The following is a 56,304-nucleotide window of genomic DNA, read 5'->3' as shown; positions in this document are numbered from 1 at the left end:
CTCTATCGCGCCGCGGGCGGAAAGCGGACGTACGCGGCGGTGGCCGCGGATCTCGGGATCACCGCGGAGTCGCTGCGGACGTGGGTCCGCAAGGACGACTCACAGGCCGTGCCCGGACGCCGTGACGCGGGCGGGAGCGAGGCGGAGGAGCTGGCCCGGCTGCGGGCAGAGAATGCCCGGCTGCTGAAGGCGGAGAAAGAATGGCATCTGGAGCGCGAGATCCTGCGCCGGGCAGCCGCTTATTTCGCCCGGGAGGTGAAGTGAGCCCTCGCCGGTGGGACTTCATCTCCGACAACCGCGCCAGTTTCGGCGTCAAGCGGATCTGCCATGTGCTCGGAGTCTCCCGCTCGGGCTACTACCGGCACCTGGCCACCGCGCAGGCCCGCGCCGAGCGCCAGGCCGAGGAGGAGCGGACCGTGAGCGAGATCCGTGCCATCCATGCCGAGCACCATGGCACCTACGGCGCTCCGCGCGTCCATTCCGAGCTGCGTGCCAGGGGACGGAGCATCAACCGCAAGCGCGTCACCCGGCTGATGCAGATCAACCACATCGTCGGCCGGCACCTGCGGAGGAAGAAGCGGACGACGATCGCGGACCACGCGGCGCCGCCCGCGCCGGACCTGGTGATGCGCTACTTCACCGCGGACACACTGAACACCAGGTGGTGCGGCGACATCACATACAGAGCCGTCGGCACGACGTGGCTCTACCTCGCCACAGTGATCGACATCTACTCGAGAAAGGTGGTGGGCTGGTCGATCGCCGACCACATGCGCACCTCCCTGGTCACCGACGCGATCGAAATGGCCGTGGCTGCCCGCGGCAGCCGGGTCCACGGCGTCGTCTTCCACACCGACAGGGGCGCCCAATACAGCGCGGCCGCCTTCGCCGAGGTCTGCCGCCGGCACGGCATCCGCCGCAGCATGGGCCGTGTCGGCTCAAGCTACGACAATGCCCTCGCCGAGTCGTTTTTCCAGGGCCTCAAGCGCGAATTGCTCCATGGCCGCCGCTGGACCTCCAAAGACACAGACCCGGCCGGAGCTGTTCCGCTGGCTGTCGTACTACAACCGGCGCCGTCGGCACTCCGCGCTCGGCTACCTCACACCAGCCGAGTTCGAACAGCAACTGATCACATCACATACGCTGTCACTCGTCGCATGAAACCCGGTGACCACTCCCGGGGATCAACCTCACTGCACGCGCTGGCCCAGGTGCGCGGTCTCGTCGTCGATGGGGTGCTGAGCATTCCGCAGGCCCGGCCGTTCCCACTCGAAGCTTTCGCAGAAGCCGTCACGCTCGCCGAAGCACCCGCACACGGCACCAAGCCACTGTTCGTCTTCGACGAGGGGCGGGACGAACGTGACAGCTACGAAGCGCCCTGATGGTGCAATGGCGGTTCGGCCACACTCACAGGTGCGACCTGGGATCGGGCACGATGACCGCTTCAGAGCCCCCGGCCCCGCCCGGTCGATGGCGGCACGGCCATCCATGAGGGCACCGAGGCCGAGCAGCGCCAGGCGCTGGCGGACCAAGGCGGCAGAAGATCACTCCATGCCCCCCGGCCGCAAGGTGACAGACCATCAGAAAGAGCGTCATCTCAGCGTCGAGACGACCTGCCGCCGTCCGCGCCGATACGGCTGACGTTCACACATCGTCCCAGCGCGAAGTCATGAAACGCCAGGTCAGCGTCGTTCGTGAGGCATACGACGCGCTTCACGTCATGCACTTCGGAAAACAGGTCGAGCACCGCCGATCACACCTGAAGAACCCAAGAAAACCGCAGGTCAGAGACCCTTTTGGGCAGGCTCAAGAATCGCCACGCACTCCACGTGCGACGTCATCGGAAACAGGTCGAACGCCCGAAGCGTCCGCACCCGGTACCCGCCCTCGCGGAAGTACCCCAGGTCCCTGGCCAGCGCGGCGGGGTCGCAGGCGACGTAGGCGATGCGGCGGGCGTTCAGGGAGGCGAGGTGGGCGACCGTGTTGCGGCCTGCGCCTGCCCTCGGGGGGTCGAGGACGATGAGGTCGACCTCGGTGATGCCGGTGCGCGGCAGGACGGACTCGACCTTGCCCTGCTCGATGCGGATCCGCGGGAAGTCGGCCAGGTTGTGCCGGGCGTCCTCCACCGCCCGCTTGCCGGACTCGATGCCGAGGACCGCGCCCTTCTCGCCGAGGCGGTCGGCGAGCGCGCCGGCGAAGAGGCCGACCCCGCAGTAGAGGTCCAGGGCCGTCTCGCCCTTGCGCGGCATCAGCCCCTGCATGACGGCCGTCACGAGCGTGTCCGCCGCCTTCGGGTGGACCTGCCAGAAGCCGCCGTTGCCCACCCGGTACGTACGGCCGTCCGCGCGCTCGCGCACGAAGGGGCGGCCGTGGACGCGGTGCACGCCGCCGCTCTTCTCGTCGACCCGCTGGACCGACACCGGCTTGTCCAGCTCGACCAGCGGGAGGCGGCCGCCGGGGCGCGGGGTGAGGATCACCTGGCGGTCCTGGGAGCCGCTCGCCGCGATCGCCTCGACCGACTCCATGCCGGTCCAGTCCCGCTTCTCGATGCCCAGCTCGCTCACGCCGGCCGCCGCGATCATGCAGTGGTCGATGCGCTCGACCTCGTGCGAGCGGTGCCGGCGCAGACCGGCGTGGCCCTCGGCGTCCACCGCGTACTGGACGCGGGTGCGCCACTGCGGAACCTGGCCGGCGGGCAGCTTGTCGCCCTCGGCCGGCACCACGGTGCCGTCCCAGCCGGCCTCCTCGGGCGTGAGGCCGGCGAGCCGCTGGAGCTGCTCGGCGATGACGTCGGCCTTCAGCCGGCGCTGGGCGCCCGGCTTGGCGTGCTGCCAGTCACAGCCGCCGCAACGGCCGGGGCCGGCGAAGGGGCAGGGCGCCTCGATGCGGTCCTTGGACGCCTCCAGGACCCGTACGGCGTCCGCGCGCAGGAAGCGGGCGCCCTCCTCGCCCTCGGTCACCCGGGCCACGACCCGCTCGCCCGGCAGCGCGTGCCGGACGAACAGCACCTGACCCTCGGACGTACGGGCGATGCAGTGGCCGCCGTGGGCGACGGGGCCGATCTCGACCTCGTACTCCTCCCCCACCAGCGACTTCTTCGGTTCTGCGGGCATGGTGGGGGTGACTCCAGATCGGCAGCGGGGCGGCCCGCGACGGCGGGCCCGACAACAGCCCACCAGTCTACGGCCTCCCCACCGCGCCTCAGTCCTTGGCCGAGGGCTCCTTCGGCCGCTCCACGGCCGGGCCCCGCCGGACCGCGCCCGGCGCGTTCCACTCCTGCCGCTTGCGGGCGCGGGCCCGGGCGGCCTCGGAGGAGGCCAGCTGGTAGGGGACGGAGGTGACCATCACGCCGGGCGTGAACAGCAGGCGGCCCTTCAGGCGCAGGGCGCTCTGGTTGTGCAGCAGGTGCTCGTACCAGTGGCCGACCACGTACTCGGGGATGATCACGGAGACCGCGTCGCGCGGGGACTCCTTGCGCAGGCTCTTGACGTACTCGATGATCGGCCGGGTGATCTCGCGGTACGGCGAGTCCAGGACCTTCAGCGGTACGTCGATCCCGCGCCGCTCCCACTCGTCGCGCAGCGCCTTGGTCTCGGCCGGGTCGACGTTGACGGTCAGCGCCTCCAGGGTGTCCGAACGCATCAGCTTGGCGTAGGCCAGGGCGCGCAGCGTGGGACGGTGGATCTTGGAGATCAGCACCACGGAGTGGACGCGGGAGGGGCGGACCATGTCGTCGCTCGGGCCCTCGGGCGCGGCGATCTCCTCGGCGACCCGGTCGTAGTGCTTCCGGATCGCGGTCATCGTCGCGTAGAAGATGACCATGCCGAGCAGGGCCACCCAGGCGCCGTGCGTGAACTTGGTGACCAGGACGACGACGAGCACCAGGCCGGTGAAGAAGGCGCCGAACGCGTTGATCGCGCGGGAGCGGATCATGTGGCTGCGCTTGGCCGGGTCCTTCTCGACGGCGAGGTGGCGGTTCCAGTGCCGGACCATGCCGGTCTGGCTGAGCGTGAAGGACACGAACACGCCGACGATGTACAGCTGGATCAGGCGGGTGGAGTCCGCGCCGTAGATGAACACCAGCAGCATCGCGGCGCCCGCGAGCAGCACGATGCCGTTGGAGAAGGCGAGCCGGTCGCCGCGGGTGTGCAGCTGGCGCGGCAGGTAGCGGTCCTGGGCGAGGATCGAGCCGAGCAGCGGGAAGCCGTTGTAGGCCGTGTTGGCGGCCAGGAACAGGACCAGCGCGGTGGCTGCGGCGAGCAGGACGAACAGGAAGCTGCCCTTGCCGAAGACCGCCTCGGCGACCTGGGAGATCACCGGGTTCTGGACATAGCCGGAGCCGAGCGGGACGCCGTTGTGCAGCAGGTCGGTGGCCGGCTTCTCGGCCATGCGGACCTGGGTGGTCATGGCGAGCGCGATGATGCCGCAGAACATGGTGACGGCCAGCAGGCCCATCATGGCGAGCGTGGTGGCCGCGTTCTTCGACTTGGGCTTGCGGAAGGCCGGGACGCCGTTGGAGATGGCCTCGACGCCGGTGAGGGCCGCACAGCCGGAGGAGAAGGCACGCAGCAGCAGGAAGACCAGCGCGAAGCCGGCGAGGCCCTCGTGCTCGGCCTTGATGTGGTAGTCGGCCGTCGGGGCGCGCATGGTGTCGCCGAGGACCAGCCCGCGGAAGGCACCCCACGCGATCATGATGAAGACGCCGCCGACGAAGACGTACGTCGGGATCGCGAAGAGCTTGCCCGACTCCTTCACGCCCCGCAGGTTCATCAGCGTCAGCAGCACGATCACGGCGGCCGCGCAGAACACCTTGTGCTCGACCACGAAGGGGATCGCGGAGCCGAGGTTCTCGATGCCGGAGGAGATGGAGACGGCGACGGTCAGGACGTAGTCGACGAGCAGCGCGCTGGCCACGGTGAGGCCGGCCCTGGGGCCGAGGTTGGTGGTCGCGACCTCGTAGTCGCCGCCACCGCTCGGGTAGGCGTGCACGTTCTGCCGGTACGAGGCGACCACGGTGAACATCAGCACCACGACCGCGACCGCGATCCAGGGGCTGAAGTGGTACGCCGACACGCCCGCGATGGACAGAACGAGCAGGACCTCCCCCGGCGCGTAGGCGACGGAGGACAGCGGGTCGGAGGCGAAGACGGGGAGTGCGATGCGCTTCGGCAGGAGCGTTTCCCCCAGCCGGTCACTGCGCAGTGCGCGCCCGATCAGGATCCGTTTGGGCACGTCGGTCAGTTTGGACACGAGAGAGGATCGTAAGCCTTCGAACTGGCACCCGCCCACCCGGCGTGCTGGATCTGCCTCACGAGTGAAATCAGGGGCGCACGGAACTGCGGAATCCGTGGTCCGTATGCCCCCCGTGCCTAGATGGCAAACCCGGCCTGTCATCGCACTTCGGAGGTTCCATGCCCGCGACCGCGGAGCTGATCGGGGCGCTGCTCGCCCTCGGCGGCCTCGGAATCCTGACCCTGTGCAGCGTGCGCAGCATCACTCGCCGCCGTCCGCGGCCGGCCCCGGCACAGGGGTGCCCGCCGCGCGGCGCCCGTGTGTAGCTTTGGGCGTCGGTCTGAGACCCTGATGCTGAGCAGTCACTTTTGGACACCGGAAGGACGGTCGTGCACATCGTCATCATGGGCTGTGGGAGAGTGGGTTCCGCTCTCGCCCAGACCCTGGAGCAACAGGGACACACGGTCGCCGTGATCGACCAGGACCCCACCGCCTTCCGCCGGCTGGGCCCGGGATTCGGGGGCCGCCGCGTGACCGGCGTCGGCTTCGACCAGGACACTCTGCGCGAGGCGGGCATCGAGGAGGCCGGCGCCTTCGCCGCGGTCTCCAGCGGGGACAACTCCAACATCATCTCCGCGCGCGTGGCCCGGGAGATGTTCGGCGTGGAGAACGTGGCCGCCCGCATCTACGACCCCCGCCGCGCCGAGGTCTACCAGCGCCTGGGCATCCCGACGGTGGCCACGGTCCGCTGGACCGCAGACCAGATGCTGCGCCGGCTGCTGCCCTCCGGGGCCGAGCCGCTGTGGCGCGACCCCACCGGCGGGGTGCAGCTCGCCGAGGTGCACGCCTCGCCGAAGTGGGTGGGCCACAAGATCAGCAAGTTGCAGGAGGAGACGGGCGTCCGGGTGGCGTTCCTGACCCGGCTGGGCGAGGCGATCCTGCCCACCTCGCAGACGGTGCTGCAGGAGGGCGACCTCGTGCACGTGATGATGCGGGCGGACGACGTGGACAAGGTCGAGGCGGCGTTCGCCGGTGGCCCGGAAGAGGAGGGCGGTCACTGATGAGGGTCGCCATTGCCGGGGCCGGCGCGGTCGGCCGCTCGATCGCGGGCGAGCTGCTGGAGAACGGCCACGAGGTCCTGCTGATCGACAAGGCGCCGACCGCCATCTCGGTCGAGCGCGTTCCGCAGGCGGAGTGGCTGCTGGCCGACGCCTGCGAGATCACCTCCCTGGACGAGGCGGCGCTGCAGCGCTGCAACGTCGTGATCGCCGCGACCGGCGACGACAAGGTGAACCTGGTCGTCTCGCTGCTCGCCAAGACGGAGTACGGCGTCCCGCGCGTCGTCGCCCGCGTCAACAACCCCAAGAACGAGTGGCTGTTCAACGAGGCCTGGGGCGTGGACGTCGCCGTCTCCACCCCGCGCCTGATGTCCGCTCTGGTCGAGGAGGCGGTGAGCGTCGGCGACCTGGTCCGGCTGCTGCGCTTCAGCCACGGCGACGCCAACCTCGTCGAGCTGACCCTGCCGGAGGAGTCGGCCCTGGCCGGCACGCAGGTCGGCGACGTGGAGTGGCCCGAGGACACCTCCCTGGTCACGATCATCCGCGGCACCCGCGTGCTGACCCCCTCCAAGGAGGACTCCCTGGAGCCGGGCGACGAGCTGCTGTTCGTGGCCGCGCAGGCCCGGGAGGAGCAGCTGGAGGATCTGCTGTCGGTGCGGCGCGAGGACTGACCGCACGAGGAAAGGGCGCCCCTGCCGGCAGGGGCGCCCTTCTTCGTCGTACGGCGGACCGCTCACGCCTCCCGGCGGTGCCGTCCCCCGGACGCCTCGCCGCTCTCGGCGGCCTGGGCGGCCTTGCGCTCCTGCTCGGCCTTCTCCTCGGCCTCCAGCTCCGCGAACACGTCGATCGGCGCGGGCGCCTTCGCGAGGAAGACCCAGGTCAGCCAGACCGCCAGCAGGAACGGCGGGATCTTCAGGATGACCAGGACCCAGCCGAGCTGCGCGGTGTCGGCCCACCAGTACAGCGGGAAGAGGATCGCGCACTTGGCGAGCAGGATCAGACCCCAGGCCCAGCTGGCCTTGGCGTACGCCTTCTTGCGGCCGGGGTTGCGGGTGCGCCAGGAGAGGTTCTCCTTGAAGATCGGGCCGAGGATGAGGCCGATCAGGGGTACGCCCGCCAGGGTCGTGACGATGTAGGCCAGCGCCATGCCCAGCGTGTAGAGCATGCCGGGGAGGTAGAAGTCCTTGGCGTTGCCGGTGAACATCGCGAACACCACGCCGAAGACCACGCCGAAGACACCGCTGAACGCGTGCTTGACGGTGTCCTTCATGGCCAGCCGGACCACGACCAGCACCAGGGAGACCGCCAGCGCGGCGATCGCGGAGAGGTGCAGGTCCTTGTCGATCGTGAAGATCGTGACGAAGAGCAGGCCGGGCAGGACCGTCTCGACCATGCCGCGGACCCCGCCGAAGGCCTCGAACAGCGCCGCCTCGGTCACCGCGCGGGCGTCGTCGGGCCGAGTCTGGTCGGTGTCTTCGGTCGGCTTGTCGAGGGACGTCACCGGCTACTCCCGTCCGAGGGGTCGCAGTTCGTATTTCGGGTTGAACAGCACCCGGCGGCCCCGGCTCATCGAGATCCGGCCTGATGCGATCAGCTTGCGCCCCGGTTCTATGCCCACGATGGAGCGCCTGCCGAGCCACACCACGTCCAGCGCCGCGGAGCCGTCGAACAGCTCGGCTTCCAGGGCCGGGACTCCGGCGCGGGGGCGCAGGGTGACCGTGCGCAAGGTACCAGTAACGGTGACGATCTGCCGGTCCTGACAGTCGCCGATCTTCGTGCAGCCCGCCGTCTCGGCGTCTTCGCGCAGCTCCTCGGACTCAAGGTCCTCCTGCGACGAGGAGAGCCGGTCGAGCATGCGCCGGAACCTGCCGGCCGGCTTTTCGGAACGAGGAACAGCAGTCATATCTGAAGCGTACCGGGGACCGCCGACAGGACCGTAAGCCCGCTGGTTCCCTGCGGACGCGCTACTTCTCGAACCGGTAGCCCATCCCCGGCTCGGTGATGAAGTGCCGGGGGTGCGAGGGGTCCGACTCCAGCTTGCGCCGCAGCTGGGCCATGTACACCCGCAGGTAGTTGGTCTCGGTCCCGTACGACGGCCCCCACACCTCCTGCAGCAGCTGCTTCTGGCCGACCAGCCGGCCGGTGTTGCGGACCAGCACCTCCAGCAGGTGCCACTCGGTCGGGGTGAGCCGGACGTCCTTGCCGCCGCGGTTGACCTTCTTGGCGGCGAGGTCGACGGTGAAACCCGCGGTCTCGACGGTCGTCAGGTCGTCCTCGCCCGGCCCGGCCGGCTCGGCCCGGCGGACGGCGGCCCGCAGCCGGGCCAGCAGCTCGTCCATGCCGAACGGCTTGGTCACGTAGTCGTCGGCGCCCGCGTCCAGCGCCTCGACCTTCTCGTCGGAGGAGTGGCGGGCGGACAGCACCAGGATCGGCACCCGGGTCCAGCCGCGCAGTCCCTTGATCACCTCGACGCCGTCCATGTCGGGCAGACCCAGGTCGAGGACGACCACGTCGGGGTGGCGGGCGGCGGCGAGTTCGAGCGCCGTCGTGCCGTCGGGTGCCGCGTCCACCTCGTACCTGCGCGCCTTGAGGTTGATCACGAGGGCGCGCACGATCTGCGGCTCGTCGTCGACCACGAGCACCCGGGTCATAGGGTCTGCCTTTCTGGTTCTGCGCTGCCCGCCCCGGAGGGGAGGGGCTGGGAGCGTGGTCCGGCCGCGCGGAGGGTGAGCACCATGGTGAGTCCGCCCCCCGGCGTGTCCTCGGCGTTGAGGGTGCCGCCCATGGCCTCGGCGAAGCCGCGGGCGACGGCGAGGCCGAGCCCTACGCCGGCACCGCGCGGAGCGTCACCGTACCGCTGGAAGGGCTCGAAGATACGATCCTTCGCCTCGTCCGGCACGCCCGGCCCGCGGTCCACCACGCGCACCTCCACCCGGTCGGCGATGGCGCTAGCGGACACCAGCACGCGCCGCCCGCGCGGGCTGTACTTGACGGCGTTCTCCACCAGGTTGGCCACCGACCGCTCCAGCAGCCCGGGGTCGACGGCGACCATCGGCAGCGTCTCGGGCACGTCCAGCTCGACACTGTCCTCGGGCACGCCGCCCAGCGCCATCGGTACGACCTCGTCCACGTCGATCTCGCGGATCAGCGGCGTGACCGTACCGGTCTGGAGGCGGGACATGTCGAGCAGGTTGCCGACGAGGTGGTCGAGCCGGTCGGCGCCCTCCTCGATGCCCTCCAGCAGCTCCGCCTGGTCCTCCTCCGACCAGGAGACGTCGTCGGAGCGCAGGGACGACACGGCGGCCTTGATGCCGGCCAGCGGGGTGCGCAGGTCGTGGCTGACGGCGGCCAGCAGGGCGGTGCGGATGCGGTTGCCCTCGGCGAGCGCGCGGGCCCGGTCGGCCTCCTCCCGGAGCCTCCTGCGGTCCAGCACGACGGCGGCCTGGGCGGCGAAGGCGGCCAGCACCCGGCGGTCCTCGGCGGGCAGCACGCGGCCGGTGAGCGCGAGCGCCATGTGGTCGCCGACCGGCATGTCGACGTCGGCGTCCTCGGGGCGCTCCAGCGGCGGCCCGAGGCCGGCGCGGCCCGCGCAGGTCCAGGGCGCCACGTCGCTCTCGCGTTCCAGCAGGGCGGCCGACTCCATGGCGAAGGTCTCGCGGACCCGTTCCAGCAGTTCCTCCAGGCTGGTCTCGCCGCGCAGCACGTTCCCGGCGAGGAAGGACAGGATCTCGGACTCGGCGCGCAGCCGGGCGGCCTGGTGGGTGCGCCGGGCGGCGAGGTCGACCACCGAGGCGACCGCCATGGCGACCCCGAAGAAGATCGCGATGGCGACGACGTTCCTGGGGTCGGCGACGGTCAGCCGGTGCAGCGGCGGGGTGTGGAAGTAGTTCAGCAGCAGCGAGCCGAGGGCCGCCGAGGCCAGCGCGGGCGGCAGGCCGCCGAGCAGGGCCGCGGCGACCGTGACCGCCAGGAACAGCATCATGTCGTTGGCGAGGCCCAGGTCGACGCTGTTCAGCAGCACCGCGAGGACCACGGGGCCGGCCAGGCCGACCGCCCAGCCCCAGACGATCCGGGCCCGCCCGAGCCGGCCGCCGCGGGCCACGGGCAGCCCCCGGCCCTTGGCGACCTCCTCGTGGGTGACGATGTGCACGTCCAGGTCGGGGCCGGAGTCCCGGGCCACCGTGGCGCCGACGCCGGGCCCGAAGACGTACTGCCAGGCCTTGCGGCGCGAGGAGCCGAGGACGATCTGGGTGGCGTTCACCCCGCGCGCGAAGTCCAGCAGGGCGGCCGGGACATCGTCGCCGACCACGTGGTGGAAGGTGCCGCCGAGGTCCTCGACCAGGGTGCGCTGGACGGCCAGTTCCTTCGGGGAGGCCGAGGTCAGCCCGTCGCTGCGGGCGATGTAGACGGCGAGGACCTCCCCGCCGGCGCCCTTCTCGGCGAGCCGCGCGGCCCGCCGGATCAGGGTGCGTCCCTCGGGGCCTCCGGTCAGGCCGACCACGATCCGCTCCCGCGAGCCCCATATCTTCGAGACCCGGTGCTCGCTGCGGTACGCGTTCAGGTACTCGTCGACCCGGTCGGCCACCCACAGCAGCGCCAGCTCGCGCAGGGCGGTGAGGTTGCCGGGGCGGAAGTAGTTGGACAGCGCCGCGTCGACCTTGTCCGGCTGGTAGATGTTGCCGTGCGCCATGCGGCGGCGCAGGGCCTGCGGGGACATGTCGACCAGCTCGATCTGGTCGGCCCGGCGGACGACCTCGTCGGGGACGGTCTCGCGCTGGCGCACCCCGGTGATCGACTCCACGACGTCGCCGAGTGACTCCAGGTGCTGGATGTTGACGGTCGAGATCACGTCGATGCCGGCGGCGAGCAGCTCCTCGACGTCCTGCCAGCGCTTGGTGTTGCGGGACCCGGGGACGTTGGTGTGGGCCAGTTCGTCCACGAGCGCGACGGCGGGCGCCCGGCGCAGCACGGCGTCGACGTCCATCTCGCCGAAGGTGGCCCCCCGGTGCTCCAGCTGCCGGCGCGGCACCTGCTCCAGGCCGTGCAGCAGCACCTCGGTGCGCGGCCGGCCGTAGTGCTCCACGACCGCGACCACGCAGTCGGTGCCCCGCTCCACCCGGCGGTGCGCCTCGGCGAGCATGGCGTAGGTCTTGCCCACGCCCGGCGCCGCGCCGAGGTAGATCCGAAGCTTGCCGCGTGCCATGGCCTCATTGTCTTCCCGTGCCTGTTGTCTGCGCAGCGTCGACCCTACGGCCGGCGATCACGGCCGATCGGCTCAGGAGTGCGAGCGGCGGGCAACTTTGACGCGGCCCTGATGTGCAGCACGGCCGGCCCGGGGCTCAGTGCTCGGTGATCTCCCCGTCACGCAGTTCCAGCACCCGGTCGGCCAGGTCCAGCAGGGTCGCGTCGTGCGTGGCGACCAGGGCGGTGACCCGCTCGCTGTGGACGACCGCCCGCAGCAGTTCCATGACGGCGTGCCCGGTCTCGGCGTCGAGCTGGCCGGTCGGCTCGTCGGCGATGAGCAGCGCGGGCCGGTTGGCGAGGGCCCGCGCGATGGCGACCCGCTGCTGCTGGCCGCCCGACAGCTCACCGGGCCGCTGCGCCGCGTGCCCGGCGAGCCCTACGAGGGACAGCAGCAGTTCGACCCGCTCCTCCCGCTCGCGTGGCTCGGCACGGCGCAGCCGCAGCGGTACGCCGACGTTCTCGGCGGCGCTCAGGATCGGGATCAGCCCGAAGGACTGGAAGACGAAACCGATCCGGTCCCGCCGCAGCCGCAGCAGCTCGCTCTCACCGAGCCGGGCGAGGTCCCGGCCCTCCACCTCGACCCGGCCCCGGTCGGGCGTGTCCAGCCCGCCGACGATGTTCAGCAGGGTGGTCTTGCCGGAGCCCGACCGTCCTTCGAGGGCGACGAGTTCACCCCGCGGCACCTCGAAGGACACCCCGCGCAACGCGTGCACGGCGGCGGCCCCGGCACCGTACGACTTGTGCACGCCCTCGACCCGCACCATGGTCTCGGTGACCACATGGCCCATGTCCCCTCCCCCGTCGACCGAGCATCAGTATCACCGGCCGGGCAGCGCCCCGTAAGGGCGCGGGGAACCACGCGACCCGCCACGGGGAACCCGCACCCGGCAACGGCGGATCCGCGATGGCGAGATCCCGCAAGAAGGCGGGCCGCACCCTGGAGGCACGGCCCGCCGAGATGAACGGCTGAACGCGGCGGAGCGCCTAGCGGACTTCCGTGATCTCGGGCCCCCGCTGCAGCTGCCCCATACCACCGGAGAAGCGCGAACCCTCCTCCTGCTGGACCCCCTCGGGGACCATCTGCGCGTCGTTGGGCAGCTTGAGGACGATCGGGTCGCGCGGGGCCATCGGACCCTCACCGCGGACCACGACGGTGTCCCGGAAGATCTGCTCCAGCAGCCCGGCCGCCTGCGGCTGCACCGCGCCCTGGCCGGAGATCACACCGCGCAGGAACCAGCGCGGGCCGTCCACGCCGACGAACCGTACGACCTGGAAGCCGCCGGTGCCGTCGGGCAGCTGGACCGGCACCTGGGCGCGCAGCTCCCACCCGAGCGGGCCCTCGACCTCGTCGACGATGCCACCCTGCTGGGTGATGCCGGAGGCGATCTCCTCGCGGACCTCGCCCCAGATGCCCTCGCGCTTGGGCGCGGCGAACGCCTGGAGCTGGATGGCGCTGTCGCGCAGCACGACGGTCGCGGCGACGATGGCGTCACCGGCGACCTCGACCCGCAGTTCCATGCCGTCGACGCCCGGCACGAACAGGCCGCCGAGGTCCACGCGGCCCTCGGCCGGGTCGCGCACCTCGGTGCTGTCCCACGGACCGTCGGGCCGGGGCCCGGGCTCCAGCCGGACGCGCTCGCGCTCGGCCTCCTCCTCGTCCGCCTCGGTGTCGACGCTGTCGACGACCTGCTCGGCCTCGCCGGCCGCGTCCTCGGCGGCACCCTTCTTCTTGCGACGTCCGAACACGTCACTGTCCTTCCCGGTCGGATACGACCGAAGCGTATCGATTCCCACCCGTCGGACCGCCCTCGGCGGCCTGACCGCTTGTGCCGCTCTCGTCGCCCACCGCGGCATGGCCACCGGTGGACCCGAAGCCCCCTTCGGCCCGCGCCGAGCCGGGAAGCTCCGCGACCTCCCGGAAGCGGACCTTCTCGACCTGCTGGACGACCAGTTGGGCAATCCGGTCGAAGCGCTCGAACCGCACGCTCTCGCGCGGGTCGAGATTCACCACGATCACCTTGATCTCCCCACGGTACCCGGCATCAACCGTCCCCGGGGCATTCACGAGGGCGACACCGCAGCGGGCGGCGAGGCCGGAACGCGGATGCACGAAGGCCGCGTACCCCTCCGGCAGGGCGATCGACACCCCCGTGGGCAGGACGGCCCGCTCGCCGGGCTTCAGCTCGCAGGCCTCGGTGGTGCGCAGATCGGCTCCGGCGTCCCCGGGATGCTCGTACGCCGGAAGCGGTACGTCCGGGTCGACGCGCCGGATCAGCACGTTCAGCGGGTCACGGCTCACGGGTTCACCTCGAAGGCGCGGGCGCGCCGCATCCGGTCGGGATCGCTCATGGCGGCCTGGATCTCCTCCTTGCGGCCGTGGTCGATGAAGTGATCCACCTTGACCTCGATGAAGAGGGCGTCGGCGCGCACGGCGACCGGCCCGTCGGGGCCGCCGAGGCGCCCGGTGGCGGTGGAGTAGATCTTCCGCCCGGCGACGGCCGTGACCTCGGCCTCCAGATGCAGCGTCGTGCCCACGGGCACGGGCCGGACGAAGTCCGTCTCCAGCCGCCCGGTGACGGCGATGGTCCGCAGCAGCCAGTTCAGCGAGCCGAGGGTCTCGTCCAGGGCCGTGGCGAGCACTCCCCCGTGCGCGAGGCCCGGGGCACCCTGGTGGGCGGGCTGCACGGTGAACTCGGCGGTCAGCGAGACGCCCTCGCCGGCGCGGGCCTCCAGGTGCAGTCCGTGCGGCTGCCTGGGGCCGCACCCGAAACAGTGTTCGTAGTGGGCGCCGAGAAGCTGCCCGGGCGGGGGCGCGTCGGGGTGCCGTACCGGTTTCCCCGCGTCGGCGGGAGGCTGAAGAGCTGCGGAACTACCACTCACAGCCGCAGACCTTACCCGCCCTCCCGTCACCCGCACCGCGCTGCTCGACGGCGCCCGGCGCCGCCCGCCCCGACTCCGGGCGGCCGCGGATCCCGTGCCAAGCTTGGCTCCATGCAGCTCTCCGCCACCCCCTACGAAGAACGCCTCACCGCCCCCCGCTCGTGGTGGCTGATCAGCTTCCTGGTGGGCGTCTCGTTCGCCCTGATCCTGCTGCCCTTCGGCACCCTGCCGCTGCTCGGCGGGCTGGTCGGCGGTACCGCGGCGGCGGCCGTGGTGGCCAGCGCCTACGGCTCCCCGCGCATCCGGGTCGTGGGCGACTCCCTGATCGCGGGCGAGGCGAAGATCCCGGTGGCGGTGCTGGGCGCGACGGAGGTGCTGGACGCGGAGGAGGCCCGCGCCTGGCGGACCCACAAGGCCGACACCCGCGCCTTCCTGCTGCTGCGCGCCTACATCCCGACGGCGCTGCGGGTGGAGGTCACGGACCCGCAGGACCCGACGCCGTACCTGTACCTGTCGACGCGGGAGCCGGAGCGGCTGGCCGCGGCCATCGAGGCGGCACGCACGGCGCACGCCTAGAGCCGCCTGAGCGCGCCTACAGCTCGCCTGGCAGCTTGCGCAGTTCGACGGGGTCGGCCGGTTTCTCCAGGGGCGGCAGCTCCGGCAGCGCGTCCCACGGCACCTGGATCCTGCGCAGGTCGGCCCGGACCCGGGCCGCGAGGCTTCTGGTGTCCCGGCGGTTCATGACCGCCCCGACCGCGGCTCCCACCATGAACGGCATCAGGTTGGGCAGGTTGCGGACCATCCGCTTCATGATCTGCTGGCGCAGCTGGCGCTTCATCCGGCCGCCCAGGGCCGTGTCGTACGTCGACGGCTTCGTCACGTCGATCCCGCGCTCCTCCGACCAGGAGGACAGATACGCGGCGGTGCGGGTTCTCAGGCCGCCCGGCGGCCGGACCCCGTAGACCTCGTGCAGTTCGGCGATCAGTTTCAGCTCGATCGCGGCGACCCCGGTGATCTCGGCGGCCAGTTCGGTCGGCATGGCCGGCGGCACCGGCAGCATCGCCGCCGCTCCGATCCCGGCTCCGACGGTGGAGGTGCCGGCCGCCGCGCCGGCCACCAGTTTGTCGGCGAGTTCCTCGGGTCCGAGGCCGGGGAACTGTCTGCGCAGGGTCGCGAGGTCGCGTACGGGGATGCGCGGGGCGAGCTCGATGATGCGGTCCGTGAGGTACGCCAGCCCCGCGCGGGCCCGGCTGCCGCCCCTTCGGGCGCCTTCCCGGGTCAGTTCCCGGGCCTTCTCACGCATCGCCGTCGCCCGGCGCCGGGCGACGGGTGCGGGCTGCCGTGCCGGCGCCGGCAGGCCGCCCGGCTCGGGCGCCGGCCCGAGCGAGGCTCCCGCTCCGGGTGAGCCCCGCTCGTCGTCACGCGCGCCGTGCGGGCCGTCGATCGGCCCTTGGTCCGCTTTATCTGCTTTCCGCAGGGGGAAGCGGCGCTTCCGGGGAGGGGTCGAGCCAGACATGGCCGACCCGTCCTCAGTCGCAGTCGCGGCAGATCGGCTGACCGTTCTTCTCCCTGGCCAGCTGGCTGCGGTGGTGCACCAGGAAGCAGCTCATGCAGGTGAACTCGTCCTGCTGCTTGGGCAGCACCCGGACGGCCAGTTCCTCGTTGGAGAGGTCGGCTCCGGGCAGTTCGAGGCCCTCGGCGGCCTCGAACTCGTCGACGTCCACCGACGAGGTGGACTTGTCGTTCCGCCTGGCCTTCAGCTCCTCAAGGCTGTCCGAGTCGACGTCGTCGTCGGTCTTGCGTGGAGTGTCGTAATCGGTTGCCATATCGCTCTCCCCCTCTGGGTGTCTGCGGTGTCTCCAGCGCACGTAACGCGTGAGAGGCCGGACTTGTGCCCGACCTGAGGCGGAGATTTTGCCTCACATCAAGGTCTGTTACTCAATCGACACCCAACCCGACCCCTCAAGAGTGATCGGCTTGGATGGCGGTGAGGACCGTACACGGTTCGAATGCCGCACCTCAAAGGCGCCTCACCGTGTACTTCCCGTGATCAAGAGCCCTGAAAACCAGGACTTTCCCGGCTTTCCACCTTCCGTCATGATCACCGTGCGTACATGGCCGGAATTCCGCCCATGTGATCGATCACACAGGAAGAACCCCGTTCACCCGCCCAGAAATTCCGCGCAAAGCGAACATCCTCCGCGTGTGTCGGTCTGGGTCACACCGGGAAGGTGACGCGCATCACCAGACCACCGCCCTCGCGGGGCCGGGCCAGGATGTGGCCGCCGTGCGCCCGTGCCACGGACCGGACGATCGACAGGCCGAGACCCACCCCCTTGTCGCTGCCGGTGCGCTCGGTACGCAGCCGCCGGAACGGCTCGAAAAGGTTGTCGATCTCGTACGCCGGCACCACCGGTCCGGTGTTCGTGACCGTGAGCACCGCCTGCCCGTGCCGGATCTCGGTGGTCACCTCGACCCAGCCCTTCTCCGCAACGTTGTACCGCACCGCGTTCTGGACCAGGTTCAGCGCGATCCGCTCCAGCAGCACGCCGTTGCCCTGCACCACGGCCGGTTTGCGCTCACCGCGGATGGAGACGCCCTTGGCCTCCGCCTCGGCGTGCACCTGGTCGATGGCCTGCGTGGCGACCTCGGCCAGGTCGACCGGCTTGCGCTCGACGATCTGGTTGTCGCTGCGGGCGAGCAGCAGCAGCCCCTCGACCAGCTGCTCGCTGCGCTCGTTGGTGGCGAGCAGCGTCTTGCCGAGCTGCTGGAGCTCCACCGGCGCGTTCGGATCCGACAGGTGCACTTCGAGGAGCGTCCTGTTGATCGCGAGCGGGGTGCGCAGCTCGTGCGAGGCGTTGCCGACGAAGCGCTGCTGGGCGGTGAAGGCCCGCTGCAGCCGCTCCAGCATGTCGTCGAAGGTGTCCGCCAGCTCCTTCAGCTCGTCGTCCGGGCCGTCCAGCTCGATCCGGCGGGACAGGTCCGAGCCGGCCACCTGGCGGGCGGTGCGGGTGATCCGGCCGAGCGGGGACAGCACGCGGCCGGCCATCGCGTAGCCGAACGCGAACGCGATCACGGCGAGGCCCAGCAGGGCCAGCAGGGACCGGCTGAGCAGGTTGTCCAGGGCCCCCTGGCGCTGCTGGTCCACACAGTGGGCGATCGCGTCGTTGAAGTCCGACAGCGGCACCGGACCGGAGTTGATCGCGGTGACCGCGGGGCAGTTGTCGCTGGTGACCTTGATCGCCGATCCGCTGACGATCTTGAACAGCGGCTGGTTGCCGGTGCTGATCGCCTGGGCGGCGAGCAGGTAGATGATCGACAGCAGCAGGATGCCGGCGATCAGGAACATGCCGCCGTACAGCAGCGTCAGCCGTATCCGGATGGTCGGGCGCAGCCAGGGGAAGGGCGGCTGCGGCCTTCTGGGGTCCCAGGTGGGCTTCGGAGGGGCCTGGGGCGGCGCGGGTGTCGTGGCCACGGGGGATCAGATCCGGTAGCCGGAGCCGGGCACGGTGACGATGACGGGCGGCTCGCCCAGCTTGCGCCGCAGGGTCATCACCGTCACCCGCACCACGTTGGTGAACGGGTCGGTGTTCTCGTCCCAGGCCTTCTCCAGCAGCTGCTCCGCCGAGACCACGGCGCCCTCGCTGCGCATCAGCACCTCCAGCACGGCGAACTCCTTGGGCGCGAGCTGGACCTCCTTGCCGTCCCGGAAGACCTCGCGGCGGTTCGGGTCGAGCTTGATGCCGGCGCGCTCCAGGACCGGTGGCAGGGGCACGCTCGTGCGGCGGCCGAGGGCGCGCACGCGCGCGATCAGCTCGCTGAAGGCGAACGGCTTGGGCAGATAGTCGTCGGCGCCGATCTCCAGGCCCTCGACGCGGTCGCTGACGTCGCCGGACGCGGTGAGCATCAGCACGCGCGTGGGCATGCCCAGCTCGACGATCCGGCGGCAGACGTCGTCGCCGTGCACGAGCGGGAGGTCGCGGTCGAGGACGACCACGTCGTAGTCGTTGACGCCGATGCGCTCCAGGGCGGCCGCACCGTCGTACACGACGTCGACGGCCATGGCCTCCCGGCGCAGTCCGGTGGCCACCGCATCGGCGAGCAGTTGCTCGTCCTCGACGACGAGTACGCGCACGTCGCTTGTCCTTCCTCATGTCCACCCGCGTAGCGCGCCGTGGGCGCGTGCGGGCAGGGCTGTCCGTGGGTGTGACCCCCATCCTGCCCTTTTCGGCCATAAGTCGGCTGTAAGGCGGGATCAGGGCCGTGGGACGGGAGTCACCGGGCGGGAATACGCGAATTCCCCGCCGGTTGAGGTTTCCGGGGAGGGGAGCTGGGGGAGGACGGCTTTACACCCCGCGATCACGCTCTGCATGTGCCGCAGCACCATGCGGTACCCCGCCATCCGCTCCGCAGCGCGGGCGTGGGTGTCCGGCACCGTCGCCGCCCGGCCGGGCAGCGCTGGGCACCTGCGAGAGACGTGATCGCCCCTTCCTACGGCACACCCCCGTGCCACCGACCCACGACCCTGGACGAGGGGGCGCAGCATGGACGCTTTCACCGCAGGACTTCTGCAGCGCATAAGGGCGACCGAGTCCGACCTGTCGCGGGCTCGTGACGAGGGCGACGACTTCCTCGTCGAGGTGGAGCAGGCAGAGCTCGACGACCTGCGACGCCTCGCCGCCGAACACGGTGTGGAGGTCGGCGCGTCACGCGTCTGATCGGCCGAAAGCGCAAGAAGGGACCCCGGCGAATCCAGCGCCGGGGTCCTTTTGCGTGCGGCTGCCGGGCCCCCTCGCACGCGGCTGCCGGGCTCTCCTTCGCGTGCGGCTGCCGAGGTCCTTGCGCGCTGAGGCTCCCGGACACCCTCGGCGGGGGCTGCCGGGGGCCCTGCGAGGGGCTGCCGAAGGGCCGCCCTTCGCGGGGAGGCTGCGGTCCGCGGTCAGTCGTGCCAGGCGCCGAAGTCCTCCAGCAGCCGCTGAAGGGGCTCGAACACCCCGGGCGTCCCCGCCACGGTCAGGTCCCCCGACGGGCGCTCTCCGGGCCGCCCACCGGTCAGGGCGCCCGCCTCCCGGGCGATCAGGTCCCCGGCGGCGACGTCCCACGCGTGCAGACCCCGCTCGTAGTACCCGTCGAGCCGGCCGCAGGCCACGTCGCACAGGTCGACGGCCGCCGAGCCGCTGCGCCGGATGTCGCGCAGCAGCGGGACGAGCCGGGCGGCCACCTCGGCCTGGTGGGTGCGGACCTCGGTGACGTAGTTGAAGCCGGTGGACACCAGGGCCTGGTCCAGCGGGGGCGCGGGACGGCAGGCGAGCGCCCGCTCGCCCTCCCACGCGCCGGTCGCCCACGCGCCACCGCCGCGCACGGCGTGGTACGTCTCGCCGCGCATCGGGGCGGCAACCACTCCGACGACGGTCTCGCCGTCCTGTTCGGCCGCGACGGACACCGCCCAGGTCGGCAGCCCGTACAGGTAGTTGACGGTGCCGTCGAGCGGATCGATCACCCAGCGGATGCCGCTCGTGCCCTCGACGGAGGCCCCCTCCTCACCGAGGAAGCCGTCGTCCGGGCGCCGCCCGGAGATCAGGTCGGTGATCAGCTTCTCCGCCGCGATGTCCATCTCGGTGACGACGTCGATGGGGCTGGACTTCGTCCTGGCAACGGCCAGGTCGGCGGGGCGGCCGTCGCGCAGCAGGTCGCCGGCGCGCCGGGCGGCCTCCCGGGCCAGCTCCAGCAGTTCCCGGTGCAGGGCGTCGGTCACGGGTCTCCTCACGCGTAGGGGCTGTCGGCGCCGGCGGCGGCCGGGCGGGGCGCACGGGCGGGGCAGCAGCCGACCGGGCACAGGTCGTGGCTCGCGCCCAGCGCGCCCAGGGCGCACGGGGCGACCTCCTGGCCGCGCTCCACGGCGGCACGCTCCATGATCAGCTCGCGGACGGCGGCGGCGAACCGCGGATCGGCGCCCACGGTGGCCGAGCGGCGGACCGGCAGGCCCAGCTCCTCGGCCTTGGCCTTGGCCTCGGTGTCGAGGTCGTAGAGGACCTCCATGTGGTCGGAGACGAAGCCGATCGGGGCCATGACCACGGCGGGGACGCCGGCCGCGTGCCGCTCCTCCAGGTGGTCGCAGATGTCCGGCTCCAGCCACGGGACGTGCGGGGCACCGGAGCGGGACTGGTAGACGAGCCGCCACGGGTGGTCGACTCCGGTGCGCTCCCGGACGGCGTCGGCGATCAGCTGGGCCACGTCCAGGTGCTGCTCGACGTAGGCACCGCCCTCTCCGTGCGCCTCGACGGGGCCGGAGGTGTCGGCGGCCGAGGTCGGGATGGAGTGGGTGGTGAAGGCGATGTGGGCGCCCGCGCGGACGTCCTCCGGGAGGTCCTCCAGGGCGTGCAGCACGCCGTCGATCATGGGTTCGACGAAGCCGGGGTGGTTGAAGTAGTGCCGCAGCTTGTCGACCTTCGGCAGCTCCAGGCCCTCGGCCTCCAGGGCGGCCAGCGCGTCGGCGAGGTTCTCCCGGTACTGGCGGCAGCCCGAGTAGGACGCGTAGGCGCTGGTGGCGAGGACGAGGATGCGGCGGCGGCCGTCGGCGACCATCTCGCGCAGGGTGTCGGTCAGATACGGCGCCCAGTTGCGGTTGCCCCAGTACACCGGCAGGTTCAGGCCGTGTTCGGCGAAGTCCTTGCGCAGGGCGTCCAGCAGGGCGCGGTTCTGGTCGTTGATGGGGCTGACCCCGCCGAACAGGAAGTAGTGCTGCCCGACTTCCTTGAGGCGTTCCCTCGGGATGCCGCGCCCGCGCGTGACGTTCTCCAGGAACGGAACCACGTCGTCCGGGCCTTCGGGGCCGCCGAAGGAGAGCAGGAGGAGGGCGTCGTAGGGGGTGGCATCGAGCGCGTCTGGCATGAGTCGATCCTGCCACCCGGCACTGACAGCGGGGAAACAGCGGGGTGAAGAGTCGGATTCCAGTGGGTTCGAGACGGTTTCTCCGGGCGCCTTGACCGGTGCGATCAGGGGCCCTGACTCGTAAGCTGTATGAGCCGCATTCGCGCCTTACCGAGCCGCTCCGGAGACCACGTGCCCAGCCCCTACAGAGCCCTGTTCGCCGAGCCCGGCACCAAGGCTTTCTCCGCCGCGGGGTTCATCGGCCGGATGCCTCTGTCGATGATGGGCATCGGCATCGTCACGATGATCTCCCAGCTCACCGGGCGGTACGGCCTCGCGGGCGCCCTGTCGGCCACGATCGCGCTGTTCGCCGCGGCGGTCGGGCCGCAGATCTCCCGGCTGGTGGACCGGCACGGGCAGCGCCGGGTGCTGCGCCCCGCGGCCCTGGTGGCCCTGGTCGCGGCGGCCGGTCTGCTGCTCGCCGCCCACCTCCGGTGGCCGGACTGGGCGCTGTTCGTCTGCGCGGCCGGGATCGGCACGGTGCCGAGCCTGGGCGCGATGGTCCGGGCCCGCTGGGCGGCGCTGTACCGGGGCACTCCGAAGCTGCACACCGCCTACTCGTTCGAGTCGGTCGTGGACGAGGTCTGCTTCATCGTCGGGCCGATCGTCTCCATCGGCCTGTCCACGGCCTGGTTCCCGGAGGCGGGCCCCCTGCTGGCCGCCTGCTTCCTGGCGGCCGGCGTCTTCTGGCTGACCGCCCAGCGCGCCACCGAGCCGGAGCCGCACCCGCGCGAGCGGCACGGCGGCGGCAGCGCCCTGCGCGCGCGGGGACTCCAGGTGCTGGTGGCGACCTTCGTGGCGACCGGCGCGATCTTCGGCGCCGTGGACGTGGTCACCGTCGCCTTCGCCGACGAGCGCGGCCACAAGGGCGCCGCGAGCGTGGTCCTGGCGCTGTACGCGGCCGGTTCCTGCGTGGCGGGCGTGGTCTTCGGACTGCTGCGCTTCAGCGGTGCGCCGGAACGCCGCTGGCTGCTGGGCGTGGCGGGGATGGCCGTGAGTATGATCCCCCTCCTACTGGTCGGAAACCTGCCGCTTCTGGCCGTGGCGCTGTTCGTTGCGGGGCTGTCCATCGCGCCGACGATGATCACCACGATGTCCCTCATCGAAGAGCACGTACCGCGCGCCCAGCTCACCGAGGGCATGACCTGGGTGGGCACCGGCCTCGCCGTCGGCATCGCGGTCGGCTCCTCCGTGGCCGGCTGGGTGATCGACGCGGCCGGGGCACGGGCCGGGTACGGGGTTCCGGCCGCGTCCGGGGCCGTCGCGGTCGCGGTCGGTTTCCTCGGGTACCGCCGGCTGCGCAGGCCGGCCGCGGGTCGGGGAGGCACCGTTGAGCAGCACAGCGAGCGGGAAGAACGGCACCTGGCGTAACTGGGGCGGCAATGTCTCGGCCCGGCCCGCCCGGCAGGTCGCGCCGGCCTCGGTGGAGGAGCTGGCCGCGGTGGTGCGCCGGGCCCGGGAGGACGGCCTGAAGGTGAAGGCGGTCGGGACCGGGCACTCCTTCACCTCGATCGCCGCCACCGACGGTGTGTTGATACGTCCTCAACTGTTGACCGGGATACGCAGCATCGACCGGGAATCCATGACGGTCACGGTGGAGGCGGGCACCCCGCTCAAGAGACTCAACGCCGCTCTCGCGCGCGAGGGCCTCTCGCTCACCAACATGGGCGACATCATGGAGCAGACGGTCTCGGGGGCCACCAGCACGGGCACCCACGGCACGGGCCGCACGTCCGCCTCCATCGCCGCGCAGATCAAGGGGCTGGAACTCGTCACGGCCGACGGCTCGGTGCTCACCTGCTCCGAGAAGGAGAACCCGGAGGTGTTCGCCGCGGCCCGCATCGGCCTCGGCGCCCTCGGCGTCATCACCGCGATCACCTTCGCCGTGGAGCCGCTCTTCCTGCTCAGCGCGCGCGAGGAACCCATGCCCTTCGAGCGGGTCCTCGCCGAGTTCGATCAACTGTGGGCCGAGAACGAACACTTCGAGTTCTACTGGTTCCCCCACACGGGCAGCACCAACACCAAGCGGAACAACCGCAGCGCCGGCCCCGCACGGCCGGTGGGGCGGCTCGCCGGCTGGTTCGAGGACGAGTTCCTCTCCAACGGCGTCTTCCAGGTGGCCCAGTGGGTCGGCCGCGCGGCCCCCGCGACCGTTCCGGCGATCGCGCGGATCTCCAGCCGGGCCCTGTCCGCGCGCACGTACACGGACATCCCCTACAAGGTCTTCACCTCGCCGCGCCGGGTGCGCTTCGTGGAGATGGAGTACGCCGTCCCGCGCGCTGCCCTGGTGGCGACGCTGCGCGAACTGAAGGCCATGGTCGACGGCTCCGGTCTGCGGGTCGGTTTCCCGGTCGAGGTGCGCACCGCCCCGGCCGACGACATCACCCTGTCCACCGCCTCCGGCCGGGACAGCGCCTACGTCGCCGTACACATGTTCCGGGGCACGCCGTACCAGGCGTACTTCACCGCCGCCGAGCGCATCTTCACCGCGCACGAGGGGCGTCCGCACTGGGGCAAGGTGCACACGCGGGACGCGGAGTACCTCGCCCGGGTGTATCCGCGCTTCGGCGAGTTCACCGCACTGCGCGACCGCCTGGACCCGGACCGGCTGTTCCAGAACGACTACCTGCGGAGGGTCCTCGGGGCGTAGCCGCCGGACGTCGGGAGGCGCCGCGGGTCGTACCGCCACCGGTGGACGGCGTCCGCGGCGAACTCGCCCGGCGGGGCCGCTCGTTCCCCCGGCCGGACGGCCGACCGGCTGCACGGGAAGGGGACATACGAGCGAAACCATTCGTTCCGTTTCTGGTGATTGCGTGAAGTTCGCCACGTCCGTGATCGGCAAAACCGCTTGCGCGGGGCCAAGTCGCCACCCTTGCCAGAAGTTGGGCGGCGCGCCAATCCACGCACGTGGTCCGAATGGAGTACTGTTGCGAGCCCTGGGTCCGGTCTCCCACCAGGGTGCCCGCGGCCTTGCTGGACCGCCGGGAGGGGGCTAGTTGCACAGGGTGACGGAGTTGGTCACTTAGCGTTGCGAACAGGTAACCGTGCCATAACGGCGGTACCGGGCCCGCGCCCGACACGCCGGGCAACTCGGCAAGGTTGTGGCAGGCTGCACCCGGGCAGGCCACACTCGACTAGCGGAAGCAGCGACGCACGTGACGTCGGCAGGCACCACCCGGGAGGTCCCCATGCCCGAACTGCGTGTCGTGGCCGTCTCGAATGACGGCACACGGCTGGTGCTGAAGGCTGCCGACTCTACGGAGTACACGCTTCCGATCGACGAACGCCTGCGCGCCGCCGTGCGCGGCGACCGTCCCCGCCTCGGCCAGATCGAGATCGAGGTCGAGAGCCATCTCCGCCCGCGTGACATCCAGGCGCGGATACGTGCCGGTGCCACCGCGGAAGAGGTCGCCCAGCTCGCCGGCATCCCCGTCGACCGGGTACGGCGCTTCGAGGGTCCGGTGCTCGCCGAACGCGCCTTCATGGCCGAGCGTGCGCGCAAGACCCCGGTCCGCCGCCCCGGCGAGAACTCCGGCCCGCTGCTCGGCGAGGCGGTGCAGGAGCGGTTGCTGCTGCGCGGCGCCGAGAAGGACACCGTGCAGTGGGACTCCTGGCGCCGCGACGACGGCACCTGGGAGGTGCTCCTCGTCTACCGGGTCGCGGGCGAACCGCACTCGGCGAGCTGGACGTACGACCCGCCCCGGCGGCTCGTACAGGCCGTGGACGAGGAGGCGCGCTCGCTGATCGGCGAGTCCGACGACCTCGCCGTGCCCGAGCCGAGCTTCCCGTTCGTCCCGCGCATCGCCCGGCTGCCGCGCGAGCGCTCGATGGACCGCGCGCTCGACCGTGCCGACCGCGAGCGGCCCAGCCTGCCCGCGCCGGAACCGGACGAGGAGAGCGCGGGCGAGCGCGACTCGCTGACCAGCCTGCTGGAGGCCGTACCGAGCTTCCGGGGCGACCTGGTGGTCCCGGAACGCCCGGCGGAGCCCTCGGAGGAGCCCGACGACGAGCCCGCCGCCGAGGAACCGCCGGCGCCCGCCGCGTCCGCCGGTTCCGCCTACGCGGACGTCCTCATGCCGCGCTCCGTCGGCAGCCACCGCGACCGGCTCATCGGCGCGACCGACCGGCAGGCCGAGGCCGACGGCGTCCGCCCCGGCCGCCGTGCCGCCGTGCCGAGCTGGGACGAGATCGTGTTCGGCACCCGCCGCAAGAAGCAGGAGTAGGTCCGCGTACGGACTCGGGAGGGGGCACGCGCGCGTGCCCCCTCTTCGGGCTGCCCGCTACTGCGGATCCGCCCCCACCGCCACCGGCCGCGCCGGGTCCGAGGACCACTCGGACCAGGAACCGACGTACAGCGCCGCCGGGATGCCCGCCACCGCCAGCGCGAGGACCTCGTGGGCGCCGGAGACGCCCGAACCGCAGTACACGCCCACCTCGGTGTCCTCGGACACCCCCAGGGCCTTGAAGCGGTCCTTCAGCTCCGCCGCGGGCAGGAAGCGGCCGTCGGGGCCCACGTTCTCCGTCGTCGGCGCCGACACCGCGCCCGGGATGTGCCCGCCGACCCGGTCGATCGGCTCCACCTCGCCGCGGTACCGCTCCCCCGCACGCGCGTCCAGCAGCACACCCGTACGGGCCATGGCCGCGGCCCCGTCCGCGTCCAGCAGCCCGGCCGCGCCCGGCACCGGGACGAAGTCGCCCTCGGCGGGATCCGGCACCTCGGTGGACAGCTCGCCCCGCCAGGACGGCAACCCGCCGTCGAGCACCCGCACGTCCGGGTGACCCGTCCAGCGCAGCAGCCACCACGCGCGCGCGGCCGCCCAGCCCTGCCCGCCGTCGTACACGACGACCGGCCGCCCCGCGGACACGCCCGCGCGGCGCATGGCGGCACCGAACTCCGCCAGGTCGGGCAGCGGATGCCGGCCCTGGTCGCCGGGCGCGGCCGCCAGTTCCCGGTCCAGGTCGACGAAGACCGCGCCGGGGATGTGCCCGGCCGCGTACTCGGCCCGGCCGTCGAAGGCCGGCGCGCCCGCCGCCTTCGCCACGCTCAGCTGCCAGCGCACGTCCAGCAGCGTGGGCGGCCTGCCGCCGGTCAGCTCGTGTGCGAGATCGGATGCGGTGATGATGGCTGTCATGGCGTCCATCCATACGCCAGGGGTGGCCGCGGCGTCCAGGTCCGGCTACTCTGCTCGGCCGGACAGGCTCGGTCACCGGGCGTACCGGATCGAGCACGAGCTGTACAGCCGGCGGACACCCGTCGGGCCTCGTCAGGAAGTGGCGAAAGACGGCAGATCGGGCATCCTCCCGGAGTGACGGCGGAGCGGCGCGGTACGGCCCCGCGGCACCGCGGAGGATGCGGGCACCGGCACGGGCGTACGCGCCGGCGGCGTGGACACCCCTTCCGGGGAGCGGAAGCGACACGGCCACCGCGAGGGGCCGGGGAGAGAGTGATCGATGACCGAGGCACGGGAGTCGGCCGGTCCGCACGCGCGGCGCGTGCCCGGCTCACCCAGCTGGGTGAGCCTGATGGTGCACGGGCTGGACGCCACCGAGGAGTTCTACGGTGAGCTGTTCGGCTGGGAGTTCCGGCCGGGTCCGCAGCAGCTCGGACCGTATGTGCGGGCGCTGCTGGACGGGCGGGAGGTGGCGGGCATGGGCCAGCTGCCGCCGGACCGCCGGCTGCCGGTGGCCTGGACTCCCTACTTCGCCTCGGACGACGTGGACCAGACCGCCGACACGGTACGGCTGTGCGGCGGCACGGTGGCCGTCGGCCCGCTGGACGCCGCCGAGGCCGGGCGGATGGCGATCGCCGCCGACCCCTCCGGGGGAGTGTTCGGGATCTGGCAGGGCTCCGCGCACTTCGGCACGGCGATCAGCGGTGTGCCCGGCACGCCCGTCTGGAACGAACTGGTCACCTTCGAGACGGAGAGCGTCGGGAAGTTCTACAAGAGCGTGTTCGGTTACGGGGAGGAGCCGGTGGTCTCCGCCGACTTCGACTACCTGACCCTGTACCTGGAGGGCCGGCCGGTGGCCGGGCTGCACGGCGTGGGCCAGGCCCTGCCCCGGGACCGGGGGCCGTACTGGCAGACGTACTTCGAGGTCGCCGACGTCGACGCGACGCTGCGGCAGGTCAGCGGGCTGGGCGGGCGGATCCTCCGGCCGGCCCACGACAGCCCGCACGGGCGGGTGGCCACGGTGGCGGACCCGGAGGGCGCCGAGTTCTCGGTGGTCCAGGACCCGCACTGAGTCCTGCGGACAGGAGTCCCCTCAGGAGGTCGAGACGGGCAGCACGTCCGGGGACAGGGCCGCCGCGCGGGCCGACGCGGCGGTCATCCGGCGCCGGTGGTGGCGGCGGCACAGCACCTCGTAGCCGACCTCGCCCGCGGACTGGTTGACGTCGCCGACGACCACCTGGGCACCCTCGACCACCATCTCGCCGCCTATCGTCCGGGCGTTGTGCGTGGCCCGGGCGCCGCACCAGCACAGCGCCTCCACCTGGAGCACCTCGATCCGGTCGGCCAGCTCCACCAGGCGCTGCGAGCCCGGGAACAGCTTGGAGCGGAAGTCGGTGGTGATGCCGAAGGCGAACACGTCCAGGCCGAGATCGTCCACCACGCGCGCAAGCTGGTCTATCTGCTCGGGCGCGAGGAACTGCGCCTCGTCCGCGATCACATAGTCGGCCCGGCCGCCCTGCGAGAGATGGTCCACCAGATAGGCGTACAGGTCCTGGCCGTCCTCGACCTCCACCGCGTCGGTGACCAGACCCAGCCGGGAGGACAGCTTGCCCTCACCCGCGCGGTCGTCCCGGGTGAAGATCATGCCGGCCAGTCCGCGCGCGGAACGGTTGTGCTCGATCTGGAGAGCCAGCGTCGACTTCCCGCAGTCCATCGTTCCGGAGAAGAACACCAGCTCGGGCATGAGGAGTTGAGCACCTTTCGGTGAGTCGTCGGCAGGGGGGAACGCTTCAGGAGCGTACTTCGAGCAGCGGGACCAGCTGCTCGGCAGGGGTCATCGAACCGTGGTTGCCCACCAGCGCCGACTCCTTGGGCTCCCGCTCGGAGGCGATGATCAGGACGTCGTCGTGCGCGGCGGCGAGCACGTCCCCGATCCGCGGGTACACGCGCTCGTCCACGTGCGGCCCGAACCAGCCGGCCGCGATCGCCTCGTCCCGCGACGCCACCCAGAACTGCTCGCCGAGCACCTCGCGCCAGACCGTCAGGACGTCGTTCTCGGCACCCGGCACCGCGTACACGTGCCGGGCCCGGCCCTCCCCGCCCAGCAGGGCGACACCGGCGCGCAGTTCCCAGTCCTCGTCGAAGTCGATGCGGTGCTGCTCGTCGAACGGCACGTCGACCATGCCGTGGTCGGCGGTGACGTAGAGGGCGCTGCGCGGCGGCAGCTGCTCCGCGAGGCGCTGGACGAGCCGGTCGACGTACATGAGCTGGCCGCGCCAGGTGTCGGAGGCGATGCCGTAGCGGTGTCCGGCGCCGTCCAGCTCGGAGTAGTACGTGTACACCAGCGAGCGGTCCCCGGCGGCCAGTTGCTCGGCCGCCAGGTCCATGCGGTCCTCGCCGGTGAGCCGGCCGTGGAAGCTGCCGCCGCTGAGCGCCACCTTGGTGAGCGGGGTGTGCTCGAAGGCGGGCGAGGACACCTGGGCGGCGTGCACTCCGGCCTGGTGGGCCAGCTGGAAGACGGTGGGGTACGGCTGCCAGGGGCGCGGTTCCGTGTACGGCTGCCAGCGGAGCTGGTTCATCAGCTCGCCGGTGCCCGGGTTGCGCACGGTGTAACCGGGCAGGCCGTGGAGGCCGGGCGGCAGGCCGGTGCCGACGGAGGCGAGGGAGGTGGCGGTGGTCGCCGGGTAGCCGGCGGTGAGCGGTCGGCCGGTGCCGCCGCGGGAGCTGCCGAGCAGGGAGGTCAGGAAGGGAGCCTCGTCCGGGTGGGCTCTGAGCTGCTCCCAGCCGAGACCGTCGATCAGGAAGACGCAGACCCGGTCGGTGGCGGTCAGTTCCTGGATCGTGGCGGTCATGCCGGGCACGCCCATGCCGGCGGCCAGGGTGGGCAGCAGGTCGGCCAGCGAGCCGGTGCCGTACGCGGGCAGCGGCGCGGTGTCCAGGGCGAGGGGCTCCGGGTGGTCCCAGGCGGAGAGCTGGGACATCAGCGCGTGAGGTCCGCGGTCGCCTCCGAGATGGCCTGCGCGAAGGCGAGCGCCTGGCGCACCGTCTCCGGGCCGTCCCCGGCCTCGCTGACGCGCAGGCTGAGGTCGTCCGCCGTGGAGCTGCCCGTGTAGCCGTGGTCGGCGTCGCAGTTGGGGTCGCCGCAGGCGGCGGGCTCCAGGTCGACACGGCTGACCGCGCCCCAGCCGATGGTCAGCACGACCTCGCGCGGCGGTGTGCCCGGCGTGTACTGCTCCGGGTTCGCCACCACCCGGCTGACCACGACCGAGGAGATCCGGTCGAGCTTCACGGACTCGGTGGAGGTGGTGGCGTACGGCGTCGGGGACGTGCTGTCGGCGGCCTGCTCGTCGGTGTGGCTGACGATGAAGCGGTTGCCGGTGAGGACCAGCACGGTGACGTGCCGGCGCACCTCGTTCTGGTCGAACGTCGTCTCCTGGTGGACCAGGTACGACCGGACGGGCTCGCCGCCCACAGCGGCCTCCACCGCCTCGGCCACGAGGGCCGGGTAGTAGCCGCTGCGCTCGATCGCCGCGCGCAGCCCCTGGGTCGTCGTACTGGTCTTGGCCATGGCGTCCATCCTAATCCGTGGGCAAGGGCGGTCCGGGCCAGTCGCGCGGACCGGGGGCGCCTGTGCACCCGTGCGCGGGGGTGCCGGCACGAGGCGTGCGCGAGGGCAGCTGGTGGGACCGGGAGATCGTCGCCTGCGACGCGGGGCGGCTGCGCGCTTTTGTCCGGCGATCTCCATGTGGCCCCCCGTCCCGCTCAGTAGGCCGGCAGCGTGCGCGGGCCCAGGTCGTCGCGGGCCGGCGGGGGCGCGAGCCGGACGGTGGCGCCGAGGACGCTCACTCCGTGCGGGGCGACGACGACCGGCTCCAGGGTGACCGCGACCACCTCGGGGTGGTCGTCGACCAGCCGGGACACCCGCAGCAGCAGCTCCTCCAGGGCCGGGGTGTCCACCGGGGTGGAGCCACGCCAGCCGAACAGCAGCGGGGCCGTCCGGATCGACCGGATCAGCGAGGTCGCCTCCCGGTCGGTGACCGGTATCAGCCGGTGGGCCATGTCCCCGAGCAGCTGGGAGGCGGCCCCGGCCAGCCCGAAGGACAGCACGGCGCCGGCCGCCGGATCGATCACCGCACGGACGACCGTGTCGACGCCGCGCGGGGCCATGCCCTGCACCACCGGCCGCAGCTCCTCCGGCTGCCCGAACAGCTCGGTCAACTCGGTGTACGCCCGCAGCAGTTGTTCCTCGTCCGCGAGGTCCAGGCGGACCCCGCCCAGGTCGGCGCGGTGCCGCAGGTGCGGTGCGGTGGCCTTGAGGGCGACCGGGTAGCCCAGGGAGCGGGCGGCCTCGGCGGCGGCCCGCGGGGTGGGCGCGGGCAGGGCCCGGCGCACGGGTATGCCGTACCTGCCGAGCAGCTCGCAGGTGTCCGCGTCGGAGATGGTGAGCCCCTGCCCGCGCGTGAGCAGCTCGCCGATCAGCCGCGCGGCCCCCTTCTCGTCGATGTCCTCGTACTCCGGCACCTTCCCGGGGTCGGCCGCCTCCCGCCGCCACCCGGCGTACCGCACGGCCTCGGCGAGGGCCCGGACGGCGCGTTCGGCGGCGGGGTAGGCGGGGATGAGGTGGGTGCCTTCGGGCGGGGTGGCGAGGGGGGCGGTTGCCGCCGTCCCCGCGGGTCCGGGCGCCCTGTCGCCGGCCCCCGGTGCGGTGCTCGCCGCGGCCGACAGGGCCTCGGCCAGCCCGCCGAGTTCTACGTGCACCACCAGCACCGGTTTGCCCGGCACGGCGGCCGCGGCCGACCGCAGCGCCTCGGCCAGCTCGGCGTCCCCGGGCGAGCCCTCCCCGATCGCGGGGATCGCCGTGACGACGACGGCGTCGTTCGTGCCGTCGGCCAGCGCGGCGGCGAGCGCCCGGTGGAAGTCCTGCGCGGTCGCCCCGGTCGTCAGGTCCACGGGCCGGGCCGGCCGCAGCCCCTCGGCCAGGCACCGGTCGTACGTGAGCACGCCCAGCGACTCGGAGTTGCCGAGGATGGCCACGCGCGGGCCTGCGGGCAGTGGCTGGCGCGCGAGCAGCAGCCCCGCGTCGACCAGCTCGGTGATCGTGTCGACCCGGATCACCCCGGCCTGCCTGAGCAGTGCGGAGACGGTCGCGTACGGCAGCCGCGTGGCCCGTACCGCGTGGCCCTGCGGTGCCGTGCCGGTCCCCTGGACCACCACCAGGGGCTTGGCCGCCGCCGTCCGCCGGGCGAGGCGAGTGAACTTGCGGGGGTTGCCGATGGACTCCAGGTACATGAGGACGACGTCGGTCTCGGGGTCGTCGTACCAGTACTGCAGGACGTCGTTGCCGGAGACGTCGGCGCGGTTGCCGGCGGACACGAAGGTGGAGACGCCGGTGACCCCGGTGACGCCTCCGCCGCGCCGGTGCAGCCGGGACAGCAGGGCGATGCCGATGGCGCCGGACTGGGCGAACATGCCGATGCGGCCGGGGCGGGGCATCTCGGGGGCGAGGGAGGCGTTCAGCCGGACGTCCGGGGCGGTGTTGATGACGCCGAAGGCGTTCGGGCCGATGATCCGCATGCCGTACGCGCGCGCGGCGCGGACGAGGGCCCGCTGCCGTTCGTGCCCCTCGGGGCCGCTCTCGGCGTATCCGGCGGAGAGCACGACCAGCCCCTGGACGCCGTGCTCCCCGCACTCGGCGACCACGGCGGGCACCTGCTCGGCCGGGACGGCCACGACGGCGAGGTCCACGGGCCCGTCGATGTCCCGCACCGAGCGGTGCGCGGGCACCCCGTCGATCTCCTTGAGGTCCTCCGGGAACACCTTGTTCACGGCGTACAGACCGCCGGTGTACCCCGCGTCGCGGATGTTGCCGAGGATGCTGCGGCCCACTCCGCCGGGGACGCGGCCGACGCCGACGACCGCGACGGAGCCGGGCGCCAGGAGCCGCCGTACCGAGCGGGCCTCGGCGCGCTGCTCGCGCGCGCGTTGGACGGCGAGGGAGCGGTCGGTGGGTTCGAGGTCGAACTCCAGGCGGACGACGCCGTCCTCGAAGCTGCGTTTCTGGGTGTAGCCGGCGTCCGTGAACACCTTGATCATCTTGGTGTTGGCGGGCAGCACCTCGGCGGCGAAGCGGCGGATGCCCCGCTCGCGCGCGACGGCCGCGATGTGCTCCAGCAGGGCGGAGGCGACCCCGCGGCCCTGGTGGGCGTCCTGCACCAGGAAGGCGACCTCGGCCTCGTCGGCGGGCGCGGAGGCGGGCATGCCGTCGGTGCCGATGCGGTCATAGCGTACGGTGGCGATGAACTCGCCGCCGACGGTGGCCGCGAGTCCCACCCGGTCCACAAAGTCGTGGTGCGTGAAGCGGTGGACGTCCTTGGCGGAGAGCCGTGGGTACGGCGCGAAGAAGCGGTAGTACTTCGACTCGTCCGAGACCTGCTCGTAGAAACTGACCAGGCGGTCGGCGTCATCAACGGTGATGGGCCGGATGCGCGCGGTGCCACCGTCGCGCAGCACCACGTCCGCCTCCCAGTGGGCGGGGTACTGGTGCCGGTCCTGCCGGTCCGCCGAGGTCTGCATGGGCCCCAGAGTACGGCTCGCGTACGACAACGGCGCGAGGCAGTCTGTGGAGGACGGGAAGCCGGACCGCGGCCGCGGTCCGGTGCCACACCGGAGAGGGACGCAGGTCCGCTCCGGACCCGCTTCGCGATATGGGAAACTGGTCTAGACAACCCTGAACACCGAAGGGCAGCAACACATGGCTGAGCGCCGCGTCAACGTCGGCTGGGCCGAGGGCCTCCACGCCCGCCCCGCCTCCATCTTCGTCCGAGCCGCCACGGCCGCAGGCGTCCCGGTGACGATCGCCAAGGCCGGGGGCAACCCCGTCAACGCGGCCTCCATGCTCGCCGTCCTGGGTCTGGGCGCCCAGGGTGGCGAGGAGATCGTCCTCGCCTCCGACGCCGAGGGTGCGGACGCCGCACTCGACCGGCTGGCCAAGCTGGTCTCCGAGGGCCTGGAGGAGCTGCCCGAGACCGTCTGAGCGAGTACCGCACAGAGCGCCGGAGCCGCGTTCGCCTTTCGGGGCGGCGCGGCTTCGCCATATGCGCGCACTCGCCTCCGTGCCGTCGATTCGTCAGGCGCCGGAAAAGGCCCGCATGAATTACGGCACCATGAATTCGGGCAGCAGAAAACACCCCACCCGGAAATAGCTCCTCTTTGTATACGGCGCCCGTGTTAATGTCGCTGACCCGACATGTTTACGGCTTGTTGCGAAGTCCTCACACGCTCCGCGGCACCGGAAAAACGCAGCCGGTGCGCGCCCGTCGCACGCTCGGCGTGCAAAGTGGTGAGCGCCCGCGCGCGCTCGGCGTCGCCCCGCGCCACCGCGTCCACGATGGCGCCGTGCTCGGTCCAGGACTCCGTGGGGCTGGCCGGTGCCTCGACCGTGTACATCCAGGCGATCTTGTGTCGCAGCTGGGTGAGCATCGAGGTGAGCGAGGGGCTGCCGGAGGCCTGGGCGAGCGTCTCGTGGAACCAGCCGCCCAGCGAGCGCAGATCCTCGCTGCCGCCCCTCCTGGCCCGTTCCTGGCCCAGCCGGACCAGGCCGCGCAGCACCTTCAGATGGGCCTCGGTGCGCCGCTGGGCGGCCCGGGCGGCACCCAGCGGCTCCAGCAGCATCCGCATCTCCAGCAGGTCGGCGGCCTCCTGCTCGGTCGGCTCGGCCACACACGCGCCCGCGTGCCGGCGCGTCACCACGAAGCCCTCGGCCTCCAGGGTGCGCAGGGCTTCGCGCACGGGGACGCGCGAGACGCCGTACCGGCGGGCCAGGACTTCCTCGGTGAGGCGGCTGCCGCGCTCGTAGACGCCCGCGACGATGTCGTCCCGGACAGCGGTACACACCGAGTGCGCCGGAATACGCATGACCGACCTCCGCCTTAATCCCCGTGAAACGTCGACGATGGACGTGTGTTCCGTGACTCTATTGCAATGAGCCGGAATTTCCGACGGCGGGCTCTAATCCATGGATATTTTTTGGTCAGCGGATCCGGCGGACACTGCGAAAAACGGCGAAAGCCCCGGCTCGGTGAGCCGGGGCCTCGAAGGGTCGTGCGCGGTGCGTCAGAGGTTCACGCCGTGCTTGCGGAGGTAGGCGACCGGGTCGACGTCCGAGCCGTACTCGGGGCTGGTCCGCGCCTCGAAGTGCAGGTGCGGGCCGGTGACGTTGCCGGTGGCGCCGGACAGGCCGATCTGCTGGCCCGGGACGACCTTCTGACCCACCGTGACGCCGATGGACGACAGGTGCCCGTACTGCGTGTACATGCCGTCTGCCATCCGGATCACGATCTGGTTGCCGTACGCGCCGCCCCAGCCGGTGGAGACGACCGTGCCGGAGCCCACCGCGTGGACGGCCGTGCCGGCGGCCGCGTGGAAGTCGATGCCGGTGTGCGAGCCGGAGGACCACAGGGAGCTGCTGGCCTGGTAGCCCGTGGAGACGTAGGAGTGCGCGATGGGGGCGACGAAGGTGTTCAGCAGCTTGCGCTCCGCCTCGCGGGCGGCACGGGCCTTGGCCGCGCGCACCTCCGCGGCCCGCTTGGCGGCGGCCTTCGCGGCGGCCTCCTCGGCCGCCTTCCGCTCGGCGGCCTGCTGCTGGGCGGTGGCCTGGGCGTCGATCTGCTCGGGGACGTCCTCGGTGACGGTGAGGACGGGGACGAGGCCGGTCTGCTCCGGGGAGTGCTCGGCAGCGAGCGCCGGGGAGGCGGCGAGGGTGCCGATCACGCCGGTGGTGGTGAGGGCCGCGACGCCGGCCGCCTGAGCCGTGGTCCGCTTGACCCGACCGGGCTTGCGGTGCTTCCCGGTGGCGCAGATGAACGCCATGAAGTGGCTGGTCCTTTCCTTCCTTCTCGCCTACCGGGTTAGCTGACGGGTTCGGAGCAGGAAGGTCTCCTACGGGCCCCCCCCCCGCAGCCGCGCGGGCGCCCGATTCACCCCAGGGACGATGGGTCCCCGGCTCCCCTGGCTCGCGCCGTACGGGGACTCGGCGATGACTGTCCGGTGCCGCGGGTGCGGCGCACTGCCTGACGAACAGCCCGGACGACGCTACGGCGGCGTGCTTTCAATCCTCAAACGCAGCCGGGTTTTTGTAGCGCATCCCACAGGGCAGACAGGCAACCTCCGCCCCAAAACGGGCATCTGAGGGAGCGAGTGGAACAGCAGGGGCCCTGGCGGCCTACGGGTCGTCAGGGCCCCACGCGCGCGTGCCGTTACTCGGCCGCCACCACGGTCACTTCACCGATGCCGAGCGCCTCCACCGGCGCCTTGATGCTGGCCGCGTCACCGACGAGGACGGTCACCAGACGGTCCACCGGGAAGGCGTTCACGACGGCCGCGGTGGCCTCCACCGTTCCCGTGGCGGCCAGCTGCCGGTACAGCGTCGCCTGGAAGTCGTCGGGCAGGTGCTGCTCGACCTGGTCGGCCAGCGTGCTCGCGACGGCCGCCGCCGTCTCGTACTTCAGCGGCGCCACGCCGACCAGGTTCTGCACGGCGACGTCCCGCTCGGCGTCGGTCAGGCCCTCCGCCGCGACGGTCCGCAGCACCTTCCACAGGTCGTCCAGGGCGGGGCCGGTGTTCGGCGTGTCCACGGAGCCGCTGATGGCGAGCATCGCCGCGCCCGTGCCGTCCGGCGCGGACCGCAGGACCTGCCCGAAGGAGCGCACGCCGTAGGTGTAGCCCTTCTCCTCGCGCAGGACGCGGTCCAGGCGGGAGGTGAGGGTGCCGCCGAGGCAGTACGTGCCGAGCACCTGGGCCGGCCACACCCGGTCGTGCCGGTCGGGGCCGATCCGGCCGATGAGCAACTGCGTCTGGACGGCGCCGGGCCGGTCCACGATGACCACGCGCCCGGTGTCGTCGGCGGTCACCGGCGGCACCGGCCGGGGCTCACCCGGGGTACCGGTCCAGACGCCCAGGGTGTCGCCGAGCAGCCCGTCCAGGTCGGTGCCGGTCAGGTCGCCGACGACGACCACGGTGGCCGTGGTGGGCCGCACATGGCGGTCGTAGAAGGCGCGTACGGCCGCCGCGTCGATCTTCTCGACCGTCTCCTCGGTGCCCTGGCGCGGCCGGGACATGCGCGAGGTCGCCGGGAACAGCTCCTTGGAGAGCTCCTTGGCGGCCCGGCGGGAGGGGTTGGCCAGCTCGTGCGGGATCTCGTCCAGGCGGTTGCGGACCAGCCGCTCGACCTCGCTCTCGGCGAAGGCCGGCGCGCGCAGGGCGTCGGAGAGCAGCCCGAGGCCCTTGGCCAGGCGGGAGGCCGGGACCTCCAGGCTGAGCCGGACGCCGGGGTGGTCGGCGTGCGCGTCCAGGGTGGCGCCCGCGCGCTCCAGCTCGGCGGCGAACTCCTCGGCGGAGTGCTTGTCGGTGCCCTCCGAGAAGGCCCGCGCCATGATCGTGGCGACGCCGTCCAGGCCGGCCGGCTCCGCGTCCAGCGGCGCGTCCAGCAGCACCTCCACGGCGACGACCTGCTGGCCGGGGCGGTGGCAGCGCAGCACGGTCAGGCCGTTGTCGAGCGCGGTGCGCTCAGGGGCCGGGAACGCCCAGGGCCTGGCCTCGCCGGGCTGCGGCTGGGGGTGGAACTCCATGGTGGCGAGCTCGGTCACTTGGCCGTCTCCTCGTTCTCGGTCTCGTCGCGGCCCGCCTCTACGGTCGCTTCCTGCTCGGGGTCGTCGGGGATCCCGGCGTCCGGGGCGGCCTCCGGTGACTTCGGCTCGTAGACGAGGACCGCGCGGTTGTCGGGCCGCAGGCGGGCCGCCGCCACCTCCTGGACCTCCTCCGGGGTGACCTCCAGGACGCGCTTGACGGCCGTCAGGGCGAGCTGCGGGTCGCCGAAGAGGACGGCGTACCGGCACAGTTCGTCGGCGCGGCCGGCGACCGTGCCGAGCCGGTCCAGCCACTCGCGCTCCAGCTGCGCCTGGGCGCGCTCCATCTCCTCGGGGGTGGGGCCCTCCGCGGCGAACCGGGCCAGCTCCTCGTCGATGGCGGCCTCGATGACCGGCACCTCGACGTCACCGGAGGTCTTCACGTCCAGCCAGCCCATGGAGGGCGCGCCGGCCAGGCGCAGCAGGCCGAAGCCGGCCGCGACGGCCGTACGGTCCCGGCGCACCAGCCGGTTGTACAGGCGGGAGGACTCGCCGCCGCCGAGGATGGTCAGGGCCAGGTCGGCCGCGTCGCACGCGCGCGTGCCGTCGTGCGGGAGCCGGTAGGCGGCCATCAGGGCGCGCGCCGGGACCTCCTCCACGACGACCTCGCGCTTCTGCTCGCCGATGATGTCCGGCAGCGAGCCGTCACGCGGCTGGGGCTTGCCGTCGTGGGACGCGATGGAGCCGAAGTACTTCTCCACCCAGGCGAGGGTCTGCTGGGGGTCGATGTCGCCGACCACGGAGAGCACCGCGTTGTTCGGTGCGTAGTAGGTGCGGAAGAACTGGCGGGCGTCCTCCAGGGTGGCCGCGTCCAGGTCCGCCATCGAGCCGATCGGCGTGTGGTGGTAGGGGTGGCCCTCCGGGTACGACAGCGCGGTCAGCTTCTCGAAGGCGGTGCCGTAGGGGACGTTGTCGTAGCGCTGGCGCCGCTCGTTCTTGACGACGTCCCGCTGGTTCTCCATGGACTCGTCGTCCAGGGCGGCCAGCAGCGAGCCCATGCGGTCGGCCTCCAGCCAGAGGGCCAGCTCCAGCTGGTGGGCGGGCATGGTCTCGAAGTAGTTGGTGCGCTCGAAGCTCGTGGTGCCGTTGAGCGAGCCGCCGGCGCCCTGCACCAGCTCGAAGTGCCCGTTGCCCTTCACCTGCGCGGAGCCCTGGAACATCAGGTGCTCGAAGAGGTGAGCCAGGCCGGTACGGCCCTTGACTTCGTGGCGGGAGCCGACGTCGTACCAGAGGCAGACCGCCGCCACCGGGGTCAGGTGGTCCTCGGAGAGCACCACGCGCAGACCGTTGGCCAGGCGGTGCTCGGTCGCTGTCAGGCCCCCGGAGCCTGCCTCGGCTGTGGTCGTGTGACCCATGGGCATGTACGTCCCTTCGCGAGCGGAGGCGGTTGATGGAAACCGCGGTCTTCCTGCCGTTCCTGCCACTGTATGCAAAGCGTGCGGGGCCCCGGCGAAGTTCCCGAGGGACGTACGCCCACAGCGGATCGCGTAGCCTGCGTCGGACTCCGCTGCGCCGGACCGGCGAGCCCGCCAGGACCGGGTGGTGGCACGGGTTGTCGGTGCCTAGGTCCACAATGGTCCGCGTCAGATCCGTCAAACGCTTCAGCAGCACGAGCGCCCCGTAGGCGAGCGACCAGATCAGAAGGAGCCAGGCAGCGATGGCCCGCCGCAGCACGAAGACCCCGCCGCCCGACGATTCGTTCGAGGAGAGGATCCTCGACATCGACGTCGTGGACGAGATGCGTGGCTCCTACCTCGAGTACGCGTACTCGGTCATCTACTCGCGCGCCCTGCCGGACGCCCGTGACGGTCTCAAGCCGGTGCACCGCCGGATCGTGTACCAGATGAACGAGATGGGCCTGCGCCCCGAACGCGGCTACGTGAAGTGCGCGCGCGTCGTCGGCGAGGTCATGGGCAAGCTGCACCCGCACGGCGACGCGTCGATCTACGACGCCCTGGTGCGCATGGCGCAGCCCTTCTCCATGCGCGTGCCGCTGGTCGACGGCCACGGCAACTTCGGCTCGCTGGGCAACGACGACCCGCCGGCCGCCATGCGGTACACCGAGTGCCGGATGGCCGAGGCGACGAGCCTGATGACCGAGTCGATCGACGAGGACACGGTCGACTTCGCGCCGAACTACGACGGCCAGGAGCAGGAGCCGGTGGCGCTGCCCGCCGCCTTCCCGAACCTGCTGGTCAACGGCTCCTCGGGCATCGCGGTCGGCATGGCGACGAACATGCCGCCGCACAACCTGCGCGAGGTCGTCGCCGCCGCCCGCCACCTGATCCGGCACCCGAACGCCGACCTGGACGCGCTGATGAAGCACGTCCCGGGACCGGACCTGCCCACCGGCGGCCGGATCGTCGGCCTGGACGGCATCCGGGACGCGTACGCGACCGGCCGCGGCACCTTCAAGATGCGTGCGACCGTCTCGGTGGAGACCGTCACCGCCCGCCGCAAGGGCCTGGTGGTCACCGAACTGCCGTTCACGGTCGGCCCCGAGAAGGTGATCGCGAAGATCAAGGACCTGGTCAACGCGAAGAAGATCCAGGGCATCGCCGACGTCAAGGACCTCACCGACCGCGAGCACGGCCTGCGCCTGGTCATCGAGATCAAGAACGGCTTCGTGCCGGAGGCCGTCCTGGAGCAGCTGTACAAGCTGACCCCGATGGAGGAGTCCTTCGGCATCAACAACGTCGCCCTGGTCGACGGCCAGCCGCTCACCCTGGGCCTGAAGGAGCTGCTGGAGGTCTACCTGGACCACCGCTTCGACGTGGTCCGGCGCCGCAGCGAGTTCCGCCGCGGCAAGAAGCGCGACCGGCTGCACCTGGTCGAGGGCCTGCTGACCGCGCTGGTCGACATCGACGAGGTCATCCGGATCATCCGGTCCAGCGAGAACTCCGCGCAGGCCAAGGAGCGCCTGATGGAGCGCTTCTCGCTGAGCGAGGTGCAGACGCAGTACATCCTCGACACGCCGCTGCGCCGGCTCACCAAGTACGACCGGATCGAGCTGGAGGCGGAGAAGGACAGGCTCACCGCGGAGATCGAGGAGCTGACCCGGATCCTGGAGTCGGACGCGGAGCTGCGCAGGCTCGTCTCGGCCGAGCTGGCCGCGGTGGCCAAGAAGTTCGGCACCGACCGGCGCACGGTCCTGCTGGAGTCCGCGGGCGCCCCGGCGGCCACGGTGCCGCTGCAGGTGGCCGACGACCCGTGCCGGGTGCTGCTGTCCTCGACGGGGCTGCTGGCCCGTACGGCGACCGCGGAGCCGTTCCCGTCGGCGTCGGGCGCCAAGCGCGTCAAGCACGATGTGATCGTCTCGGCGGTGCCGACGACCGCGCGCGGGGTGATCGGCGCGGTGACCTCGGCGGGCCGGCTGCTGCGGATCAACGTGGTCGACCTGCCGCAGCTGCCCGAGCCGGTGCCCGCGCCGAACCTCGCCGGAGGGGCCCCGCTGGCCGAGTTCGTCTCCCTGGAGGACGACGAGACGGTGGTCTGCCTGACCACGCTGGACGAGTCGTCCCCGGGTCTGGCGCTCGGCACCGAGCAGGGTGTCGTCAAGCGGGTGGTGCCCGACTATCCGTCCAACAAGGACGAGTTGGAGGTCATCACCCTGAAGGAGGGCGACCGGATCGTCGGCGCGGTGGAGCTGCGCACCGGCGAGGAGGACCTGGTGTTCATCACGGACGACGCGCAGCTGCTGCGCTTCCAGGCCTCGATCGTCCGCCCCCAGGGCCGCCCGGCGGGCGGTATGGCGGGTATCAAGCTCGCCGAGGGCGCGAAGGTGATCTCCTTCACGGCGGTCGACCCGGCCGCCGACGCGGTGGTGTTCACGGTGGCGGGCTCCCGCGGCACGCTGGACGACTCGGTGCAGACGACGGCCAAGCTGACCCCGTTCGACCAGTATCCGCGCAAGGGCCGGGCCACGGGCGGTGTGCGCTGCCAGCGGTTCCTGAAGGGCGAGGACTGCCTGTCGCTGGCCTGGGCGGGCCCGGTGCCCGCGCGCGCGGCGCAGAAGAACGGCACCCCGGTGCAGCTGCCGGAGGTGGACCCGCGCCGGGACGGCTCGGGCACCTCGCTGCCGAAGACGGTGGCCGTGGTGGCGGGGCCGGTTATCTGACGGGCGGCCCGTGTCTAGGCGGGCGGGTCCTGCGGGTCCGCTTCCGCCTCGTCCGGGCCCTGTACGTAGCGCAGGACGCCCCACATGCCGTGCTCGTCGGCGTGCGGGGCGTCGTTCTCGCACCCCTGGAGTTCCTTGGCGAGGGTGTCCGCGTCGATGCCGGAGCCGATCAGCACGAGCTGGGTGCGACGGGCCTCGTCGGGTGCCCAGGGCTCCGGGTAGAAGCGCAGGAACCGGCCGACGGCGTGCACGGCGTACCGGTTGCGGGGGTCGTACGGTCCGAAGTCGACATACCCCTTGATCCGGTACAGCCCCTCGGGCCGGCTGTCCAGGAACCGCATGAGCCGGCGGGGCTCCAGCGGCACGTCGGCGGTGAAGGACAGGCTGTCGTAGCCGGTGTGCAGGTGTCCGGTCCGGTCGTCGGCGCCGTGGTCGTGCAGGTCGTCGAAGGACAGCTGCCCGACGCGTTCCTCGCCGGGCCGGCAGTCGAAGAGGAACTCGGGGTCGATGCGGCCGTAGGTGGCGGGGACGACGGCGGCGCGGTCGGTGAGCGAGCGGACGAGCCCCAGCACCCGGTCGGCGTCGTCGGCGCGGTCGAGCTTGTTGACGACGACCAGGTCCGCGAGGGCGAGGTGCCGGTCGATCTCGGGGTGCTTCGCCCGTGTGTCGTCGAACTCGGCGGCGTCGACGACCTCGACCAGACCGCCGTAGACGATGCCGGGGTGCTCGCTGGCGAGCACCATCCGCACGAGTTCCTGCGGCTCGGCCAGCCCGCTGGCCTCGATGACGATCACGTCGATGCCTGCGGCGGGCGCGGCGAGCCGGTCCAGGTAGAGGTCGAGTTCGCCGGCGTCGACGGCACAGCACAGGCAGCCGTTGCCGAGGGAGACGGTCGAGTCGCCGAGGGCACCGGCGACGGCCATGGCGTCGATCTCGATGGCCCCGAAGTCGTTGACGATGGCCCCGATCCGGCTGCCTCCGCTGCGGTGCAGCAGATGGTTGAGGAGCGTGGTCTTCCCGGAGCCCAGAAAACCGGCCAGCACGACGACCGGGATCTGCTGCGGACTGCCGCTGTCTACCGAGCTGTTCCCCAACGGGCGACCTCCCTGACGTACGACGCGCACCGGCTCGCGGCCCGGCGCACGGACGGGCGTGGACTGGTCGTCCAGGATACGAGCGGGAGGGAACGGTCCTTGCGCGGTGCTTGCGCGGTGCTTGTGCGGTCCTTGCGCGGTCCTGTGCTCGCCGGCCTCCGGGACCAGCGCCTCCGACGGCCGGCCACGTCAGGTGACCGGGCGCGTCGCCGCCTCACGTCACCGCTCCGAGGCCACCGCCGCCCGGGGCTCCGGGCCCACGTACCGCGCCACCGGGCGGATGATCTTCGAGTCGGCGGCCTGTTCCAGGATGTTGGCGCTCCAGCCGACCACCCGTGCCGCCGCGAAGGTGGGCGTGAACATCTCCCGGGGCAGGCCGCAGAGTTCCATCACCACACCGGCGTAGAACTCGACGTTCGTGTGGAGTTCGCGGCCCGGCTTCAGCTCCGCGAGGATCGCCTCCACCCGGCGCTCGACCTCCACCGCGAAGTCGACCCGGGGGCCGCCGAAGCCGAGGGCGATCTCGCGCAGCATGCGTGAGCGGGGGTCCTCCGTGCGGTAGACGGCGTGGCCGAAGCCCATGATCCGGTCGCCGGCGAGCACCCGGTCGCGGATCCAGGCGTCGATCCGGTCGGGCGTGCCGATGGCGTCCAGCGTGTCCAGGGCCCGGCTGGGCGCGCCTCCGTGCAGCGGACCGGACAGGGCGCCGACCGCACCGGTCAGGCAGGCCGTGACGTCGGCGCCGGTGGATGCGATGACGCGCGCGGTGAAGGTTGACGCATTGAAGCCGTGATCAATGGTTGAGATCAGGTATTGCTCGACCGCACGGACCCGACGCGGATCCGGTACCGAACCGGTCAGCATGTACAGGTAGTTGGCCGCGTACGAGAGGTCCTCCCGGGGCTCTACGAGGTCGAGGCCACGGCCGAGCCGGTACAGCGCGGTCAGCAGGGTGGGTACGGCCGCACAGGCGGCCACGGTCTCGGCGCGCCGCTGCTCCGGGTCGATGTCGTACACCGGCCGGAAGCCCTGGGCCGCGCCCAGCAGGGACAGGGCCGTGCGCAGTCCGGCCAGCGGTCCGGAGAGCCGGCCGGCCCCGGCGATCGCGGGCAGGGCCGCGCGGACGTCGTCGGGCAGGCGCCGCAGGGCGGCCGTCTCGGCGGCGAAGGCGGCACCGCGTCGCGCGTCCGGGAGCGTGCTGTGCACCAGGAGATGCCAGACGTCCTCGAAGCTGCGGGTGCGGGCGAGGTCGACGGCCGAGTACTGCCGGTAGTAGTAGAAGCCCTCCCGGCCCCGGACGTCACCGATCTCGGTCTCGGCGACGACGACGCCCGCGAGACCGCGCGGGGCGTGGATGAGCGGAGTGGCGGACCTGTTGATGGCCATGGTTTGCCTCCTTGAACTTGATCCGACTGTCCACTCTTGACTCAATTCTTGTCAATATTGATTGAGTCAATGCAGACCCATCAACATGTGCAGGGACGGCTACGGTGGCGTCCATGCGCGATCACGACACCGCTCCCCACCACCCCGGGCACCGGCTGACCACCAAGGAGACCGCCGAACTCCTCGGCGTGAAGCCGGAGACGGTCTACGCGTACGTGAGCCGTGGTCTGCTCAGCAGCAGACGCGAGCCCGGCGGCCGTGCCAGCACCTTCGAGGCCAAGGAGGTGGAGGCCCTCGCCCGCCGCAACCGGCGGGAGGCGGCCGGGAGTCCGGGCTCCGGCGGGGACCTGTCCGTCCGCACCCGGATCACGCTGATCGAGCAGGACCGGTACTTCTACCGGGGCGTGAACGCCGTCGAGCTGGCCGCCCGGCACCCCTACGAGGAGGTCGCGGAGTGGCTGTGGACGGGCCGGATGAGCCCCGGGGTGGCCTTCTCGGCACCCGAGACCACCGTGGACGTCGCCCGTCGCGCGGTGGGCGCCCTGTCCGAGCACGCCTCCCCCGTCGACCGGCTGCGGGTGGCGGCGATCGCCGCGGCGGCCGAGGACCCGCTGCGCTTCGACCTGTCCGAGGAGGCCGTGCTGAGCACGGCGCGCATCCTCATCCCGACCCTGGTCGCCGCGCTGCCGCCGGCCGCGTACGAGCGCAAGGACGACGGTCCGCTGGCCCACCGCCTGTGGACCCGGCTGACCGGCCACCCGGCCGACGAGGCCTCCCTGCGCGTCCTGGACACCGCGCTGTCGCTGCTCGCCGACCACGACCTGGCCGCGTCGACGCTCGCGGTACGGGTCGCCGCCTCGGCCCGCGCACACGCGTACGCGGCGGTCTCCGCCGGACTGGGCGTACTGGAGGGTCCGCTGCACGGTGCCGCCAGCGGACTGGCCCACCGGATGCTGCTGGACGTGCTCGACCAGGGCACGGCCGTCCCCGTGATCGCCGCCGAACTACGCGCGGGCCGGCGCGTCCCCGGTCTCGGACACCGGCTGTACGCGGGCGAGGACCCGCGCGCGCGGGTGCTCTTCGACCTCCTGGAGCAGGTCCCGCACGCGGAATCCGCGCTGCTCGCGGCCCGCGACATCGTCGCGACGACCGCCCGGCACACCCCGCTGCACGCCAACGTGGACCTGGCCCTGGCGGTGTTCACGGCGTCCTGCGGCATGCCGGCCACGGCCGGCGAGACGATCTTCGCCGTCGCCCGCACCGCGGGCTGGATCGCCCATGCCCTGGAGGAGTACGGCGAGCGTCCGCTGCGCATGCGTCCCAGCGGCCACTACGTCGGTCCGCGCCCGCCGCAGCCCCTCCCGGAGTAGAACACGGCACCGGTCGGAAGTCCCCCCGGGAAGAGTCAGGTTAGGCTCACCTCTGTGAGTAGGTGTGCGACCGTCTCCCGGAGCCTCGACGAACCGGTCTCCGGTACGGCTGCCACGGCGACGACGTGGCTGCTGCTGGAACAGCCCGGACCGTGGGGCGTCAAGGCGCTCACCTCCAGCCACCTGGACCCCGCGCTGGGCCGGGCGCTGGAGGCCGCCGCCGACGGAACCGGCGTGCGCATCGCGCTGATCCGGCACCCCGGGCGCCATGCCGACCCGGGCACGCCCCCGGTCCGGCAGGTGTACGCCGCGCACACCGTTCCGGGAAACGTCTGGCTGCACAGCGCCACCACCCGCGATCCGGAGCGGCTGCTCGAACTGGACTTCGCCGGCCTCGGGACCGGCGACCACCGCTCCTTCGGCACGGTGCTCGGCGGGCAGCCGCACCGCGGTGACCCGCTCGCGCTCGTGTGCACCAACGGCAAACGCGACCGCTGCTGCGCCCTCCTCGGCCGTCCCCTCGCCACGGAGCTGGTCGCCTCTGGGGTGCGCGGCGTCTGGGAGGTCACCCATCTGGGTGGACATCGGTTCGCGCCCACGGTGCTGGTCCTGCCGTACGGCTACGCCTACGGCCGCGCCGAGGCGCACACCGTGAAGGAGGCCCTGCACGGCGTCCAGGAGGGGCGCGTGGTCGTGGAAGGGTGCCGGGGGTGCTCCGCGTGGGAGCGGCCCGGCCAGGCGGCCGAGCTGGCGGTCCGGTCGGCCGCGGGCGAGTACCGGACGGGTGTGCTGAGCGTCGTACGGACGGCCGGCACGGCTCCGCGCTGGGAGGTCACCGTCGTGCACGCCGACGGCCGCCGGTGGCGGGTCACCGTGGCGCAGGGGGCGTCGCTGCCGCCCCGCCCGGAGAGCTGTGGCGCGGCGGCGCTCGGCACGCCCGCGCGGATGGACGTGGTCGACCTGCGCGAGCTGAGGCCGACGGCGCTGGCGAGCTGACCGGAAACAGATGCCGTCACGCCCGCCGTCACCCATTGATCAACAGGTGGATCAAGAGATCCACACCACACCCCCTGGGGTGCTTCGGGCCACCCCACGTACCGTCGTGGCCATGAGCCCCACGCCCCCCGCCCGCCGTCTGCGCCTCGGACTGCCCCGGCGGATGTTCTCCCAGGTGCTGCTGATGCAGGTGGCGATCGCCGCGGGAGTCGCGGTGCTCGCGACCGGGCTCTTCCTGGCTCCGCTCAGCAAGCAGCTGGACCAGGAGGCGATGCGCCGCGCGCTGGCCATCGCCGAGACCACCGCCCAGGACCCGCAGATCGCGGAGGGGGTCCTCACCACCCCGCCGACCAGGAACGGCCCGGTGCAGCGGGAGGCCGAGCGGATCCGGCGGGCCACGCACGCCGAGTACATCGTGGTGCTGAACCCGGACTGGGTGCGCTGGTCGCACCCCACGCCCTCGGAGATCGGCCGGCCCGTCTCCACCGACCCCTCCGACGCCCTGGCGGGCAAGGAGGTCATGGAGATCGACAAGGGCACCCTGGGACGCTCGGCGCGCGGCAAGGTGCCGTTGTACGACGCCCACCACCGCATCGTCGGCGCGGTCTCGGTCGGCATCGCCTACGACAGTGTGCGGGCGCGGTTGATCAGCGCGATCCCGGGGCTCTTCGCGTACGCCGGCGGTGCCCTCGCGGTGGGCGCCCTGGCCGCCTGGCTGATCTCCCGCCGGGTCCAGCGGCAGACCCGGGACCTGGCCTTCTCCGACATCTCGGCGCTGCTCGCGGAGCGCGAGGCGATGCTGCACGGCATCCGCGAGGGCGTGGTCGCGCTCGACCGGGGCGGCCGTGTCCGTCTGCTCAACGACGAGGCGCGGCGGCTGCTGGGCATCGGCGACGAGGCCGTCGGGCGGACCCCCGACGAGGCGCTCGGCGCGGGCCGTACGACGGACGTGCTGGCCGGCCGGGTGACCGGTACGGATCTGCTCACCGTGCGCGGCCAGCGCGTCCTGGTCGCCAACCGCATGCCCACCGGCGACGGCGGCGCCGTGGCCACCCTGCGCGACCGCACCGAGCTGGAGCAGCTGGGGCGCGAACTCGACTCCACGCGCGGGCTGATCGACGCCCTGCGCGCGCAGGACCACGAGCACGCCAACCGCATGCACACCCTGCTGGGGCTGCTGGAGCTGGAGATGTACGACGACGCCGTGGAGTTCGTCGGCGAGGTGGTCGGGGACCACCGGGCCACCGCCGAGCAGGTCACGGAGAAGATCCAGGACCCGTTGCTGGCCGCGCTGCTGGTCGGCAAGGCGACCGTGGCGGCCGAGCGCGGAGTCGCCCTGTGGGTGTCGGAGCGCACCCGCCTCCCGGACCGGCTGATCGATCCCCGGGGGCTGGTCACGGTCGTGGGCAACCTCGTCGACAACGCTCTCGACGCGGTCGCGGGTACCCTCCACGCGCGCGTGGAGGTCGAGTTGCGCACGGAGGGCCGTACGGTCGTCCTGACGGTCCACGACACGGGCCCCGGTATCCCCGAGGACCAACGGGAGCTGATCTTCACGGAGGGCTGGTCCACCAAGAAGCCGCCCGCGCACGGCAAGCGGGGCATCGGGCTGTCCCTGGTGCGCCGGCTCGCCGAACGGCAGGGCGGGATCGCGACCGTGGGCGCGGCGGCCGGCGGTGGCGCGGAGTTCACCGTGATCCTGCCCGAGGCGCTGACCGAGCCGGAACTGGAACCCGCGGCGCCCGAGGAGTCCGCCGGGTCCGCTGCCGTCGCCGAGGAGGAGGCGCGATGATCGAGGTCCTGGTCGTGGACGACGACACCCGCGTCGCCCGGGTCAACGCCGCCTACGTGGAGAAGGTGCCCGGTTTCCATGTGGCCGGCGAGGCGCACAACGCGGCCGAGGCGCTGCGTCAGGTGGAGAGCCTGCCGCGGCTGGATCTCGTGCTGATGGACCACTACCTGCCCGACGACACGGGGCTCGCGGTCGTCCAGGAGATGCGCCGGCGTGGCCACCAGACCGACGTCATCATGGTGACGGCGGCGCGGGACGTGTCGACCGTGCAGGCGGCCATGCGGCAGGGGGCGCTGCAGTACCTGGTGAAGCCGTTCGCGTTCGCCGGCCTCCGGGCGAAGCTGGAGGCGTACGCCGAGCTGCGGCGCACCCTGGACGGCGGCGGCGAAGCCGAGCAGGCGGAGGTGGACCGGATCTTCGGCGCCCTGTCCGCCCCGTCGGAGCCCGGGCTGCCCAAGGGGCACTCCCCCACGACGGCCGAGCTGGTGCGCCAGGCACTGCTGAGTGCCGAACGTCCGCTCTCCGCCCAGGAGATCGCCGAGCGGACCGGGGTGAGCCGGCAGACCGCCCAGCGGTATCTGAAGCTTCTGGAGCGCACGGGAAGGGCCCGGCTGACCCTCAAGTACGGCGACGCGGGCCGCCCGGAACACCGTTACGTGTGGGCGACCCGCGCCTGAGCGCGATTAACACAGCGGTCACTTGACCGCCTTGACGAACTCCGTCGTGTACGTCTTGCTCAAGTCGACCTTCGCGTTCTTGATGTTGGGGTTGAACGCCTTGAGCACCTTCTCGACGGTCTCGGGCCCGCCCTGGGGCATCACGCCGTCGTCGGTGAACATCGGCAGCGTGCTCTTGATGGCCTGGGCGTACAGCGCCTTGTCGCCCTGGGAGTAGTCGGCGGGCATCTTGGCCGCGATCTCGGCTGCGCTGTGTGTGGACATCCACTTGAGCGTCTTGACGAATGCGTTGGCCAACTTCTGGACGGTGTCCTTGTGTCCGTTCACCCAGTCCGTCTGCATGTACAGACTTGACGAGGGGTACGGTCCCCCGAGCGCCTTCTGCGACCCCTCGGGGGTGCGCATGTCGATGAGGATCTTCCCGGCCTTCTTGTCCAGGATCGTCGCGACGGTCGGGTCGGTGGTCATTCCGCCGTCGATCGCGCCGTTCTGGAGCGCCGCGATGAACGTCGGTCCCGCACCCACCGCGACCGGCGTGAAGTCGCTGATCTTCACTCCGTTCTTGACCGCCAGGTACTTGGTGAGGAAGTCGGTCGAGGAGCCGAGGCCGGTCACGCCCAGCTTGCGGCCCTTGAAGTCCTTGGGCGAGGTGAGGTCGCCGGCGGCCTTGGCGGAGACGACCTCGACCTCGCCGGGCGCGTGCGAGAACTGCACGACCGACTCCACCGACTTGCCCTTGACCTGCAGGTCGAGGGTGTGGTCGTAGAAGCCGACCGCGCCCTGCACCTGGCCGGAGACGAGCGCGGTCTCGGCCTGGACCCCGGCGGGCTCGCTCAGGAGCTGGACGTTCAGGCCCTCGGCCTGGAAGTAGCCGAGACGCTGGGTGAGCATCGCGGGCAGGTAGATCACCTTGTCCAGGCCACCGACCATGATCTTCACGCTCTCGCCCTTGCCGCCGCCACCGCTGCCGGTGTCGGCCGTGGAGCTTGCCGCGTCGTTGGCGCAGGCGGTGAGGGAGGAGAGAGCGAGGAGTCCGGCGGCGGCGACGGAGGCGTATCGGGCGGTCGTGCGCATGCGGTTCACGTCCTTGTGAGAGGGCGGTGCGGGAAGAAGGAACGGGAGTGGCGAGGGGCCGGTCAGCTGTCGGAGCCGCTGGGCTTCCAGCGGAAGATGCGGCGCTCGGCGAAGGTGAGCAGCCCTTCGGCGACGAGGGCGACGACGGCGAGGATGACCATCGCGGCGTACACGCCGGCCGCGTTGAAGGTGTTCTGCGACTGTGCGACGAGCAGGCCGATGCCCTTGGTCGCGCCGATGTACTCACCGACGATCGCGCCGATGAGCGCGAAGCCGAAGCTCACGTGGAGGCTGGTGAAGATCCACGAGGTGGCCGACGGGACGACCACCTGGAGGGTCACCCTGCGGTCGCTCGCGCCCAGGATGCGGGCATTGGCCACGAGATTGCGGTCCACTTCGCGGGCGCCCTGGAAGGCGTTGAAGAACACCGGGAAGAAGACGAGCACGACCGCGGAGGCCACCTTGGAGGACGGCCCGAGTCCGAACCAGATCAGGAAGATGGGCGCCAGCACGATCCGGGGGATCGAGTTGAGCACCTTGATGTATGGACCAAGAATCTCGGCGAGCAAGCTGATCCGCCCGAGCGCAATACCGAGGAGCACACCAGCGATCACACCGATGACCCAGCCGAGCAGCGCCTCGTGGAGCGTGTACCAGATCTGCTCGCCCAGGGAGCCGAGCGCTGTCCCGTGGGCCACCCAGGTGTAGATCTGGTCCCAGACCTTGGAGGGCATCGAGAAGTTGAACGGATCGATGACCTTGGCGCGGGACAGCGTCTCCCACAGTCCGAGAACGACCACCAGCAGCACCACACGCGCGACTCCGACGAGGAGCTTGCGCCGGCGGGCGGCCTGGGCGCGGGTCTGCGCGCGACCGGGGGTCTTGGCGGTGTCGACGACCGGAGTGCTGAGGACCTCAGGCGACATGGGCGGCACCCCTCTCGCGGGTGATGCGGACCTCTTCGCCGAGGGACTCCCAGATCTCGCGGTAGATCTCGATGAACCGCGGTTCCAGCCGCACCGACTCGACCTTCCGCGGGCGGGGCAGGTCGATGTCGAAGACCTGCTTCACGGTCGCGGGACCGGCGGTCATCACGACGACCTTGTCGGCCAGCGCGATGGACTCCTCCAGGTCGTGGGTGACGAAGACGACGGAGGCGCCGGTGCCCTCCCACAGCTCCAGCAGCTCGTCCGACATCAGCGCCCGGGTCTGCACGTCGAGGGCGGAGAACGGCTCGTCCATGAGCAGGATCTCGGGGTCGTTGACGAACGTGGCCGCCAGGGCGACCCGCTTGCGCTGGCCGCCGGAGAGCTGGTGCGGATAGCGGTCCTCGAAGGCGGCGAGTCCCACCCGGGCCAGCCACTCGCGGGCCTTCTGCCTGGCCTCCGCCTTGGGCACGCCCCGGAAGCGGGGCCCCGCCATGACGTTCGACAGGACCGTCCGCCACGGGAAGGTGGCGTCCTGCTGGAAGACGAACCCGACCTTGTCGCCGACGCCGTCGACCGGTTCCCCGGCCACCAGCACCTCGCCCTCGCTGGGCTCCTCCAGGCCGCTGACCAGGGTCAGCGTGGTGGACTTGCCGCAGCCCGTCGGTCCTACGACGGCCACGAACTCGCCGCGCCCGACGGCGAGGTCCAGGCCGCGCACGGCCGTGTGCAGTCCCCCGGACGGGGTTCTGAAAGTCTTGCTCGCGCCCCGCAGCTCGATGGCGGGGCTGGTGTGTGCACTCATGGGCCGGGACGGTAGGTGTGGCCCCCGCCACAGCAGCAGTCTTGTGAGCACAGACTGTTCTTTTGCTCGCAAGAACCTGTTGTGCTCTTTTTGCTCGCGCTACAACTGCGGAGCCGAACACGGGCTCGATGCTCGCCGGCCTTGAAGGAGAGGCCCGATGATTGACGTCCTGGTGGTGGACGACGACTTCCGCGTCGCCGAGATCAACGCCAAGTACGTGGGAAAGGTTCCCGGTTTCCGGGTGGCCGCCCGCGCGCATAGCGCCGCCCAGGCCCTGGCCGCCGTCGAACGCGGCGGCATCGATCTGGTGCTGCTCGACCACTACCTGCCCGACGGGACCGGTCTGGAACTCGTGCACCGCATGCGGGAGCAGGGCCACGGCACGGACGTCATCATGATCACCGCGGCCAGTGATGTGACGACCGTCCAGCAGGCGATGCGCCTGGGCGCCCTGCACTACCTGGTCAAGCCGTTCACCTTCGCCGCGCTGCGCGCCCGCCTGGACTCCTACGCCGCCCTTCGCCGCACGGTCGACCGGGTGGGCGGCCGGGGCCTGACGGGCCAGGAACAGGTCGACCGGATCTTCGGCGCCCTGCGCACCGCCCCCGCCCCCTCGGCACCCGGCCTGCCGACCGGCCACTCCGAACCCACGACCGACCTGATCTGCGGCGTCCTGCACCGCGCCGACCACCCGCTCTCGGCCCACGAGGTGGCCGCCCGGACCGGCCTGAGCCGCTCCACCGCCCAGCGCTACCTGCGCCACCTGGAACAGGCGGGCCGGCTCCGCCTCTCCCTGAAGTACGGCGACACCGGACGCCCGGAACACCGGTACGCCTGGGTGGCGCCGTAGCGACACTCGGTGCCCGGGCTACGCGGCTCCGGCCCCCGTCAGCGAACGCACCTCCGTCTCGGCGTACTTGGCCTCGTCCGCGACCTCGTCCGAGGTGACCGTGCCCAGCCAGCCGGCCAGGAAGCCGAGCGGGATGGAGACGATGCCCGGGTTCTCCAGCGGGAAGTACTGGAAGTCGACGGCCGGGAACAGGGAGTCCGGGCTGCCGGACACCACCGGGGACAGCAGCACCAGCCCGATCGCCGGAAGCAGCCCGCCGTACACCGCCCACACCGCGCCCCGCGTCGTGAAGCCGCGCCAGAACAGCGAGTAGAGCAGGACGGGCAGGTTCGCCGACGCGGCGACCGCGAAGGCGAGGCCGACGAGAAAGGCGACGTTGAGATCGCGGGCCAGCAGGCCGAGCGCGATCGCCACGACACCGATACCGACCGCCGCCCACCGTGCCACCGCGACCTCGCTGCGGGGCTTGCCGTGCGGTCGGCGCAGCGACGCGTACAGATCGTGGGCCACCGAGGCCGACGAGGCGAGCGTGATGCCGGCGACCACCGCGAGGATCGTCGCGAAGGCCACGGCGGCGACCACCGCGAACAGCACCGTGCCACCCGTGGAGCCCGCTCCGCCGCCCAGATCGAGGGCGAGGAGGGGCACCGCCGTGTTCCCGGCCGCGTTTGATCCGCGTACGGCGTCCGGCCCCACCACCGCCGCCGCACCGAATCCGAGGACGATCGTCATCAGGTAGAAGCTGCCGATCAGACCGATGGACCACACCACGGAGCGGCGGGCGGCCCGGGCGGTCGGCACGGTGTAGAAGCGGGACAGGATGTGCGGCAGTCCGGCCGTGCCCAGCACCAGCGCGAGCCCCAGGCTGATGAAGTCGAACCTGTCGGTCCAGTCCCCGCCGTACTTCAGGCCGGGGGCCAGGAACGCCTTTCCGTGGCCGCTGCGCTCCGCGGCCGTCAGCAGCAGCCGGTCCACGTCGCCGTGGAAGCGCAGCAGGACGAGCACGGTCAGCACGACCGTCCCGCCGAGCAGCAGGACCGCCTTCACGATCTGGATCCAGGTGGTGGCCCGCATCCCTCCCAACGACACATAGATCACCATGAGCGCGCCGACACCGATGACCGTCCAGGCCTGGGCCGCGCCGCCCGTCCGCCCGAGCAGCAGCGCCACCAGGCTGCCCGCGCCGACCATCTGCGCCACCAGATACAGAACGGACACCGTCACCGAGGAAGTTCCCGCCGCGATCCGCACCCGCCGCTCACGCATCCGCGCGGCCACCACGTCGGCCAGCGTGAACCGCCCGCAGTTGCGAACTAGTTCCGCCACCAGGAACAGCACGAGGAGCCACGCCACGAGGAAACCGACGCAGTACAGCAGCCCGTCGTACCCGTACAGCGCGATGAGCCCGGCGATCCCGAGGAAAGACGCAGCCGACATGTAGTCGCCCGCGATGGCAAACCCATTTTCCAGCGGGGAGAACAGCCGCCCGCCGGCGTAGAACTCCTCGGCCGAACCCTGCCGCCTGCGGCTCACCCAGGTCGTGATCCCGAGGGTGACCGCCACGAACCCGACGAACAACAGCAGAGCCAGCGCCTGATGGTCACCGGTCACGAGGCACCTCCTCGCGCGCCGCGGGCGAGTTCCTGGGTGTCCCAGCGCAACTCCAGCGCGGCCCGGTCCCGACGCAACCGAGCGTGCCGGGCGTAGGCCCAGGTGAGCAGGAAGGTGCTCAGGAACTGCCCGAGCCCCGCGAGCAACCCCATGTTCACCGCCCCCGCCACGGGCCGGGCCATGAGTCCGGGCGCGGTCGTCGCGGCGACCACGTATCCCACGTACCAGACCAGGAAGCCGACGACCCCCGGCACCACGAACCGTCGATACCTGCCACGCACCTCCTGGAATGCCTGACTGTGCTGCACCTGGACGTACACGCCGCTGGCGTCCACCGCCGTCGCGTCGGGCTCGCTGCGCGCGGGCGGCACGGCCGGAGCCTGCCTGCCGGTGCCGTCCACTTCACCCCAGCCCACGGCCAGCGCGTGGAACCAAGGGTCCTCGTACGTCACGTCCCTGGAGGGCGTGGCGTGTTCTTCCCGGTTCTCGGCCGATCTCTCGGAGCCGTCCCCAGCGCCCCCAGGGCGACCGTTGCTTGACTGCATGCCCAAGGATGGACAGAACGGGCTGAACTCTGACTCTTCTTCCTCGCACTCTTCACCCCATCAGGTGATCACCCGGTGGGGGGCCGCACGAGCCCCCTGGCGTAGGCGTACCGCACGGCCTGCGCCCGGTCCTTGAGGCCCGACTTGGCGAAGAGGTTGTTGATGTGGGTCTTCACCGTCGCGGTCGACACGTGCAGTCTGCGGGCGATCTCCTGGTTGCTGAAACCTTCGGCGATCAGCACCAGGACCTCGGTCTCGCGCGCGGTCAGCCCGTCGGGCGCCTCGCCTGCCGCCGGCACGGGCTCGGGTTCCGGCTGCGACAGCCGCTCCAGCAGCCGGCGCTGGACACTCGGCGACAGCCCCGCGTCCCCCGAGAGGACGCTGTGCACGGCCCGTACGATCTCGTCGCCGCCCGCGTCCTTGGTCAGGTATCCCCGGGCACCGGCCCGCAGTGCCGGGAAGATTGATTCGTCGTCCGCGAAGGTGGTGAGCACCACGACCTGGGTTCCGGGGTACCGGGCCCGGATCCGCCGGGTGGCCTCCACGCCGTCGCACCGGGGCATCCTGAGGTCCATGAGCACGACGTCCGGGGCCAGTTCGCCGACCAGCCGCACCGCCTCCTCACCATCTCCCGCGGCCCCCACGACCTCCACGCCGGGCAGCAGTCCGAGCAGCATCACGATGCCCTCGCGGACCACGGTCTGGTCGTCGGCCACCACCACCCGTGCGGGCTTCTTCTCTCCCTCCGCCTCGGTCATACGGGAACCTTCAGCGTCACCACGAACCCCTCCTCGTCCGGCCCCGCGTCCAGTGAACCGCCCAGCAGTTCGGCGCGCTCGCGCATGCCCAGCAGACCGTATCCGCCTCCGGCCCCGTCGAGTTCGCCCGGCCGTCCGCCCGAGTCACGGACGTGCAGCGTCACTTCGTGCTCGCCGTAGTCGAGCCGTACGGTCACTTTGGCGCCCTGGGCGTGCTTGCGGACGTTCGTCAGCGCCTCCTGCGCGACCCTCCGCACGGCCTGGGACGCCTCGGCCGGCAGGGGTCTGCGTTCGCCCGTGACGGTGACCTCGGCCCCGTCGGCCGAGCTGACGAGTCCGGTCAGGAAGTCCTCCAGCGGGGTCAGTTCTCCCCGCAGGGCGGACAGCGCCTGCCGGGTCTCGGCGAGCCCGTCGCGAGCCATGCCTCGTGCGGCCACGACCCGCTCCAGGATCCGGTCACGGTCCGCGTCGTTCTCGATCAGCAGCCGGGCCGCCTCCAGGTGCACGAGCTGGGCCGAGAGGCTGTGAGCCAGCACGTCGTGGATCTCTCGGGCGATGCGGGCCCGCTCGGCCAGTGCCGCGGACTGGGCCTCGGCCATGCGGGCGGCGCGTTCCTGGGCGAGCAGCCGCTGGGCACTGCCCCGGGCTTCCGCGTCCAGTCGCAAGACGTACCCGGCGAGGGCCAGGCCGACCACGGTGGCGGCCGTGGTCAGCCAGGCGTCGTCGGTGAGCGCGGCGTACGAGGCCAGTGCCACCGACGCGACGGGGACCGCGGCGCCGAGCGGCAGCCTCTCCAGCGCGCCGACTCCGCAGCCGCACCAGATCACGAGGGCCGGTCCTCTGAATCCCGTGGCCTCGGCGGCGACCGCGATCCCCAGGAGGACTCCCGTCAGTGCCACGGAAGACGTCAACCGGTGCTCGTAGGTGGTCCGGAAGAAGGCCCAGGAGACGAGAGCGGCGAGAATGACTCCGGTCGCGGCCGCGGCCGCTCCCCAGATGCCGACATGTCTCTGGCTGAAGGCACTCCAGAGGAGCAGGGCCAGCACGAGCAGTCGGACCGCCCAGACGAGCACGCGCCGGGTCCGGGTGATTCCCGCGCGGCCGAG

At 71.9% G+C, this 56,304-nt stretch carries 51 protein-coding genes, 1 pseudogene and 1 riboswitch (2 of these 53 running past the window's edge); of the genes and pseudogenes, 18 read left to right on the top strand and 34 right to left on the bottom strand.

What is annotated here, in order from left to right:
- Window positions 1-1,161 (top strand): annotated as a pseudogene (locus S1361_RS29180) (IS3 family transposase); it begins 45 nt to the left of the window's first position.
- A complete protein-coding gene (locus tag S1361_RS29175; RefSeq protein ID WP_208034879.1) occupies window positions 1,158-1,382 on the top strand; it encodes a hypothetical protein in 225 nt (74 codons plus the stop codon). The pseudogene S1361_RS29180 and the gene S1361_RS29175 overlap by 4 nt, the downstream one beginning before the upstream one ends.
- Before the next feature lie 402 nt (window positions 1,383-1,784).
- Here S1361_RS29175 and S1361_RS29170 read toward each other — a convergent pair whose 3' ends face one another.
- Both S1361_RS29170 and S1361_RS29165 read right to left on the bottom strand, forming a co-directional pair.
- The gene (locus S1361_RS29170) at window positions 1,785-3,113 is read right to left on the bottom strand and encodes a class I SAM-dependent RNA methyltransferase (protein WP_208034878.1); all 1,329 of its coding nucleotides are present in this window, start codon (window positions 3,111-3,113) and stop codon (window positions 1,785-1,787) included.
- Window positions 3,114-3,201: 88 nt separating this feature from the next.
- Window positions 3,202-5,250: an APC family permease gene (locus tag S1361_RS29165; protein ID WP_208034877.1), complete on the bottom strand. Its 2,049-nt coding sequence runs from the start codon at window positions 5,248-5,250 to the stop codon at window positions 3,202-3,204.
- Window positions 5,251-5,411: 161 nt separating this feature from the next.
- On the opposite strand from S1361_RS29165, the gene S1361_RS29160 reads away from it, so the two are divergent.
- From S1361_RS29160 to S1361_RS29150, 3 genes are all read left to right on the top strand, one after another.
- A complete protein-coding gene (locus S1361_RS29160) occupies window positions 5,412-5,558 on the top strand; it encodes a hypothetical protein (protein WP_208034876.1) in 147 nt (48 codons plus the stop codon).
- A 63-nt stretch (window positions 5,559-5,621) separates the two neighbouring features.
- Window positions 5,622-6,293 carry a potassium channel family protein gene (locus S1361_RS29155; protein WP_208034875.1) on the top strand — a complete coding sequence of 224 codons (672 nt, stop codon included), beginning with the start codon at window positions 5,622-5,624 and terminating at the stop codon, window positions 6,291-6,293.
- A complete protein-coding gene (locus S1361_RS29150) occupies window positions 6,293-6,961 on the top strand; it encodes a potassium channel family protein (RefSeq protein WP_189305043.1) in 669 nt (222 codons plus the stop codon). The genes S1361_RS29155 and S1361_RS29150 overlap by 1 nt, the downstream gene beginning before the upstream one ends.
- 62 nt (window positions 6,962-7,023) lie before the next feature.
- Here the strand turns inward: S1361_RS29150 and S1361_RS29145 are convergent, their stop codons facing one another.
- The 8 genes from S1361_RS29145 to S1361_RS29110 all read right to left on the bottom strand — a co-directional run bounded on the left by S1361_RS29145 (window position 7,024) and on the right by S1361_RS29110 (window position 14,414).
- Window positions 7,024-7,791 (bottom strand): DUF3159 domain-containing protein, encoded by a 768-nt coding sequence (locus tag S1361_RS29145; RefSeq protein ID WP_208034874.1) that lies wholly within the window; start codon window positions 7,789-7,791, stop codon window positions 7,024-7,026.
- A gap of 3 nt (window positions 7,792-7,794) precedes the next feature.
- Entirely contained in the window at window positions 7,795-8,193 is a 399-nt protein-coding gene (locus tag S1361_RS29140; RefSeq protein ID WP_208034873.1) for an OB-fold nucleic acid binding domain-containing protein, read from the bottom strand.
- Window positions 8,194-8,254: 61 nt separating this feature from the next.
- Complete coding sequence (locus S1361_RS29135) at window positions 8,255-8,941, bottom strand: response regulator (protein WP_208034872.1); 687 nt, start codon at window positions 8,939-8,941, stop codon at window positions 8,255-8,257.
- Window positions 8,938-11,493, bottom strand: coding sequence for a sensor histidine kinase (locus S1361_RS29130; RefSeq protein ID WP_208034871.1), 2,556 nt, complete (start codon window positions 11,491-11,493; stop codon window positions 8,938-8,940). The genes S1361_RS29135 and S1361_RS29130 overlap by 4 nt, the downstream gene beginning before the upstream one ends.
- 136 nt (window positions 11,494-11,629) lie before the next feature.
- The gene (locus S1361_RS29125; RefSeq protein ID WP_208034870.1) at window positions 11,630-12,322 is read right to left on the bottom strand and encodes an ABC transporter ATP-binding protein; all 693 of its coding nucleotides are present in this window, start codon (window positions 12,320-12,322) and stop codon (window positions 11,630-11,632) included.
- Between the two features lie 196 nt (window positions 12,323-12,518).
- Window positions 12,519-13,280, bottom strand: coding sequence for a DUF3710 domain-containing protein (locus S1361_RS29120; RefSeq protein WP_208034869.1), 762 nt, complete (start codon window positions 13,278-13,280; stop codon window positions 12,519-12,521).
- Between the two features lies 1 nt (window position 13,281).
- Window positions 13,282-13,833, bottom strand: coding sequence for a dUTP diphosphatase (dut, locus tag S1361_RS29115; protein WP_208034868.1), 552 nt, complete (start codon window positions 13,831-13,833; stop codon window positions 13,282-13,284).
- Complete coding sequence (locus tag S1361_RS29110; protein ID WP_208034867.1) at window positions 13,830-14,414, bottom strand: PaaI family thioesterase; 585 nt, start codon at window positions 14,412-14,414, stop codon at window positions 13,830-13,832. Before S1361_RS29110 ends, dut begins: the two co-directional genes overlap by 4 nt.
- 111 nt (window positions 14,415-14,525) lie before the next feature.
- Between S1361_RS29110 and S1361_RS29105 the strand changes: the two genes are divergently transcribed.
- Entirely contained in the window at window positions 14,526-14,990 is a 465-nt protein-coding gene (locus S1361_RS29105) for a DUF3093 domain-containing protein (protein ID WP_208034866.1), read from the top strand.
- 16 nt (window positions 14,991-15,006) lie between these two features.
- Here S1361_RS29105 and S1361_RS29100 read toward each other — a convergent pair whose 3' ends face one another.
- The 4 genes from S1361_RS29100 to S1361_RS29085 form a co-directional block, all read right to left on the bottom strand.
- Window positions 15,007-15,930 carry a hypothetical protein gene (locus S1361_RS29100; RefSeq protein ID WP_208034865.1) on the bottom strand — a complete coding sequence of 308 codons (924 nt, stop codon included), beginning with the start codon at window positions 15,928-15,930 and terminating at the stop codon, window positions 15,007-15,009.
- A 13-nt stretch (window positions 15,931-15,943) separates the two neighbouring features.
- Window positions 15,944-16,240 (bottom strand): DUF4193 domain-containing protein, encoded by a 297-nt coding sequence (locus S1361_RS29095; protein ID WP_003997302.1) that lies wholly within the window; start codon window positions 16,238-16,240, stop codon window positions 15,944-15,946.
- Between the two features lie 392 nt (window positions 16,241-16,632).
- Window positions 16,633-17,889, bottom strand: coding sequence for a sensor histidine kinase (locus tag S1361_RS29090; protein ID WP_208034864.1), 1,257 nt, complete (start codon window positions 17,887-17,889; stop codon window positions 16,633-16,635).
- Window positions 17,890-17,895: 6 nt separating this feature from the next.
- Window positions 17,896-18,549, bottom strand: coding sequence for a response regulator transcription factor (locus S1361_RS29085; RefSeq protein WP_007387794.1), 654 nt, complete (start codon window positions 18,547-18,549; stop codon window positions 17,896-17,898).
- A 409-nt stretch (window positions 18,550-18,958) separates the two neighbouring features.
- On the opposite strand from S1361_RS29085, the gene S1361_RS29080 reads away from it, so the two are divergent.
- Window positions 18,959-19,132, top strand: a complete 174-nt coding sequence (locus tag S1361_RS29080) for a hypothetical protein (protein ID WP_023546087.1) — start codon at window positions 18,959-18,961, stop codon at window positions 19,130-19,132.
- A 221-nt stretch (window positions 19,133-19,353) separates the two neighbouring features.
- Here the strand turns inward: S1361_RS29080 and S1361_RS29075 are convergent, their stop codons facing one another.
- Both S1361_RS29075 and S1361_RS29070 read right to left on the bottom strand, forming a co-directional pair.
- On the bottom strand, window positions 19,354-20,169 hold the full coding sequence (locus tag S1361_RS29075) for an inositol monophosphatase family protein (RefSeq protein ID WP_208034863.1): 816 nt from the start codon (window positions 20,167-20,169) through the stop codon (window positions 19,354-19,356).
- A gap of 8 nt (window positions 20,170-20,177) precedes the next feature.
- Window positions 20,178-21,305 (bottom strand): ferrochelatase, encoded by a 1,128-nt coding sequence (locus tag S1361_RS29070; RefSeq protein ID WP_208034862.1) that lies wholly within the window; start codon window positions 21,303-21,305, stop codon window positions 20,178-20,180.
- 171 nt (window positions 21,306-21,476) lie between these two features.
- On the opposite strand from S1361_RS29070, the gene S1361_RS29065 reads away from it, so the two are divergent.
- From S1361_RS29065 to sepH, 3 genes are all read left to right on the top strand, one after another.
- On the top strand, window positions 21,477-22,715 hold the full coding sequence (locus S1361_RS29065; protein ID WP_208034861.1) for an MFS transporter: 1,239 nt from the start codon (window positions 21,477-21,479) through the stop codon (window positions 22,713-22,715).
- Entirely contained in the window at window positions 22,675-23,994 is a 1,320-nt protein-coding gene (locus tag S1361_RS29060; RefSeq protein ID WP_208034860.1) for a D-arabinono-1,4-lactone oxidase, read from the top strand. The genes S1361_RS29065 and S1361_RS29060 overlap by 41 nt, the downstream gene beginning before the upstream one ends.
- Before the next feature lie 538 nt (window positions 23,995-24,532).
- Entirely contained in the window at window positions 24,533-25,567 is a 1,035-nt protein-coding gene (gene sepH / locus S1361_RS29055; protein ID WP_208034859.1) for a septation protein SepH, read from the top strand.
- Between the two features lie 57 nt (window positions 25,568-25,624).
- Here sepH and S1361_RS29050 read toward each other — a convergent pair whose 3' ends face one another.
- Window positions 25,625-26,476 (bottom strand): sulfurtransferase, encoded by an 852-nt coding sequence (locus S1361_RS29050; RefSeq protein WP_208034858.1) that lies wholly within the window; start codon window positions 26,474-26,476, stop codon window positions 25,625-25,627.
- Window positions 26,477-26,795: 319 nt separating this feature from the next.
- Here S1361_RS29050 and S1361_RS29045 point away from each other — a divergent pair, with 319 nt between their 5' ends.
- Window positions 26,796-27,587: a VOC family protein gene (locus S1361_RS29045; RefSeq protein ID WP_208034857.1), complete on the top strand. Its 792-nt coding sequence runs from the start codon at window positions 26,796-26,798 to the stop codon at window positions 27,585-27,587.
- 21 nt (window positions 27,588-27,608) lie between these two features.
- On the opposite strand, the gene S1361_RS29040 is transcribed toward S1361_RS29045, so the two are convergent.
- The 4 genes from S1361_RS29040 to S1361_RS29025 all read right to left on the bottom strand — a co-directional run bounded on the left by S1361_RS29040 (window position 27,609) and on the right by S1361_RS29025 (window position 33,088).
- Entirely contained in the window at window positions 27,609-28,259 is a 651-nt protein-coding gene (locus S1361_RS29040; protein ID WP_208034856.1) for a thymidine kinase, read from the bottom strand.
- Window positions 28,260-28,305: 46 nt separating this feature from the next.
- Entirely contained in the window at window positions 28,306-29,496 is a 1,191-nt protein-coding gene (locus S1361_RS29035; protein WP_208034855.1) for an alkaline phosphatase family protein, read from the bottom strand.
- Window positions 29,496-30,092 (bottom strand): DUF5998 family protein, encoded by a 597-nt coding sequence (locus S1361_RS29030; RefSeq protein WP_208034854.1) that lies wholly within the window; start codon window positions 30,090-30,092, stop codon window positions 29,496-29,498. The genes S1361_RS29035 and S1361_RS29030 overlap by 1 nt, the downstream gene beginning before the upstream one ends.
- 185 nt (window positions 30,093-30,277) lie before the next feature.
- On the bottom strand, window positions 30,278-33,088 hold the full coding sequence (locus S1361_RS29025; RefSeq protein ID WP_208034853.1) for a bifunctional acetate--CoA ligase family protein/GNAT family N-acetyltransferase: 2,811 nt from the start codon (window positions 33,086-33,088) through the stop codon (window positions 30,278-30,280).
- A gap of 178 nt (window positions 33,089-33,266) precedes the next feature.
- Between S1361_RS29025 and S1361_RS29020 the strand changes: the two genes are divergently transcribed.
- Window positions 33,267-33,548 (top strand): HPr family phosphocarrier protein, encoded by a 282-nt coding sequence (locus S1361_RS29020; RefSeq protein WP_014675499.1) that lies wholly within the window; start codon window positions 33,267-33,269, stop codon window positions 33,546-33,548.
- 194 nt (window positions 33,549-33,742) lie between these two features.
- On the opposite strand, the gene S1361_RS29015 is transcribed toward S1361_RS29020, so the two are convergent.
- The 4 genes from S1361_RS29015 to S1361_RS29000 all read right to left on the bottom strand — a co-directional run bounded on the left by S1361_RS29015 (window position 33,743) and on the right by S1361_RS29000 (window position 38,558).
- Window positions 33,743-34,429 (bottom strand): GntR family transcriptional regulator, encoded by a 687-nt coding sequence (locus tag S1361_RS29015; RefSeq protein ID WP_208034852.1) that lies wholly within the window; start codon window positions 34,427-34,429, stop codon window positions 33,743-33,745.
- A gap of 198 nt (window positions 34,430-34,627) precedes the next feature.
- Window positions 34,628-35,383, bottom strand: coding sequence for a M23 family metallopeptidase (locus S1361_RS29010; protein WP_208034851.1), 756 nt, complete (start codon window positions 35,381-35,383; stop codon window positions 34,628-34,630).
- A 13-nt stretch (window positions 35,384-35,396) separates the two neighbouring features.
- Window positions 35,397-35,559: riboswitch (cyclic di-AMP (ydaO/yuaA leader) on the bottom strand.
- A gap of 210 nt (window positions 35,560-35,769) precedes the next feature.
- A complete protein-coding gene (locus S1361_RS29005; protein WP_208034850.1) occupies window positions 35,770-37,158 on the bottom strand; it encodes a M16 family metallopeptidase in 1,389 nt (462 codons plus the stop codon).
- Entirely contained in the window at window positions 37,155-38,558 is a 1,404-nt protein-coding gene (locus tag S1361_RS29000) for a M16 family metallopeptidase (protein ID WP_208034849.1), read from the bottom strand. The genes S1361_RS29005 and S1361_RS29000 overlap by 4 nt, the downstream gene beginning before the upstream one ends.
- 296 nt (window positions 38,559-38,854) lie before the next feature.
- Here S1361_RS29000 and S1361_RS28995 point away from each other — a divergent pair, with 296 nt between their 5' ends.
- Window positions 38,855-41,314: a DNA gyrase/topoisomerase IV subunit A gene (locus S1361_RS28995; protein WP_208034848.1), complete on the top strand. Its 2,460-nt coding sequence runs from the start codon at window positions 38,855-38,857 to the stop codon at window positions 41,312-41,314.
- 14 nt (window positions 41,315-41,328) lie between these two features.
- Here S1361_RS28995 and S1361_RS28990 read toward each other — a convergent pair whose 3' ends face one another.
- Both S1361_RS28990 and S1361_RS28985 read right to left on the bottom strand, forming a co-directional pair.
- Window positions 41,329-42,408 carry a CobW family GTP-binding protein gene (locus tag S1361_RS28990; RefSeq protein WP_208034847.1) on the bottom strand — a complete coding sequence of 360 codons (1,080 nt, stop codon included), beginning with the start codon at window positions 42,406-42,408 and terminating at the stop codon, window positions 41,329-41,331.
- Window positions 42,409-42,627: 219 nt separating this feature from the next.
- Entirely contained in the window at window positions 42,628-43,794 is a 1,167-nt protein-coding gene (locus S1361_RS28985) for a citrate synthase/methylcitrate synthase (protein ID WP_208034846.1), read from the bottom strand.
- 113 nt (window positions 43,795-43,907) lie between these two features.
- Here S1361_RS28985 and S1361_RS28980 point away from each other — a divergent pair, with 113 nt between their 5' ends.
- From S1361_RS28980 to S1361_RS28965, 4 genes are all read left to right on the top strand, one after another.
- Window positions 43,908-45,164, top strand: coding sequence for a citrate synthase (locus S1361_RS28980; RefSeq protein ID WP_208034845.1), 1,257 nt, complete (start codon window positions 43,908-43,910; stop codon window positions 45,162-45,164).
- 54 nt (window positions 45,165-45,218) lie between these two features.
- Window positions 45,219-46,160: a sucrase ferredoxin gene (locus tag S1361_RS28975; protein ID WP_208034844.1), complete on the top strand. Its 942-nt coding sequence runs from the start codon at window positions 45,219-45,221 to the stop codon at window positions 46,158-46,160.
- Window positions 46,161-46,272: 112 nt separating this feature from the next.
- Entirely contained in the window at window positions 46,273-47,952 is a 1,680-nt protein-coding gene (locus S1361_RS28970; RefSeq protein WP_208034843.1) for an ATP-binding protein, read from the top strand.
- Window positions 47,949-48,629, top strand: coding sequence for a response regulator (locus tag S1361_RS28965; RefSeq protein ID WP_208034842.1), 681 nt, complete (start codon window positions 47,949-47,951; stop codon window positions 48,627-48,629). The genes S1361_RS28970 and S1361_RS28965 overlap by 4 nt, the downstream gene beginning before the upstream one ends.
- 18 nt (window positions 48,630-48,647) lie before the next feature.
- Here S1361_RS28965 and S1361_RS28960 read toward each other — a convergent pair whose 3' ends face one another.
- The 3 genes from S1361_RS28960 to S1361_RS28950 form a co-directional block, all read right to left on the bottom strand.
- On the bottom strand, window positions 48,648-49,703 hold the full coding sequence (locus S1361_RS28960; RefSeq protein ID WP_208034841.1) for an ABC transporter substrate-binding protein: 1,056 nt from the start codon (window positions 49,701-49,703) through the stop codon (window positions 48,648-48,650).
- Between the two features lie 62 nt (window positions 49,704-49,765).
- Window positions 49,766-50,629 carry an ABC transporter permease gene (locus S1361_RS28955; protein ID WP_208034840.1) on the bottom strand — a complete coding sequence of 288 codons (864 nt, stop codon included), beginning with the start codon at window positions 50,627-50,629 and terminating at the stop codon, window positions 49,766-49,768.
- Window positions 50,619-51,434, bottom strand: coding sequence for an ABC transporter ATP-binding protein (locus S1361_RS28950; RefSeq protein WP_208034839.1), 816 nt, complete (start codon window positions 51,432-51,434; stop codon window positions 50,619-50,621). The genes S1361_RS28955 and S1361_RS28950 overlap by 11 nt, the downstream gene beginning before the upstream one ends.
- A gap of 157 nt (window positions 51,435-51,591) precedes the next feature.
- Here S1361_RS28950 and S1361_RS28945 point away from each other — a divergent pair, with 157 nt between their 5' ends.
- Window positions 51,592-52,284, top strand: a complete 693-nt coding sequence (locus S1361_RS28945; protein ID WP_208034838.1) for a response regulator — start codon at window positions 51,592-51,594, stop codon at window positions 52,282-52,284.
- Window positions 52,285-52,302: 18 nt separating this feature from the next.
- Here S1361_RS28945 and S1361_RS28940 read toward each other — a convergent pair whose 3' ends face one another.
- The 4 genes from S1361_RS28940 to S1361_RS28925 all read right to left on the bottom strand — a co-directional run.
- Window positions 52,303-53,895 (bottom strand): solute symporter family protein, encoded by a 1,593-nt coding sequence (locus tag S1361_RS28940; protein ID WP_208034837.1) that lies wholly within the window; start codon window positions 53,893-53,895, stop codon window positions 52,303-52,305.
- On the bottom strand, window positions 53,892-54,440 hold the full coding sequence (locus tag S1361_RS28935) for a DUF485 domain-containing protein (RefSeq protein ID WP_208034836.1): 549 nt from the start codon (window positions 54,438-54,440) through the stop codon (window positions 53,892-53,894). Before S1361_RS28935 ends, S1361_RS28940 begins: the two co-directional genes overlap by 4 nt.
- 68 nt (window positions 54,441-54,508) lie before the next feature.
- Window positions 54,509-55,198: a response regulator transcription factor gene (locus tag S1361_RS28930; RefSeq protein ID WP_208034835.1), complete on the bottom strand. Its 690-nt coding sequence runs from the start codon at window positions 55,196-55,198 to the stop codon at window positions 54,509-54,511.
- Window positions 55,195-56,304: the 3' portion of a sensor histidine kinase gene (locus S1361_RS28925; protein ID WP_208034834.1), read on the bottom strand. The gene runs 42 nt beyond the window's last position; 1,110 of the gene's 1,152 nt are visible here — the last part of the coding sequence; the start codon falls outside the window, past its right edge — the gene reads right to left on this strand; it ends in the stop codon at window positions 55,195-55,197. The genes S1361_RS28930 and S1361_RS28925 overlap by 4 nt, the downstream gene beginning before the upstream one ends.

It is taken from the genome of Streptomyces cyanogenus, assembly GCF_017526105.1.
GTDB lineage: Bacteria > Actinomycetota > Actinomycetes > Streptomycetales > Streptomycetaceae > Streptomyces > Streptomyces cyanogenus.
Note: the sequence above shows the minus strand (reverse complement) of the source record. Positions and strands in the feature narration are given on the sequence as shown.

Excerpts from the sequence above, each read along its gene's own strand:
- S1361_RS29135 (WP_208034872.1), bottom strand. The coding sequence starts at position 8,941 with ATGACCCGGGTGCTCGTGGTCGACGACGAGCCGCAGATCGTGCGCGCC.
- S1361_RS28970 (WP_208034843.1), top strand. The coding sequence starts at position 46,273 with ATGAGCCCCACGCCCCCCGCCCGCCGTCTGCGCCTCGGACTGCCCCGG.
- S1361_RS29140 (WP_208034873.1), bottom strand. The coding sequence starts at position 8,193 with ATGACTGCTGTTCCTCGTTCCGAAAAGCCGGCCGGCAGGTTCCGGCGC.
- S1361_RS29050 (WP_208034858.1), bottom strand. The coding sequence starts at position 26,476 with ATGACAGCCATCATCACCGCATCCGATCTCGCACACGAGCTGACCGGC.
- S1361_RS29170 (WP_208034878.1), bottom strand. The coding sequence starts at position 3,113 with ATGCCCGCAGAACCGAAGAAGTCGCTGGTGGGGGAGGAGTACGAGGTC.
- S1361_RS29030 (WP_208034854.1), bottom strand. The coding sequence starts at position 30,092 with ATGGACGCCATGGCCAAGACCAGTACGACGACCCAGGGGCTGCGCGCG.
- S1361_RS28935 (WP_208034836.1), bottom strand. The coding sequence starts at position 54,440 with ATGCAGTCAAGCAACGGTCGCCCTGGGGGCGCTGGGGACGGCTCCGAG.
- S1361_RS29020 (WP_014675499.1), top strand. The coding sequence starts at position 33,267 with ATGGCTGAGCGCCGCGTCAACGTCGGCTGGGCCGAGGGCCTCCACGCC.
- S1361_RS29015 (WP_208034852.1), bottom strand. The coding sequence starts at position 34,429 with ATGCGTATTCCGGCGCACTCGGTGTGTACCGCTGTCCGGGACGACATC.
- S1361_RS29035 (WP_208034855.1), bottom strand. The coding sequence starts at position 29,496 with ATGTCCCAGCTCTCCGCCTGGGACCACCCGGAGCCCCTCGCCCTGGAC.
- S1361_RS29095 (WP_003997302.1), bottom strand. The coding sequence starts at position 16,240 with ATGGCAACCGATTACGACACTCCACGCAAGACCGACGACGACGTCGAC.
- S1361_RS29130 (WP_208034871.1), bottom strand. The coding sequence starts at position 11,493 with ATGGCACGCGGCAAGCTTCGGATCTACCTCGGCGCGGCGCCGGGCGTG.
- S1361_RS28950 (WP_208034839.1), bottom strand. The coding sequence starts at position 51,434 with ATGAGTGCACACACCAGCCCCGCCATCGAGCTGCGGGGCGCGAGCAAG.
- S1361_RS29160 (WP_208034876.1), top strand. The coding sequence starts at position 5,412 with ATGCCCGCGACCGCGGAGCTGATCGGGGCGCTGCTCGCCCTCGGCGGC.
- S1361_RS28995 (WP_208034848.1), top strand. The coding sequence starts at position 38,855 with ATGGCCCGCCGCAGCACGAAGACCCCGCCGCCCGACGATTCGTTCGAG.
- S1361_RS29045 (WP_208034857.1), top strand. The coding sequence starts at position 26,796 with ATGACCGAGGCACGGGAGTCGGCCGGTCCGCACGCGCGGCGCGTGCCC.
- S1361_RS28980 (WP_208034845.1), top strand. The coding sequence starts at position 43,908 with ATGCGCGATCACGACACCGCTCCCCACCACCCCGGGCACCGGCTGACC.
- S1361_RS28930 (WP_208034835.1), bottom strand. The coding sequence starts at position 55,198 with ATGACCGAGGCGGAGGGAGAGAAGAAGCCCGCACGGGTGGTGGTGGCC.
- S1361_RS29000 (WP_208034849.1), bottom strand. The coding sequence starts at position 38,558 with ATGCCCATGGGTCACACGACCACAGCCGAGGCAGGCTCCGGGGGCCTG.
- S1361_RS29025 (WP_208034853.1), bottom strand. The coding sequence starts at position 33,088 with ATGCAGACCTCGGCGGACCGGCAGGACCGGCACCAGTACCCCGCCCAC.
- S1361_RS29150 (WP_189305043.1), top strand. The coding sequence starts at position 6,293 with ATGAGGGTCGCCATTGCCGGGGCCGGCGCGGTCGGCCGCTCGATCGCG.
- S1361_RS29100 (WP_208034865.1), bottom strand. The coding sequence starts at position 15,930 with ATGTCTGGCTCGACCCCTCCCCGGAAGCGCCGCTTCCCCCTGCGGAAA.
- sepH (WP_208034859.1), top strand. The coding sequence starts at position 24,533 with ATGCCCGAACTGCGTGTCGTGGCCGTCTCGAATGACGGCACACGGCTG.
- S1361_RS29175 (WP_208034879.1), top strand. The coding sequence starts at position 1,158 with ATGAAACCCGGTGACCACTCCCGGGGATCAACCTCACTGCACGCGCTG.
- S1361_RS29040 (WP_208034856.1), bottom strand. The coding sequence starts at position 28,259 with ATGCCCGAGCTGGTGTTCTTCTCCGGAACGATGGACTGCGGGAAGTCG.
- S1361_RS29105 (WP_208034866.1), top strand. The coding sequence starts at position 14,526 with ATGCAGCTCTCCGCCACCCCCTACGAAGAACGCCTCACCGCCCCCCGC.
- S1361_RS29010 (WP_208034851.1), bottom strand. The coding sequence starts at position 35,383 with ATGGCGTTCATCTGCGCCACCGGGAAGCACCGCAAGCCCGGTCGGGTC.
- S1361_RS28955 (WP_208034840.1), bottom strand. The coding sequence starts at position 50,629 with ATGTCGCCTGAGGTCCTCAGCACTCCGGTCGTCGACACCGCCAAGACC.
- S1361_RS28960 (WP_208034841.1), bottom strand. The coding sequence starts at position 49,703 with ATGCGCACGACCGCCCGATACGCCTCCGTCGCCGCCGCCGGACTCCTC.
- S1361_RS28945 (WP_208034838.1), top strand. The coding sequence starts at position 51,592 with ATGATTGACGTCCTGGTGGTGGACGACGACTTCCGCGTCGCCGAGATC.
- S1361_RS28965 (WP_208034842.1), top strand. The coding sequence starts at position 47,949 with ATGATCGAGGTCCTGGTCGTGGACGACGACACCCGCGTCGCCCGGGTC.
- S1361_RS29125 (WP_208034870.1), bottom strand. The coding sequence starts at position 12,322 with ATGGGCCATGTGGTCACCGAGACCATGGTGCGGGTCGAGGGCGTGCAC.
- S1361_RS29070 (WP_208034862.1), bottom strand. The coding sequence starts at position 21,305 with ATGCCAGACGCGCTCGATGCCACCCCCTACGACGCCCTCCTCCTGCTC.
- S1361_RS28985 (WP_208034846.1), bottom strand. The coding sequence starts at position 43,794 with ATGGCCATCAACAGGTCCGCCACTCCGCTCATCCACGCCCCGCGCGGT.
- S1361_RS29080 (WP_023546087.1), top strand. The coding sequence starts at position 18,959 with ATGGACGCTTTCACCGCAGGACTTCTGCAGCGCATAAGGGCGACCGAG.